This window comes from Pseudomonas sp. AL 58, assembly GCF_036348395.1.
Taxonomy (GTDB): domain Bacteria; phylum Pseudomonadota; class Gammaproteobacteria; order Pseudomonadales; family Pseudomonadaceae; genus Aquipseudomonas; species Aquipseudomonas defluvii.
Map to the genome: position 1 here is coordinate 282,295 of NZ_JAZBQR010000002.1, position 55,509 is coordinate 337,803.

Annotated in this window: 52 protein-coding genes and 3 pseudogenes (1 of these 55 only partly in view); 37 read left to right on the top strand and 18 right to left on the bottom strand. The window is 59.8% G+C overall.

Features of this window, described 5'->3' with window-relative positions; translation table 11 throughout:
- The 5 genes and pseudogenes from arcD to gap form a co-directional block, all read right to left on the bottom strand.
- A protein-coding gene (gene arcD, locus UIA24_RS01700; RefSeq protein ID WP_330522040.1) for an arginine-ornithine antiporter crosses the window boundary here: on the bottom strand, positions 1-707 show its beginning. 721 nt of this gene lie to the left of the window's left edge; 707 of the gene's 1,428 nt are visible here — the first part of the coding sequence; it begins with the start codon at positions 705-707; the stop codon falls past the left edge of the window.
- Positions 708-1,280: 573 nt separating this feature from the next.
- Complete coding sequence (locus UIA24_RS23165) at positions 1,281-2,036, bottom strand: methyl-accepting chemotaxis protein (protein ID WP_371917225.1); 756 nt, start codon at positions 2,034-2,036, stop codon at positions 1,281-1,283.
- A 102-nt stretch (positions 2,037-2,138) separates the two neighbouring features.
- A pseudogene (locus UIA24_RS23170) lies at positions 2,139-3,419 on the bottom strand (PDC sensor domain-containing protein); the annotation flags it as partial.
- 125 nt (positions 3,420-3,544) lie between these two features.
- Complete coding sequence (locus UIA24_RS01710) at positions 3,545-3,943, bottom strand: YbaN family protein (protein WP_065760158.1); 399 nt, start codon at positions 3,941-3,943, stop codon at positions 3,545-3,547.
- 216 nt (positions 3,944-4,159) lie between these two features.
- Positions 4,160-5,161 (bottom strand): type I glyceraldehyde-3-phosphate dehydrogenase, encoded by a 1,002-nt coding sequence (gap, locus tag UIA24_RS01715; protein WP_099773652.1) that lies wholly within the window; start codon positions 5,159-5,161, stop codon positions 4,160-4,162.
- 267 nt (positions 5,162-5,428) lie between these two features.
- Between gap and edd the strand changes: the two genes are divergently transcribed.
- The 10 genes from edd (at position 5,429) to UIA24_RS01765 (ending at position 17,244) form a co-directional block, all read left to right on the top strand.
- On the top strand, positions 5,429-7,255 hold the full coding sequence (gene edd, locus UIA24_RS01720) for a phosphogluconate dehydratase (RefSeq protein WP_330522042.1): 1,827 nt from the start codon (positions 5,429-5,431) through the stop codon (positions 7,253-7,255).
- On the top strand, positions 7,252-8,208 hold the full coding sequence (locus tag UIA24_RS01725) for a glucokinase (protein WP_102052840.1): 957 nt from the start codon (positions 7,252-7,254) through the stop codon (positions 8,206-8,208). The genes edd and UIA24_RS01725 overlap by 4 nt, the downstream gene beginning before the upstream one ends.
- Positions 8,209-8,255: 47 nt before the next feature.
- Positions 8,256-8,981, top strand: a complete 726-nt coding sequence (locus UIA24_RS01730) for a response regulator transcription factor (RefSeq protein WP_330522043.1) — start codon at positions 8,256-8,258, stop codon at positions 8,979-8,981.
- Entirely contained in the window at positions 8,962-10,422 is a 1,461-nt protein-coding gene (locus UIA24_RS01735) for an ATP-binding protein (RefSeq protein WP_330522044.1), read from the top strand. The genes UIA24_RS01730 and UIA24_RS01735 overlap by 20 nt, the downstream gene beginning before the upstream one ends.
- Before the next feature lie 172 nt (positions 10,423-10,594).
- Positions 10,595-11,857, top strand: a complete 1,263-nt coding sequence (locus UIA24_RS01740; protein WP_102052859.1) for an ABC transporter substrate-binding protein — start codon at positions 10,595-10,597, stop codon at positions 11,855-11,857.
- A gap of 86 nt (positions 11,858-11,943) precedes the next feature.
- A complete protein-coding gene (locus tag UIA24_RS01745; protein WP_065760150.1) occupies positions 11,944-12,852 on the top strand; it encodes a carbohydrate ABC transporter permease in 909 nt (302 codons plus the stop codon).
- The gene (locus UIA24_RS01750) at positions 12,845-13,690 is read left to right on the top strand and encodes a carbohydrate ABC transporter permease (protein WP_102052839.1); all 846 of its coding nucleotides are present in this window, start codon (positions 12,845-12,847) and stop codon (positions 13,688-13,690) included. The genes UIA24_RS01745 and UIA24_RS01750 overlap by 8 nt, the downstream gene beginning before the upstream one ends.
- Positions 13,691-13,693: 3 nt before the next feature.
- Complete coding sequence (locus UIA24_RS01755; RefSeq protein ID WP_099773657.1) at positions 13,694-14,869, top strand: ABC transporter ATP-binding protein; 1,176 nt, start codon at positions 13,694-13,696, stop codon at positions 14,867-14,869.
- Positions 14,870-14,923: 54 nt separating this feature from the next.
- Positions 14,924-16,270 (top strand): carbohydrate porin, encoded by a 1,347-nt coding sequence (locus tag UIA24_RS01760; RefSeq protein WP_102052838.1) that lies wholly within the window; start codon positions 14,924-14,926, stop codon positions 16,268-16,270.
- Positions 16,271-16,389: 119 nt separating this feature from the next.
- Positions 16,390-17,244, top strand: coding sequence for a D-hexose-6-phosphate mutarotase (locus UIA24_RS01765; RefSeq protein ID WP_102052837.1), 855 nt, complete (start codon positions 16,390-16,392; stop codon positions 17,242-17,244).
- Here the strand turns inward: UIA24_RS01765 and hexR are convergent.
- The gene (gene hexR, locus UIA24_RS01770) at positions 17,237-18,097 is read right to left on the bottom strand and encodes a MurR/RpiR family transcriptional regulator (RefSeq protein ID WP_218060847.1); all 861 of its coding nucleotides are present in this window, start codon (positions 18,095-18,097) and stop codon (positions 17,237-17,239) included. The genes UIA24_RS01765 and hexR overlap by 8 nt on opposite strands.
- A gap of 213 nt (positions 18,098-18,310) precedes the next feature.
- Between hexR and zwf the strand changes: the two genes are divergently transcribed.
- From zwf to UIA24_RS01785, 3 genes are read left to right on the top strand one after another with little or no spacing between them, the layout of a single operon-like run.
- Entirely contained in the window at positions 18,311-19,780 is a 1,470-nt protein-coding gene (zwf, locus tag UIA24_RS01775) for a glucose-6-phosphate dehydrogenase (RefSeq protein ID WP_102052836.1), read from the top strand.
- Entirely contained in the window at positions 19,767-20,480 is a 714-nt protein-coding gene (pgl, locus tag UIA24_RS01780; protein WP_102052835.1) for a 6-phosphogluconolactonase, read from the top strand. The genes zwf and pgl overlap by 14 nt, the downstream gene beginning before the upstream one ends.
- Positions 20,481-20,497: 17 nt before the next feature.
- The gene (locus UIA24_RS01785; protein WP_065760142.1) at positions 20,498-21,172 is read left to right on the top strand and encodes a bifunctional 4-hydroxy-2-oxoglutarate aldolase/2-dehydro-3-deoxy-phosphogluconate aldolase; all 675 of its coding nucleotides are present in this window, start codon (positions 20,498-20,500) and stop codon (positions 21,170-21,172) included.
- A 300-nt stretch (positions 21,173-21,472) separates the two neighbouring features.
- On the opposite strand, the gene leuA is transcribed toward UIA24_RS01785, so the two are convergent.
- From leuA to xseA, 3 genes are all read right to left on the bottom strand, one after another.
- Complete coding sequence (leuA, locus tag UIA24_RS01790; RefSeq protein WP_065761910.1) at positions 21,473-23,146, bottom strand: 2-isopropylmalate synthase; 1,674 nt, start codon at positions 23,144-23,146, stop codon at positions 21,473-21,475.
- A 311-nt stretch (positions 23,147-23,457) separates the two neighbouring features.
- Positions 23,458-24,276 (bottom strand): peptidoglycan DD-metalloendopeptidase family protein, encoded by an 819-nt coding sequence (locus UIA24_RS01795; protein WP_330522045.1) that lies wholly within the window; start codon positions 24,274-24,276, stop codon positions 23,458-23,460.
- A gap of 3 nt (positions 24,277-24,279) precedes the next feature.
- A complete protein-coding gene (gene xseA / locus UIA24_RS01800) occupies positions 24,280-25,659 on the bottom strand; it encodes an exodeoxyribonuclease VII large subunit (protein ID WP_330522046.1) in 1,380 nt (459 codons plus the stop codon).
- 444 nt (positions 25,660-26,103) lie between these two features.
- Here xseA and UIA24_RS01805 point away from each other — a divergent pair, with 444 nt between their 5' ends.
- From UIA24_RS01805 to UIA24_RS01815, 3 genes are all read left to right on the top strand, one after another.
- Complete coding sequence (locus tag UIA24_RS01805) at positions 26,104-26,454, top strand: immunity protein (RefSeq protein WP_330522048.1); 351 nt, start codon at positions 26,104-26,106, stop codon at positions 26,452-26,454.
- A gap of 913 nt (positions 26,455-27,367) precedes the next feature.
- Entirely contained in the window at positions 27,368-27,658 is a 291-nt protein-coding gene (locus UIA24_RS01810; RefSeq protein ID WP_099773665.1) for an immunity protein, read from the top strand.
- Between the two features lie 343 nt (positions 27,659-28,001).
- A complete protein-coding gene (locus tag UIA24_RS01815) occupies positions 28,002-28,247 on the top strand; it encodes an immunity protein (RefSeq protein WP_330522049.1) in 246 nt (81 codons plus the stop codon).
- 44 nt (positions 28,248-28,291) lie between these two features.
- On the opposite strand, the gene UIA24_RS01820 is transcribed toward UIA24_RS01815, so the two are convergent.
- Positions 28,292-29,179 (bottom strand): LysR family transcriptional regulator, encoded by an 888-nt coding sequence (locus tag UIA24_RS01820; protein ID WP_099773667.1) that lies wholly within the window; start codon positions 29,177-29,179, stop codon positions 28,292-28,294.
- Between the two features lie 102 nt (positions 29,180-29,281).
- On the opposite strand from UIA24_RS01820, the gene UIA24_RS01825 reads away from it, so the two are divergent.
- The 4 genes from UIA24_RS01825 (at position 29,282) to guaA (ending at position 33,865) form a co-directional block, all read left to right on the top strand.
- The gene (locus UIA24_RS01825) at positions 29,282-30,052 is read left to right on the top strand and encodes a sulfite exporter TauE/SafE family protein (RefSeq protein WP_065761734.1); all 771 of its coding nucleotides are present in this window, start codon (positions 29,282-29,284) and stop codon (positions 30,050-30,052) included.
- 43 nt (positions 30,053-30,095) lie between these two features.
- Positions 30,096-30,653 (top strand): sugar ABC transporter ATPase, encoded by a 558-nt coding sequence (locus UIA24_RS01830; RefSeq protein ID WP_065761733.1) that lies wholly within the window; start codon positions 30,096-30,098, stop codon positions 30,651-30,653.
- Between the two features lie 85 nt (positions 30,654-30,738).
- Positions 30,739-32,208 (top strand): IMP dehydrogenase, encoded by a 1,470-nt coding sequence (gene guaB / locus UIA24_RS01835; protein ID WP_330522050.1) that lies wholly within the window; start codon positions 30,739-30,741, stop codon positions 32,206-32,208.
- Between the two features lie 79 nt (positions 32,209-32,287).
- Positions 32,288-33,865, top strand: coding sequence for a glutamine-hydrolyzing GMP synthase (gene guaA, locus UIA24_RS01840; RefSeq protein WP_065761731.1), 1,578 nt, complete (start codon positions 32,288-32,290; stop codon positions 33,863-33,865).
- Between the two features lie 155 nt (positions 33,866-34,020).
- Here the strand turns inward: guaA and UIA24_RS01845 are convergent.
- A pseudogene (locus tag UIA24_RS01845) lies at positions 34,021-34,215 on the bottom strand (PH domain-containing protein); the annotation flags it as partial.
- 148 nt (positions 34,216-34,363) lie between these two features.
- Between UIA24_RS01845 and UIA24_RS01850 the strand changes: the two are divergent.
- On the top strand, positions 34,364-34,765 hold the full coding sequence (locus UIA24_RS01850) for a Rid family hydrolase (protein ID WP_330522051.1): 402 nt from the start codon (positions 34,364-34,366) through the stop codon (positions 34,763-34,765).
- A 218-nt stretch (positions 34,766-34,983) separates the two neighbouring features.
- On the opposite strand, the gene UIA24_RS01855 is transcribed toward UIA24_RS01850, so the two are convergent.
- A complete protein-coding gene (locus UIA24_RS01855) occupies positions 34,984-35,355 on the bottom strand; it encodes a PH domain-containing protein (RefSeq protein ID WP_099773671.1) in 372 nt (123 codons plus the stop codon).
- 213 nt (positions 35,356-35,568) lie between these two features.
- Between UIA24_RS01855 and UIA24_RS01860 the strand changes: the two genes are divergently transcribed.
- Positions 35,569-36,942: a multicopper oxidase family protein gene (locus UIA24_RS01860; RefSeq protein ID WP_099776548.1), complete on the top strand. Its 1,374-nt coding sequence runs from the start codon at positions 35,569-35,571 to the stop codon at positions 36,940-36,942.
- Positions 36,942-37,424, top strand: coding sequence for a tRNA adenosine(34) deaminase TadA (tadA, locus tag UIA24_RS01865; protein WP_065761799.1), 483 nt, complete (start codon positions 36,942-36,944; stop codon positions 37,422-37,424). The genes UIA24_RS01860 and tadA overlap by 1 nt, the downstream gene beginning before the upstream one ends.
- Positions 37,425-37,467: 43 nt before the next feature.
- Here tadA and mltF read toward each other — a convergent pair whose 3' ends face one another.
- Entirely contained in the window at positions 37,468-38,928 is a 1,461-nt protein-coding gene (mltF, locus tag UIA24_RS01870; RefSeq protein ID WP_065761800.1) for a membrane-bound lytic murein transglycosylase MltF, read from the bottom strand.
- A gap of 260 nt (positions 38,929-39,188) precedes the next feature.
- Here mltF and purL point away from each other — a divergent pair, with 260 nt between their 5' ends.
- Together purL and UIA24_RS01880 are read left to right on the top strand one after the other, a co-directional pair.
- Entirely contained in the window at positions 39,189-43,088 is a 3,900-nt protein-coding gene (gene purL, locus UIA24_RS01875) for a phosphoribosylformylglycinamidine synthase (protein WP_330522052.1), read from the top strand.
- A gap of 5 nt (positions 43,089-43,093) precedes the next feature.
- Positions 43,094-43,405, top strand: a complete 312-nt coding sequence (locus UIA24_RS01880) for a Nif3-like dinuclear metal center hexameric protein (RefSeq protein ID WP_099773673.1) — start codon at positions 43,094-43,096, stop codon at positions 43,403-43,405.
- A 76-nt stretch (positions 43,406-43,481) separates the two neighbouring features.
- Here the strand turns inward: UIA24_RS01880 and UIA24_RS01885 are convergent, their stop codons facing one another.
- Positions 43,482-44,003 carry a L,D-transpeptidase family protein gene (locus UIA24_RS01885; protein ID WP_330522054.1) on the bottom strand — a complete coding sequence of 174 codons (522 nt, stop codon included), beginning with the start codon at positions 44,001-44,003 and terminating at the stop codon, positions 43,482-43,484.
- A gap of 29 nt (positions 44,004-44,032) precedes the next feature.
- Positions 44,033-44,587 carry an NUDIX hydrolase gene (locus tag UIA24_RS01890; protein WP_330522055.1) on the bottom strand — a complete coding sequence of 185 codons (555 nt, stop codon included), beginning with the start codon at positions 44,585-44,587 and terminating at the stop codon, positions 44,033-44,035.
- Positions 44,588-44,721: 134 nt separating this feature from the next.
- Between UIA24_RS01890 and UIA24_RS01895 the strand changes: the two genes are divergently transcribed.
- The 5 genes from UIA24_RS01895 (at position 44,722) to purT (ending at position 47,895) form a co-directional block, all read left to right on the top strand.
- Positions 44,722-45,321: a CoA pyrophosphatase gene (locus UIA24_RS01895; protein WP_102052823.1), complete on the top strand. Its 600-nt coding sequence runs from the start codon at positions 44,722-44,724 to the stop codon at positions 45,319-45,321.
- A gap of 40 nt (positions 45,322-45,361) precedes the next feature.
- Positions 45,362-45,886: a gamma carbonic anhydrase family protein gene (locus tag UIA24_RS01900; RefSeq protein ID WP_065759971.1), complete on the top strand. Its 525-nt coding sequence runs from the start codon at positions 45,362-45,364 to the stop codon at positions 45,884-45,886.
- The gene (locus UIA24_RS01905) at positions 45,886-46,098 is read left to right on the top strand and encodes a DUF1289 domain-containing protein (protein WP_102052822.1); all 213 of its coding nucleotides are present in this window, start codon (positions 45,886-45,888) and stop codon (positions 46,096-46,098) included. The genes UIA24_RS01900 and UIA24_RS01905 overlap by 1 nt, the downstream gene beginning before the upstream one ends.
- A 52-nt stretch (positions 46,099-46,150) precedes the next feature.
- Positions 46,151-46,618, top strand: a complete 468-nt coding sequence (locus UIA24_RS01910) for a VUT family protein (protein ID WP_065759969.1) — start codon at positions 46,151-46,153, stop codon at positions 46,616-46,618.
- A 95-nt stretch (positions 46,619-46,713) separates the two neighbouring features.
- On the top strand, positions 46,714-47,895 hold the full coding sequence (purT, locus tag UIA24_RS01915) for a formate-dependent phosphoribosylglycinamide formyltransferase (protein ID WP_065759968.1): 1,182 nt from the start codon (positions 46,714-46,716) through the stop codon (positions 47,893-47,895).
- Between the two features lie 48 nt (positions 47,896-47,943).
- Here purT and UIA24_RS01920 read toward each other — a convergent pair.
- The 3 genes and pseudogenes from UIA24_RS01920 to UIA24_RS01930 form a co-directional block, all read right to left on the bottom strand.
- Positions 47,944-48,024, bottom strand: a pseudogene (locus UIA24_RS01920) (hypothetical protein); the annotation flags it as partial.
- A gap of 33 nt (positions 48,025-48,057) precedes the next feature.
- Complete coding sequence (locus tag UIA24_RS01925; protein WP_330522056.1) at positions 48,058-49,278, bottom strand: transporter associated domain-containing protein; 1,221 nt, start codon at positions 49,276-49,278, stop codon at positions 48,058-48,060.
- Positions 49,279-49,291: 13 nt separating this feature from the next.
- Positions 49,292-50,104: a cytochrome C assembly family protein gene (locus UIA24_RS01930; protein ID WP_065759966.1), complete on the bottom strand. Its 813-nt coding sequence runs from the start codon at positions 50,102-50,104 to the stop codon at positions 49,292-49,294.
- A gap of 196 nt (positions 50,105-50,300) precedes the next feature.
- Here UIA24_RS01930 and ffh point away from each other — a divergent pair, with 196 nt between their 5' ends.
- The 7 genes from ffh (at position 50,301) to xerD (ending at position 55,383) form a co-directional block, all read left to right on the top strand.
- Entirely contained in the window at positions 50,301-51,677 is a 1,377-nt protein-coding gene (gene ffh, locus UIA24_RS01935; protein ID WP_065759965.1) for a signal recognition particle protein, read from the top strand.
- Positions 51,678-51,922: 245 nt separating this feature from the next.
- Positions 51,923-52,174 carry a 30S ribosomal protein S16 gene (gene rpsP / locus UIA24_RS01940; protein ID WP_065759964.1) on the top strand — a complete coding sequence of 84 codons (252 nt, stop codon included), beginning with the start codon at positions 51,923-51,925 and terminating at the stop codon, positions 52,172-52,174.
- 5 nt (positions 52,175-52,179) lie between these two features.
- Positions 52,180-52,716, top strand: coding sequence for a ribosome maturation factor RimM (rimM, locus tag UIA24_RS01945; RefSeq protein WP_099773676.1), 537 nt, complete (start codon positions 52,180-52,182; stop codon positions 52,714-52,716).
- A gap of 3 nt (positions 52,717-52,719) precedes the next feature.
- On the top strand, positions 52,720-53,472 hold the full coding sequence (trmD, locus tag UIA24_RS01950; RefSeq protein WP_065759962.1) for a tRNA (guanosine(37)-N1)-methyltransferase TrmD: 753 nt from the start codon (positions 52,720-52,722) through the stop codon (positions 53,470-53,472).
- A gap of 42 nt (positions 53,473-53,514) precedes the next feature.
- Entirely contained in the window at positions 53,515-53,865 is a 351-nt protein-coding gene (gene rplS, locus UIA24_RS01955; RefSeq protein WP_065759961.1) for a 50S ribosomal protein L19, read from the top strand.
- A 94-nt stretch (positions 53,866-53,959) separates the two neighbouring features.
- The gene (locus UIA24_RS01960; protein ID WP_065759975.1) at positions 53,960-54,367 is read left to right on the top strand and encodes an acyl-CoA thioesterase; all 408 of its coding nucleotides are present in this window, start codon (positions 53,960-53,962) and stop codon (positions 54,365-54,367) included.
- A gap of 119 nt (positions 54,368-54,486) precedes the next feature.
- Positions 54,487-55,383 (top strand): site-specific tyrosine recombinase XerD, encoded by an 897-nt coding sequence (xerD, locus tag UIA24_RS01965; RefSeq protein ID WP_065759960.1) that lies wholly within the window; start codon positions 54,487-54,489, stop codon positions 55,381-55,383.
- The last annotated feature ends 126 nt before the right edge of the window (positions 55,384-55,509 follow it).

The following is a 55,509-nucleotide window of genomic DNA, read 5'->3' on the forward strand; positions in this document are numbered from 1 at the left end:
ATGACCGTGGCCTTACCCACGTCCGAGCGTTTTTCTGCCCGCGCCGAGAAGATGCTCGCGCCTTCGATACCGATGAACACCCAGACGGTGACCAGCATCATGTTGCGCACCTGGTTCATCACGCTGCCCAAGTCCGGGTTCATGCGGCCCCAGATGTCAGCGGTGAAAATGTCCAGTTTGAAGGCAAAGAGGGTGATCAGAACAAACAGCACCAGTGGCACCACCTTGGCGACGGTGGTGATCAGGTTGATGAAGGCCGCTTCCTTGATCCCGCGCAACACCAGGAAGTGTACGGCCCAGAGCAGGATTGACGAGCCGACGATCGCGGCAGGCGTGTTGCCCTCGCCGAAGATCGGGAAGAAATAGCCCAGGGTGCTGAACAGCAGCACGAAGTAGCCGACGTTACCTATCCAGGCGCTGATCCAGTAACCCCAGGCCGATGAGAAGCCCATGTAGTCGCCGAAGCCGGCCTTGGCATAGGCATACACCCCGCCGTCCAGATCCGGTTTGCGGTTGGCCAGGGTCTGGAAGACGAAGGCCAGGGTCAGCATGCCGACTGCGGTAATGGCCCAGCCGATAAGGATGGCTCCGACATCAGCGCTGGCGGCCATGTTTTGCGGCAGTGAAAAGATACCACCGCCAATCATTGAGCCCACCACAAGTGCGACTAGCGCACCGAGCTTTAGTTTTCCAGGAGCGTCTGACATTGGATAACTCCATTCCAGGAGAAGAGAGAGGCCAGCATAAAATCGGCGACTTTTGGATGAACTGATTCAGGTCAGTTCATGGCTACATTCCATTGTTGTTCAACTAGTTAGGCGGTGTATTCCTGTCTGTTTTTGAAGTGCTGCAGCCCCCGTCTGGCTGGGCTTTCATGGGTTTTTAGAGCATTTTATCTAGGGTGATTCGAGATTTGACGCTAGCCCCTTTTTCGGGATTCGCAAATTTTTGTCGGGAGAAATTCCTATTAAGTTGATGGAGATCAAGTGCTGTTCAAAACTATTGTTTTAATGCCGTTGGTATAGATGCGCCAGTTATTAGCGCTCTGGTTTGAATGCGTCATTACCTATAAACACGCACGGAACAAATGCCGTTAATTCAGGTGCATCGCCAACGTTACAAATGCGGGACAGGGCGGGATGTCCGAAGGCTCGGCGCTGGGGAAGGCAACCGCTATCGGTTGTATGTCGGGGAGGAGGTATTGCCGGTGCCGGGGCTTTGCTGGCGTGCGCAGATGCGACCTGGGGTCGATGCTGCGGACGCCAGCATGGGCTAGAGGGTCAAACCTTGAACTGCTCGATCAAGGCCATCTGTTGCGAGGAGAGGGTGTTGAGTCGATTGCTGATTTGCGCCGACTCGGCCGCCTGGCCGGTCAGGGTTTCGGTGACACCACGAATTGCCGAGACGTTGCGGTTGACCTCTTCTGCCACTGAGCTTTGCTGTTCGGCGGCGCTGGCGATCTGAAGGTTCATGTCGCTGATGACTGTCACCGCTTCGCTGATGCGGTTAAGGGCTGCGACGGCCTGATGAATCTGCCCGGCGTTCTCCTGAGCCTTGCCTTGGCTTGCATGCATGGTTGCGACCACGCTGCGGGTATTGCTCTGGAGGCGTTCGATCACCTGGCGAATTTCTTCCACGGACTCCTGGGTGCGCTTGGCCAGGTTGCGCACTTCATCGGCGACCACGGCGAAGCCACGGCCACTCTCACCGGCACGTGCGGCCTCAATGGCGGCATTGAGGGCCAGCAGGTTGGTTTGTTCGGCAATGCTGCGAATGACTTCCAGTACAGAGCCGATCTGTTCGCTGTTGGCCGCCAGGGTTTCGACTTCGCCAACCGCCTTGCTGACATCCTCGGCCAGCAGGGCGATGTCACGGGTGCTGCGCTCGATGATTGCACTGCCGTCCTTGGCGGACTGATCGGCACCACGGGCGGCATTGGCAGCGCTTGCGGCACTGTTGGCGACGTCATGGGCGGTGGCGCTCATTTCATTGGAGGCGGTGGCCACCTGGTCGATTTCGCGGAACTGCACCTGCATGCCGTCGCTGGTACGTTGGGCGATGGCTGAGGACTGGTCGGCGGTGGCGCGTGCTTGAGTGATGCTCTGTTTGATCTGGGCGATGATCGGCTGCAGCTTGTCGAGGAAGCGGTTGAAGCCGCCGGTCAGTCGTCCCAGTTCGTCCTGCCGGGCATAGTGCAGGCGTTGGGTCAGGTCGCCGTCGCCGCTGGCGATGTCTTCAAGCATCGCGGCCACGCTGTTCAGTGGTCGGGTTACGCCGGTGGCGGTCATCCAGATCACCAGCAGGCCGCCAAGACCGGCCAGGGCTGCGAGCAACAGAACCTTCAGGGTGCCGCTGGTACGGGCCTCTTGCAGCACCTTTTGCAGGGCACTGGCATCGGCCAACAGTACGTCTTTTGGCAGGTCGATCAACACCCCCCAAGGTTTGCTGCCCGGGATCGGTTCGACCGGGTACAGGGCGCGAACCATTGTCCCCTGCTCGATGACGTGAGGGCGTTTGTCGGTAAGCCTTTCCAGTGCCTGCCGACCTTCCTGGCCAAGGGCCTGCTCAATACCTCGGCCGACTTTGCTGGCGTCATTGCTGTTGGCGGCGAGCAGGCCACCTGAAGAAACGACCAGCAGGTGGCCGGCACCGTCGAACAGTTCACGCTGGGCGGCGCTGGCAGCGGTTTGCAGATCGTCCAGCGCCATGTCGACGCCGGCCACACCAATCACCTTGCCGTCGCTGAGCAGCGGCACGGTGATACTGGTCATCAGCACTTTTTTGCCGCCGACGGTATCTTCATAAGGTTCCAGCAGGCAGGGCTGGGCGCTGTTGAAGGTGCAGGTGTACCAGCTGTTGTAAGGGGTACCGCTGAGGTTGAGCTCGGTTTTGGCCAGGTCGCCTTCGACAATCAGTGTGTTCAGCGCGGTGCCCTGGGCGCGGCTCCAATAGGTGGCGAAGCGCCCGCTGTCGTTGCCGCCATTTGCCAGTGTATTGACGAACGCGCTGTCGCGGCCGTCCAGCGCATTGGGCTGGAACACCAGCCAGAGGCCGAGGATGTCGGTGTTGCGATTGAACGCGGTCGCCAGGCTTTGGCTCAGGGCGGCGCGTACACTGGCCGCGTCCATCGTCTGGGCCTGGCCCAGCTTGCGAAGGTCCAGCGCCTGGTCGCCGACGCCAGTGGCCAGGGTCAGCTTGTTGCTGAAGGTGCGTTTGAGCAGCTCGGCCTTTTCACCCGCCCGCGCTTGCAGCAACGCCTGTACGTTGCGGGTGAGCATGGTGCTGCTGGCTTTATCGACCAGTTGATCGCTGTCGTGGGACTGGTACAGGTTGATGCTGACGACCAGAGCAACGACCCCCAGCAGGCAGAGGCCGGAAAGCAGAACGATTTTCAGACGAATCGAAAGCGTGTCGAACATGAACGTACTCGCAAATGAACGGGTCGTTGAAAAGCCGAGTTGCTCGGCGCTGTTCGCCAGATGAGTTCAGCGATATCGGTGTATCGGCAGGGCCTTGTTAGACTTTAGTCGTATGCGGTGGGCGGTCATCTGTTTGTCACAGAAACCTGTTCCGGGCGTGACCAGATCCACAGGTTGACCAGGGCCATGCCCGCGAGGGCGCAAAACAGCGGCCAGCGATGTTCGAGCATTACCAGCATCAGTGCGCTGCACAGCAGCATGCTCACGGAGGCGCTGAACTTGGTCTTGCGGGTTATCACCTTGCCGTTGTGCCAGTTGTGCAGCATGGGGCCGAACAGGCGGTGATTTTCCAGCCAGTGGCTCAGGCGCGGGGAACTGCGGGTGGCGGCCCAGGCAGCGAGCAGAATGAACTCGGTGGTCGGCAGGCCGGGAACGAAAATGGCAATCAGGCCAATAGTCAGGCTTGTATAAGCCAGTAGGCCGAACATCAGGCGGGACAACTTGGAGGCGGGTGGGCGAGGCATGGGCGCTTTGACTGTGCGGGTAGGGCCCGGTTGCCGTCAGTGGCGATAGCGGGCTTGAAGGGAGCTTCGTCGCGCAGTTTGCGGCCTTTGGCGATGAAGATCCAGCACGTCTTGGCTTGGCTGCTTGTGCTTACAGGGGGGCAGGTGCGGCAGGGTTATGGCTGCGGGCCGCGAAAGGGAGGCGCTCCCCTTCGCGTTGTTATCGCCTGCATCGACTCATTGCGCGTTGCACAGCGCCAGGCAGTTATCCAGCATGCGGTTGGAGAAGCCCCACTCATTGTCGTACCAGGCCAGCACCTTCAACAGCTTGCCGTTGGCCTTGGTGTGGTTGGCGTCGAAAATCGATGATAGCGGGTTGTGATTGAAGTCGCAGGAAACCAGCGGCAGGTTGTTGTAACCGAGAACCTTCGAGTGTTGGCTGGCTTCCTTGAGCAGGGCGTTGACCTCCTCGGCACTCGCCTCGCGCTTGAGGTTCACCGTCAGGTCGACCAGCGACACGTTGATCACGGGTACCCGCACCGCCATCCCGGTCAGCTTGCCGGCCAGCTCCGGCAACACCAGACCCACCGCCTCGGCGGCGCCGGTCTTGCTCGGGATCATCGATTGGGTGGCCGCGCGGGCGCGGAACGGGTCGCTGTGGTACACGTCGGTAAGGCTCTGGTCGTTGGTGTAGGCGTGGATCGTGGTCATCAGGCCTTGCTCGATGCCCAGTTCGCGGTGCAGCACCTGGGCCACCGGTGCCAGGCAGTTGGTGGTGCAGGAGGCGCTGGAGATGATCTGGTGCGATTGGCGCAGAATGTCGTGGTTGACGCCATAGACGATGGTGGCGTCAGCGCCCTTGGCCGGTGCCGAGATAATGACTTTGCGTGCCCCGGCAGTAAGATGGGCGGCCGCCTTGGCGCGGTCGGTGAACAGCCCGGTGCATTCAAAGACTACGTCGATGGCCTCGGCCTTCCAGGGCAGCTCGGCAGGGTTGCGAATGGCGCTGACGGCAATGCGGTCACCGTTGACGGTCAGGCTTTCCTGATCGGACGCCACGCTGGCCTCGAATATCCCATGGACGCTGTCGTATTTGAGCAGGTGAGCGTTGATCGCGCTGTCCCCCAAATCGTTGATGGCGACGACCTGCAGGTCCTGGCGGTAGCCTTGGGTATAGAGTGCACGAAGAATGTTGCGGCCGATGCGGCCAAAGCCATTGATTGCAATTCGTAGGGTCATGGAGCTGCCTCTTGCAGACCAGGTGAAGCCCGAGATGCGAGTGAACACTTCACTGAATCTGATTTTGTTGTTGGAATAACAAGATTATTCCTAAAAAAATAGAAAACAAGCCTTTTTGATGGCAGTATTTTGTTCGATATACAACGAGTGACCTGGCAGGTCGTCCTCCCGATACGACCGATCCCCTGTACAAGAGCCTAGGCGGGGATTGGCGATAAGGGAAACTGCTGCACCGGTCGCAATCACCGCTAGCCTGGAGTCCAGTACATGCATCCGCGCATCCTTGAGGTCACCGAACGGTTGATCGCTCGCAGTCGTCCTACCCGCGAGCGCTACCTGCAACTGATTCGCGGGGCCGCCAGTGACGGACCGATGCGAGCCAAGCTGCAGTGCGCCAACTTTGCTCACGGTGTGGCCGGCTGCGCCCCTCAGGACAAGCAGAACCTGCGCCTGATGGACTCGGCCAACGTCGCCATCGTTTCGGCCTATAACGACATGCTCTCGGCGCATCAGCCCTACGAGCACTTCCCCGAGCAGATCAAGCAGGCATTGCGCGAGGTCGGATCTGTCGGCCAGTTCGCAGGCGGTGTGCCGGCAATGTGCGATGGTGTCACCCAAGGTGAGCCCGGCATGGAACTGGCCTTGGCCAGCCGCGAGGTGATCGCCATGGCGACTGCGGTGGCGCTCTCGCACAACATGTTTGACGCAACGCTGTGCCTGGGGATCTGTGACAAGATCGTTCCCGGATTGATGATGGGTGCGCTGCGTTTCGGTCACCTGCCGACGATGTTCGTCCCGGGTGGGCCGATGCCGTCGGGGATCTCCAACAAGGAAAAAGCCGACGTACGCCAGCGTTATGCTGAGGGCAAGGCCAGCCGCGAAGAGCTGCTTGAGTCGGAGATGAAGTCCTACCACAGCCCCGGTACCTGCACCTTCTATGGCACTGCCAACACCAACCAGTTGCTGATGGAAGTGATGGGGCTGCACTTGCCGGGCGCTTCGTTCGTCAACCCGTACACGCCACTGCGTGATGCCCTGACCGCCTATGCGGCGCAACAGGTTACGCGGATGACCAAGGCCAGCGGCAACTTCATGCCCTTGGGTGAAATCGTCGACGAGAAGGCGCTGGTCAACTCCATCGTGGCGCTGCACGCCACTGGCGGTTCGACCAACCATACCCTGCACATGCCCGCCATTGCGCAGGCGGCCGGTATCCAGCTGACCTGGCAGGACATGGCCGACCTCTCCGAAGTCGTGCCGACGCTGTCGCATGTTTACCCCAATGGCAGGGCCGACATTAACCATTTCCAGGCCGCTGGCGGCATGGCGTTCCTGATTCGCGAGCTGCTCGATGGCGGCCTGTTGCACGAGGACGTCAACACTGTTGCGGGGCACGGGCTGCGTCGCTATACCCAGGAGCCGTTCCTTGAGGAAGGCAAACTGGTCTGGCGTGACGGCCCCACGGCCAGCCTGGACGAGAGCATCCTGCGACCACTGGCCCGTCCGTTCTCGCCTGAGGGCGGTTTGCGGGTCATGCAGGGCAACCTGGGGCTGGGCGTAATGAAAGTCTCGGCGGTGGCCCCGGAGCATCAGGTGGTCGAAGCCCCGGCGCGGGTGTTCCATGATCAGCAGGCATTGGCCGATGCCTTCAAGGCCGGCGAGCTGGAGCGCGACTTTGTCGCGGTGATGCGTTTTCAAGGGCCGCGCAGCAATGGCATGCCGGAGCTGCACAAGATGACGCCGTTTCTGGGTGTGCTGCAAGACCGTGGCTTCAAGGTCGCGCTGGTCACCGACGGGCGCATGTCTGGCGCCTCGGGCAAGATCCCCGCGGCTATCCACGTTTGCCCGGAAGCCTTCGATGGCGGTCCGCTGGCGCGGGTACGCGATGGCGACATCATTCGTGTCGATGGTCATACGGGTACGCTGCTTGTGCGTGTCGATGAGACCGAGCTGGCGGCAAGGCCTCTGGCGCAAGCCCCAACCGGCAATGACCTGGGCTGTGGGCGCGAGCTGTTTGGCTTCATGCGCCATGCGATGAGTTCGGCGCAGCACGGCGCCAGCGCCTTCACCGCTTCACTGGAGGCGCTGAAATGAAGCGTGCGCTGGTGGGTGACATCGGTGGCACCAATGCCCGTTTTGCCTTGTGGGAAAACGATCGGATGCACTCGGTCAAGGTCTATCAGACCGCCGACTACACCAGCCCGGAACAGGCCATCGACGCTTACCTGAGCGACCATGGCCTGGCGCGTGGCGCCTTGGGCGCTGTGTGCCTGGCGGTCGCAGGGCCTGTAGACGGCGATGCGTTTCGTTTCACCAACAACCACTGGCGGCTCAGCCGGCAGGCATTCTGCAAGACCCTGCAGGTGGATGAGCTGCTGCTGATCAACGACTTCTCGGCCATGGCCCTGGGCATGACCCGTTTGCAGCCCGGCGAGTTTCGCGAGGTGTGTGCCGGGCAGGCCGAGGCGTTGCGCCCGGCGGTGGTCATCGGCCCGGGCACAGGCCTGGGCGTTGGTACCCTGCTGTCATTGGGCGAAGGGCGCTGGATGGCCTTGCCGGGCGAGGGCGGCCATGTCGATCTGCCGGTCGGCAATGCCCGTGAAGCGGCGATTCGCCAACAGATCGAGCGTGAAATCGGCCATGTCAGCGCTGAAACCGTGCTCAGTGGCGGCGGTTTGCTGCGCTTGTACCAGGCGATCTGCGTATTGGATGGCCATCGTGCAGTGCTGCAGACCCCGGCTGCGATCACCGAGGCGGCTCTGGCTGGCGAGCCGTTGGCGTGTTCGGTAATTGAGCAGTTCTGTCGCTTCCTGGGGCGGGTGGCGGGCAACAATGTACTCACCTTGGGCGCACGCGGTGGTGTGTACATCGTTGGCGGCGTGATTCCGCGCTTCGCCGAACTGTTCCTGAACAGCGGTTTTGCCGAGTGTTTTGCTGACAAGGGCTGCATGAGCGGTTATTTCAAGGATGTACCGGTATGGCTGGTGACGGCCGAATTTTCCGGCCTGCTCGGTGCCGGTGTCGCCTTGCAGCAGAAACAGGCCTGAGGGCCTAAGCGTGCAGCGGGCAACAAGACCCGCCAAGGATCAATGCATTGAGTACTGCCGGTAAGTCGATCCTGTTGGTCGATGATGACCAGGACATTCGTGAACTGCTGCAAGCCTACCTGAGCCGTTCAGGCTTTGCCGTGTGCGCGGTGGCCAACGGTCAGGGGTTTCGTCAGGCATTGGACGAGGGTGGTCATGATCTGGTGATCCTCGACGTGATGCTCCCGGATGAAGATGGTTTCAGTTTGTGTCGCTGGACTCGCCAACATCCGCGCCAGTCCCAGGTGCCGATCATCATGTTGACGGCCAGCTCCGATGAGGCCGATCGGGTGATCGGCCTGGAGCTGGGGGCTGACGATTATCTGGGCAAGCCGTTCAGCCCGCGCGAGTTGCAGGCGCGTATCAAAGCCCTGTTGCGCCGGGCCGGTTTTGCTCAAGAGCGTAACGGCGGCGAGGTCCTGGCGTTCGATGAGTGGCGGTTGGACACGGTCAGCCACCGGCTGTTTCACCGCGACGGTGAAGAGGTGATTCTGTCGGGGGCGGATTTTGCCCTGCTCAAGCTGTTTCTCGATCATCCACAACAAATCCTCGACCGCGACACCATCGGCAATGCCACCCGTGGTCGGGAACCGATGCCGCTGGACCGGATTGTCGACATGGCGGTCAGCCGCCTGCGTCAGCGTCTGCGTGACACTGACAAACCAGCCCGTTTGATTCGTACTGTTCGCGGCAGCGGTTATCTGCTGGCAGCCCATGTCGCGCCTGCGCACTGAGCGGCGCTGGCGCCTGCCGTGGCCGCGTTCGCTGCTCGGGCGCATGCTGCTGTTGACGTTGTTGGCGGTGTTGCTGGCCCAGGGGCTGGCCAGCCTGATCTGGCTATCGCAGCTGCGGGCCAGCCAATTGGAGGGCTTGGTGGCCAGTGCGCGCAGCCTGGCTCACTCGATGACCGCCAGCGTCAGCTACTTTCGCTCGCTGCCTGTGGCCTATCGGCCGATGGTGCTGGACCAGTTGCGTAGCATGGGCGGTACCCGTTTCGTGGTGTCGCTCAATGATCATCCATTGGACATGCAGATGTTGCCGGCCACACCGCGCAAAAAAGCAGTGATCGAAGCCGTGGAACAGGTGTTGCGCCAACGTCTGGGTGAGCAGATGAATATCTCTGTGGAGTTCGTCAGCCCAAAGGAACTGCGGGTGTTCAACAGCGGCCTGAAGCTGGACGAACTGCCGCGATCCTGGGCGCATTACGCGCTGACCCTGGCGCCGCTTGATCCGCCGGTGCTGGTGACACAAATCGGTTTGGCGCCGGGTGAGTGGTTGTACATCGCCTCGCTGTTGCCTGAGCCGTACACCAGCCTGGAAGAGGAGGGCGTGCCGGGTCAGCAGATCGGTTTCATGGTGCTGACCAGTACCTTCCTGTTGCTGTTCATCGGTGTACTGGTGCATTGGCAGAGCCGTCCGTTGAAACGCCTGGCGCGGGCGGCGCGGGACCTTTCGCTAGGGGCGGCCGAGGTAGAGCCGGTGGTCGAAGGCGGTGGCAGCGAAGTGGTCGAGGTAGGCCGTGCCTTCAATGCCATGCGCGAGCGCATCAGCCGTTATTTGACGGAGCGCAGCCAGTTGTTCAGCGCGATTTCCCATGATTTACGCACCCCGATCACCCGTTTGCGGCTGCGGGTCGAGTTGTTGGATGACGAGCACGTGCAGCACAAGTTCAGCCGTGATCTGGATGAGCTGGAGATGCTGGTCAAGGGCGCGCTGCAGTGTGTGAAAGATACCGACATCCACGAGAACATCGAACCGATCGATCTTGCGCAGGCGCTGCATGACCTGATCGAGCCGTACCTGGGGACCGGTCAGGTCACCCTTGAGGGGCAGGTGCTGGCGCCATACCCCGGCAAGCCGCTGGCGCTGCGCCGGTGCATGGGCAACCTGATCGACAATGCGCTCAAGTACGGCCAGCGTGCGCACCTGCGGATCGAGGACAGCGATCAGGCGTTCGTGCTGCATGTCGATGACGAGGGTCCTGGCGTGCCCGAGCAGCGCCTGGAACAGGTGTTCGAGCCACACTTCAGGCTGGCCGGGCAGCAGCAGGGTTATGGCCTTGGCCTGGGGATCGCCCGCAATATCGCTCACAGTCATGGTGGCGAGCTGACCCTGCAAAACCTGCGTGAAGGGGGGCTGCGGGTCACCCTGCGCCTGCCGCGAACCGGTGATTGAGTTCACTGAATTGGCGGTCGGCCGGGACAGGGCGGCGCTTGCACAATGTCACTGTTTGGTGACATTCGCGCATCCCTTCGTTACGTCCAGCGGGCGGGCCTCTGGTTAGACTGCCATGCAGCGCAAGCACCACGACTTGCACCTGCATAACAACAAGAAAAGGTTCCCTTCGATGAATGCGATTACTCGCCTCGCCGCTGTCATTTCTCTTGCTTCCTTGTTCCCCCTGAGCGCCGTCGCTGCCGATCCCGGTACAGTGGAAGTGCTGCACTGGTGGACGTCCGGTGGTGAAGCAAAGGCCGTGGAAACCCTGAAGGAACAGGTCAAGAAAGACGGTTTCGTCTGGAAGGACAACGCCGTTGCCGGCGGCGGTGGCGCAGCCGCCATGACCGTACTGAAAACCCGGGCCATTTCCGGTAACCCCCCTGCCGCCGCCCAGATCAAGGGCCCGGACATCCAGGAGTGGGGCGCCCTCGGCCTGCTGACCGAACTGGATGACGTGTCCAAGGCCAACCACTGGGATGCGTTGCTGCCCAAACAAGTCGCCGACATCATGAAGTACGACGGCCACTACGTTGCGGTGCCGGTGAATATCCACCGAGTCAACTGGCTGTGGATCAACCCGCAGGTGTTCGAGAAAGCCGGTGCCAAGGTGCCGACCACCCTTGATGAGCTCTTTGCTGCTGCCGACAAACTCAAGGCCGCAGGCTTCACTGCGCTCGCCCATGGCGGTCAGCCATGGCAGGACAGCACGGTTTTCGAAGACCTGGCACTGAGCATTCTGGGGACCAAGGGCTATCACGCGGCGTTCGTTGAGCTGGATGAACAGGCCCTGACCGGCGAGAAAATGGTCGAGGTGTTCAAGACCTTGCAGCGCCTGGGCACCTACATGGACCCGAACCGCGCGGGGCGTGACTGGAACATTGCGGCGGCCGAGGTCATCAGCGGCAAGGCGGGCATGCAGATCATGGGCGACTGGGCCAAGAGCGAGTGGACCGCTGCAGGCAAGGTCGCCGGCAAGGACTACTTGTGCGTGGCCTTCCCCGGAACCCAGGGCAGTTTTACCTACAACATCGACTCGCTGGCGATGTTCAAGCTCAAGAACGCGAACGACATCAAGGCCCAGAACGATCTGGCCAAGGTCGCGCTGGAGCCTGAGTTCCAGACCGTGTTCAACCGGAACAAAGGCTCGCTGCCGGTGCGTCAGGACATGGACATGAGCCTGTTCGACGCCTGCACGCAGAAGTCGTCGGTGGACTTCAAGGACGCCGAAAAAGGTGACGGCCTGCAACCGAGCATGGCGCACAACATGGCCACGTCGCTGGCCGTGCAGGGGGCCATCTTCGATGTGGTCACCAACTTCCTCAATGACCCGAGCGCCGATCCGGCCAAGGCGGTCAAGCAACTGAGTTCGGCGATCAAGTCGGCCAAGTGAGGCTGTGAGCCTGCTCTACCCGCTGTAGGAGCCGGCCTTGCCGGCGGTGCGGTGCTTCGCGCCGCCCTCCATTCGAGATTTCCACGATGAGCACTGTTGTTGCACTCAACAAGGCCTCGCCCCTCGACGCATTGCAACGCTGGCTGCCAAAACTGGTGCTGGCGCCAAGCATGCTGATCGTCCTGGTGGGGTTCTATGGCTACATCTTCTGGACCTTCCTGCTGTCGTTCACCAACTCCAGTTTCATGCCCAGCTACAAATGGGTAGGGCTGGCGCAGTACGCCAAGCTGCTGGAGAACGACCGTTGGTGGGTGGCGAGCAAGAACCTGCTGGTGTTCGGTGGGCTGTTCATCAGCATCAGCCTGGTGGTCGGCGTGCTGCTGGCGGTGTTGCTCGATCAGCGCATCCGCCGTGAAGGCTTTATCCGCACCATCTACCTGTACCCGATGGCGCTGTCGATGATTGTCACCGGTACTGCTTGGAAGTGGTTGCTCAACCCCGGCCTGGGCCTGGACAAGCTGCTGCGTGATTGGGGCTGGGAGGGCTTCCGCCTGGACTGGCTGGTCGATCCGGACCGAGTTGTCTACTGCCTGGTGATTGCCGCGGTGTGGCAGGCCTCGGGCTTTGTCATGGCCTTGTTCCTGGCGGGCCTGCGGGGTGTCGATCAGTCGATCATCCGTGCCGCCCAGGTCGATGGGGCAAGCCTGCCGAGTATTTACCTGCGCATCGTCCTGCCCAGCCTGCGCCCGGTGTTTTTCAGTGCACTGATGATCCTGGCGCACATTGCGATCAAGAGTTTCGACCTGGTAGCCGCGATGACTGCAGGTGGCCCGGGCTACGCCTCCGACTTGCCGGCGATGTTCATGTACGCCTTCACCTTCAGCCGCGGGCAGATGGGCATGGGCTCGGCCAGCGCGATTCTGATGCTGGGGGCGATCCTGTCGATCCTGGTGCCTTACCTGTACTCGGAATTGAGGAATAAGCGCCATGACTAAGCCTCTTGCTTCGCGTGGCTTCAGCCTCAGCCGCCTGGCCATCTACGGCACCTTGCTGCTGGCCTGCGCGGTCTACCTGATCCCGCTGATCGTGATGCTGCTGACCAGCTTCAAATCACCGGAGGACATCCGCACCGGCAACTTGCTGAGCTGGCCCGAGGTGATCACGGGCATCGGCTGGATCAAGGCCTGGGACACCGTGGGTGGCTACTTCTGGAACTCGGTGAAAATCACCGTACCGGCGGTGGTGGTTTCGACGCTGTTGGGGGCGCTTAACGGGTATGTGCTGTCGATGTGGCGCTTCCGTGGCTCGCAGTTGTTTTTCGGCTTGCTGTTGTTCGGTTGCTTTCTGCCGTTTCAGACCGTGCTGCTGCCGGCCTCGTTCACCCTCGGCAAGCTGGGCCTGGCCAGCACCACCACGGGCCTTGTGCTGGTGCATATCGTCTATGGCCTGGCCTTTACCACGCTGTTCTTTCGCAACTACTACACCAGTGTCCCGGATGCCCTGGTGCGGGCGGCACGGCTCGATGGTGCGGGCTTCTTCACCATCTTCGGGAAGATCCTGCTGCCGATGTCGGTGCCGATCATCATGGTCTGCCTGATCTGGCAGTTCACGCAGATCTGGAACGACTTTCTTTTCGGCGTGGTGTTTGCCAGCGGCGATGCCCAGCCCATCACGGTGGCGCTGAACAACCTGGTCAACACCAGCACCGGGGTCAAGGAATACAACGTCGACATGGCGGCGGCGATGATCGCCGGGTTACCGACCCTGTTGGTCTATGTGATGGCTGGCAAGTATTTCCTGCGCGGGCTCACTGCCGGCGCGGTCAAGGGGTGAATTATGGCAACGCTTGAATTGCGCAACGTCAACAAGACCTACGGCAGTGGCCTGCCGGACACCTTGAAGAACATCGAGCTGAAGATCGACTCGGGCGAGTTCCTGATTCTGGTTGGCCCCTCGGGCTGCGGCAAGTCGACCTTGATGAACTGCATCGCCGGGCTGGAGCAGATCAGCGGCGGGGCGATCCTGGTGGATGAGGCTGATATCAGCGGCATGAGCCCGAAGGACCGGGACATTGCCATGGTCTTTCAGTCCTATGCGCTGTACCCGACCATGAACGTGCGGGAGAACATCGCCTTCGGCCTGAAGATCCGCAAGATGCCCGCCGCCGCCATCGAAGAAGAGGTGGCGCGGGTGTCCAGGCTGCTGCAGATCGAGCACCTGCTCAATCGCAAGCCCGGTCAGCTCTCGGGTGGTCAACAACAGCGCGTGGCGATGGGCCGGGCGTTGGCGCGGCGGCCGAAGATCTACCTGTTCGATGAGCCACTGTCCAACCTCGATGCCAAGTTGCGGGTGGAGATGCGCACCGAGATCAAGCTGATGCACCAACGCTTGAAGACCACCACGGTCTACGTGACCCACGACCAGATCGAAGCGATGACCCTGGGTGACAAGGTTGCTGTGATGAAGGACGGGCTGATCCAGCAGTTCGGAACCCCGCAGCAGATCTATAACGACCCGGCCAACCTGTTCGTCGCCAGTTTCATTGGCTCACCGCCGATGAACTTCATCCCTTTGCGTCTGCAGCGCAAGGACAGCCGGCTGCTGGCGCTGCTCGACAGTGGTCAGGCGCGCTGCGAGTTGCCGATGGGCATCGACGATGCGGGCCTGGAAGAGCGTGAAGTGATTCTGGGCATTCGCCCCGAACAAGTCTGCCTGGCACCGGAACAGCCCAATGGCCTGCCCAGTATTCGTGCCGAGGTGCAGGTGATCGAACCTACCGGCCCGGACACTCTGGTGTTCGTCAGCCTCAACGGCACCAAAGTCTGCTGTCGCCTGGCGCCTGACTGCCCGGTGCAGGTGGGGGACAACCTGAACCTGCAGTTCGACCCGGCGCGGGTGTTGCTGTTCGACGCCGTAACGGGTGAGCGATTGGGTGTGGTCGGCAACCCGCAAGTGCATGCGCCCAAGGACAATGTAGCCAAGGACAATGTGGCGCAGTTCAAGGGGCGCTGAGCCGTTTGCAGGACGTGTAAATCCATCGATAACAATAAGACGAGGAAACAAGGGATGGCTCATTACAAACGCATCAGGTCGCTGGCTCCGCTGACCTTGCTGGCTGCGTTCGGGGTAAACGGTGGTGCTCATGCTGCCGGTGCTTTCGACCCGGAATCGAAATGGATGACCGGAGATTGGGGCGGCACGCGTACCGAGTTGCTGGAGAAGGGTTACGACTTCTCGCTGGAGTACGTGGGCGAGGTGGCTGGCAACCTCAGCGGTGGCTACAACGATGACAAGACGGCGCGCTACAGCGACCAGTTTGCCTTGGGCGTGAAGCTGGACCTGGAAAAGATCCTCGGTTGGCAGGATACCGAGTTCAAGCTGGCCGTTACGGAACGCAGTGGCCGTAACCTGTCCAACGACCGCATCAGTGATCCGCGTGCCGGGCAGTTCAGTTCGGTGCAGGAAGTCTGGGGGCGCGGCCAGACCTGGCGGCTGACCCAGATGTGGATCAAGCAGCAGTATTTCGATCAGGCGCTGGATGTCAAAGTCGGCCGCTTCGGCCCGGGTGAGGACTTCAACAGCTTCCCCTGCGACTTCCAGAACCTGGCGTTCTGTGGATCCCAAGTTGGCAACTGGGTTGGCAGCATCTGGTACAACTGGCCCGTCAGCCAGTGGGCGTTGCGGGTCAAGTACAACATCACCCCGGAGTTCTTCGCTCAGGTCGGCGTGTTTGAGCAGAACCCGTCCAACCTGGAAACCGGCAACGGTTTCAAGCTCAGTGGCAGTGGTACCAAGGGCATGATCCTGCCGGTGGAAATGGTCTGGTCGCCCAAGGTCAACGACCTGCCGGGTGAGTACCGTCTGGGTTACTACTACAGCACCGCCAAGGCTGACGATGTCTTTGAAGACGTCAATGGCCAACCGCAGGCGCTAACCGGTAATGACTTCAAATCGCACAGCAGCAAGCATGGCTGGTGGGTTGTCGCCCAGCAGCAGGTTACTGCGCACAACGGCGATGCCGCACGTGGTTTGAGCCTTTTCGCCAACTTCACTGTTCACGACAAGGCCACCAACGTGGTCGATAACTACCAGCAGGTCGGCCTGGTCTACAAAGGTGCCTTTGACGGGCGACCCAAGGACGACATCGGCTTTGGCGTGGCGCGTATTCACGTGAACGACGATGTGAAAAAACGTGCAGAGTTGCTCAATGACGTCAGTGGTATCAACGACTACGACAACCCGGCGTTCGTCCCTGTCCAGAAGACCGAATACAACGCCGAGCTGTACTACGGTTTTCACGTCACCAACTGGCTGACCGTACGGCCGAACCTGCAGTACATCCGCAGCCCAGGGGGTGTGGATGAGGTGGACAACGCGGTCGTCGCCGGCTTGAAGATTCAGTCGGTGTTCTGACCTAATATGTTGTAAATTTACGCCATTTGTTGCAGCTGATTGCCGGCTTGCTCAGCACCTGCCTGTAGGTGCTGAGCTGGCTGGCGATAAAGCCCGTCAGTCAATCAGAGTTCCTAGCCATGCAAGAGCATCCGCTCCAGCGCTTTTTCACCTCGCGCCGGCCGCGTCCGACCTTTGAGTGGGAACGCCATCAGCAGCGCGACGTGCTGATCATTGATCACCCACGTTGCCAGGCGGTGTTCAGTCGTCAGGGCGCCCAGTTGCTGCATTTTCAGCCGCAGGGCCAGCGCCCGTGGTTGTGGTGTGCCGCACAGTGGCCACAGGTTGGGGCGATCCGTGGCGGTGTGCCCGTGTGCTGGCCCTGGTACGGTCGTCACCCCAGTGAAGACCTCTGGCCTTCTCATGGTTGGGCACGGCTGCTGGACTGGAAGCTGATCGACAGCTCAGAGGATGCCGAAGGGGTTAGCCTGACCTGGCGTTTGCAGCTGTGTGACTGGCAGGTTGACTTGCAGGCGCGGCTGGGTGATGGCATGGAGTTGCAGTTGCGTACTGAGCATCAGGACAGCTTGCCCTGCCAGTTGAGTCATGCGCTGCTGGCTTACTGGCGTATCAGTGACGTCTCAAAGATAGCGCTGTCTGGGCTCGAAGGTGCGGAAGGTTACGACCAGTTGAGTCGTCAAACCTGCCGGCAGAAAGGTGAGCTGAAAGTGCAGGGCGGCTGTCAGCGGGTGTTCCAGAATGCGGCAACGCTACAACTGCACGACCCGGCCTGGAAGCGCCAGCTGTGCATTGATATGGGCGACAGCGAGGACACGGTGGTCTGGCACCCCGGTAGTCGGCCGCTGATGGGTGTCAGTGGCAGCGAAACCCTCGGCTTTGTCTGCGTCGAGGCGACCAGTGGCCACAACGACAGCCTGAGCCTGGCACCGGGCGAGCAGGCTCATCTGCGGCTGCAGGCGCACCTGTTCAATTGAGTTCATCGTCGATCGGGTAGCGGCTGGCGTTGAGGCTTTCCTTGATTTTGCGCAGGTGTGGCTGGAAGTCCACGCCACGGCGCAGGGTCATGCCGGTGGCCAGTACATCGAGTACCGTCAGCTGGATGATCCGCGAGGTCATCGGCATGTAGATGTCGGTGTCTTCCGGCAGCGGGATGTTCAGGCTCAGGCTGCTGGCCTTGGCCAGTGGTGAGCCGGCAGCGGTCAGGCCGAGCACCGAGGCACCGTTTTCACGGGCCAGGCGTGCGACTTCGACCAGTTCGCGGGTGCGCCCTGTGTAGGAAATGATCACGAACAGCTCGCCAGTGTGCGCCACCGACGCCAGCATGCGCTGCATCAGGACATCGGCATGGGCCGACACGGCAAGGTTGAAACGGAAGAACTTGTGTTGGGCATCCAGTGCCACCGGGGCCGAGGCGCCGAGGCCGAAGAAGTGGATCTGTCGGGCCTGGATCAGCATGTCGACGGCGCGGCTGATCAACTGCGGGTCGAGTTGCTGGCAGGCGCTGTCCAGCGAGGCGATGGCACTGCCGAAGATTTTCTGGGTGTAGGCGGCCGGATCATCGTCGGCCTCGACCGCGCGGCTGACGTAGGCGGCGCCACTGGCCAGGCTCTGCGCCAGTTGCAGTTTGAGTTCCGGGTAGCCGCTGACATCGAACGAGCGGCAGAAGCGGTTCACGGTCGGTTCGCTGACCTTGGCCGCCTGGGCCAGGGCGGCAATGCTGAAGCGCGTCGCTTGCTGGGGGTTGAGCAGGATGACTTCGGCGACTTTGCGCTCGGCCTTGTTCAGCTCTTCAAGGCGGCCCTGGATCTGTTCCAGGAGGTTTCGCACGCGGTCCATGGTTTATGTCCTTGGGTCGAGGATGCAGCCAATAGCGGGCAGCAGCGGGCTTTTTGGGGGTGGCCTATCGTACTGATGGCCTGATTGCTTCACCACTTGAATCTGTCCAAGGGGTCAAATGTTGTGTTTATTACTACATAATCCCCTTGATTACTGCCCTTGAACAGGGTATTTGTACGTCAACTTGATAAAAGAACCAACATCATGTCTTCGATCTCCGTTGAGCCTTGTACGTTTGCCCTGTTTGGCGCCCTTGGCGACCTGGCATTGCGCAAGCTGTTTCCGGCGCTGTATCAGCTGGATCGCGCCGGGCTGTTGCATGCTGACACCCAGGTGCTGGCATTGGCCCGCGAGCCGGGCAGCGTCGAGGAGCACCTGCAGCGAATCGAAGCGCACCTGCATGAATTCGTCGAGGCCGGGCAGATAGAGGCCATCCCTCTGCAACGCTTCCTGGCCCGCCTGAGCTACCTGCATGTGGACTTTCTCAAGGCGGATGACTATCAGGCGCTCGCCGAAAAGGTCGCTCCCCAGGCACCACTGATCGCCTACTTCGCAACGCCTGCAGCGGTTTATGGCGGCATCTGCGAAAACCTCGACAAGGCAGGCCTCGGCCCGCGTACCCGGGTTGTGCTGGAAAAACCGATTGGCCACGACCTGGAGTCGTCACGGCGGGTCAACGATGCCGTGGCGCAGTTTTTCCCGGAAAACCGGGTCTACCGCATCGACCATTACCTGGGCAAGGAAACCGTCCAGAACCTGATTGCGCTGCGTTTCGCCAACAGCCTGTTCGAAACCCAGTGGAACCAGAATTCGATCTCCCATGTGGAGATCACCGTGGCGGAGAAGGTGGGTATCGAAGGGCGCTGGGGCTACTTCGACAAGGCCGGCCAACTGCGGGACATGATTCAGAACCACTTGCTGCAATTGCTTTGCCTGATCGCCATGGACCCGCCCAGCGACCTGTCGGCCGACAGTATCCGTGATGAGAAGGTCAAGGTGCTCAAGGCGCTGGCGCCGATCACCGGTGAAGGCCTCGGCAGCCGCGTGGTACGTGGCCAGTACATCGCCGGTTACAGTGAGGGGCGCCCGGTACCGGGATACCTGGAAGAAGACAACGCCAACCCGCAAAGCAATACCGAAACCTTTGTTGCCTTGCGTGCCGACATTCGCAACTGGCGCTGGGCCGGTGTGCCGTTCTACCTGCGTACCGGCAAGCGGATGCCGCAGAAATTGTCGCAGATCGTCATCCACTTCAAGGAACCGCCGCACTACATCTTCGCGCCGGAGCAGCGTTTACAGATCGGTAACAAGCTGATCATTCGTTTGCAGCCGGACGAAGGTATTTCTTTGCGGGTGATGACCAAGGAGCAGGGCCTGGACAAGGGCATGCAGTTACGCAGCGGCCCGTTGCAATTGAATTTCTCCGACACCTACCGCAGTACACGCATCCCCGATGCCTACGAGCGGTTGTTGTTGGAAGTGATGCGCGGCAATCAGAACCTGTTTGTGCGCAAGGATGAAATCGAATACGCGTGGAAGTGGTGCGACCAGTTGATTGCCGGTTGGAAGAGTTCGGGCGAAGCGCCCAAGCCCTACGCCGCCGGGTCCTGGGGGCCGATGAGCTCGATCGCGCTGATAACCCGTGATGGGAGGTCGTGGTATGGCGATATCTGAACTGCAATGGCCGGCTAACGTGGCGACGCATACCTATGCAAGCCCGGCGCTGCTGGCTGAAGACCTGGCCAAGAATGTCGCCGAGCGCCTGAGTGCGGCCATTGCCGCCAACGGGCAGGCCACCCTGGTGGTCTCTGGTGGTCGTAGCCCGGTGATGTTTTTCCAATGCCTGGCACGCCGGTCGCTGGACTGGTCAAAGGTAGTGGTCAGCCTTGCGGATGAGCGCTGGGTGCCGGTGGAGCATGTCGACAGTAATGCCGGGCTGCTCAAGCGCTACCTGTTGGTCGGGGCGGCGGCCAAGGCTCGTTTTATTGGCCTGTATCGTGCCAGTGCCAGCCTTGAAGCGGCTGCCCTGGACGCCGATCAGGCCTTGGCCGAGTTGCCGCCGATTGATGTGCTGGTGCTGGGTATGGGCGATGACGGGCATACAGCGTCGCTGTTTCCGGCCAGCCCGAACCTTGCCCAAGGCCTGGCAGCCGACAGCCCTCGACGTTGCCTGCCCATGCTGGCGCCGAGCGTTCCGCATCAGCGCCTGAGCATGACCCGTGCCTTGCTGGGGACTGCCGCATTCACTGCCTTGTCCGTGCAAGGGCAAGGCAAACTCGCTACCCTGCGCGCCGCGCTGGCAGGGGATGACCCTGCCGAAATGCCAATTCGCGCCTTTCTACATGCTTCCCTGGATATTTTCTGGTGCCCATGAGCCAAGGACCCGCCGTTATGACCACGCATGAACATTCGCAACCGGGCATCTCCATGGCCGACAAAATCGCGCAGATCGACCGTATCTGCGGTGAGGCGCGCATCCTTCCGGTGATTACCATTGCCCGCGAGGAAGACATTCTGCCGCTGGCCGATGCGCTGGCCGCGGGTGGCCTGAAGACGCTGGAGATCACCCTGCGCTCCGAACATGGCCTGAAAGCCATTCGTATGCTGCGTGAGCAACGCCCCGAGTTGTGCATTGGTGCTGGTACCGTGCTCGACCGCTCGATGCTGAAGGCGGTTGAGGCGGCGGGTGCACAGTTCATCGTCACCCCCGGCTGTACCCAGGACATCCTTGAGGCGGGCGTCGAAAGCGCCTTGCCATTGCTGCCGGGCATCAGCAGCGCTTCGGAAATCATGATGGGCTATGCCCTGGGCTACCGTCGCTTCAAGCTGTTTCCAGCGGAAATCAGTGGTGGCGTCGCAGCGATCAAAGCCTTTGGTGGCCCGTTTGGTGAGGTGCGTTTCTGCCCGACTGGCGGGGTGAATGAAAGTAACCTGAAGAGCTACATGTCCCAGCCCAATGTGATGTGCGTGGGCGGGACCTGGATGTTCAACAGCGCCTGGGTCAAGGACCGTGACTGGGCGCGTATCCAGGCCTGCAGCGCCGAGGCCTTGGCCCTGCTGGACTGATCCCTATTCGTTATGTGCTACACGGCTTTAGGTGCGCTTGGTCGGCGCACCTTTTTTTTGCCTGTCAGAAACACAGGAACCAGTCTGCACCTGCTTCGTTGTAGCAGGCTTGCCTGCGCTGGCTTCGGCGGGGTACCAGTGAGTTCGCGGTGCCTGCATCGCGGGCAAGCCCGGCTCCTTCAGGCTGCGCGGTCTTTGGCTTAAAAAAAAGAACCCCCGCAATAAAAGCGAGGGTTCTTCGGTAGCCTGTGCCCGGCTCTTTCAAGACGGGCATTTTCAACGGCTGGGTGCCAGGCCGGTTTACGCGGCTTTGGCGGCCTGTTGGCTCAGCGAGCGGTTCAGGGCGCTGAACAAGGCCTTGAAGCTGGCGGTGGTGATGTTTTCATCGATACCGACGCCATGCACTGGGCGGCCACCGGCCACGCGCAGCTCGATGTAGGCCGCCGCCTTGGCGTTGGTCCCGGCACCGATCGCATGCTCGTTGTAGTCCATGATTTCGACGGCAACCGGCAAGCCGGCAACCAGTGCTTCCAGGGCGCCGTTGCCCTTGCCGCGCCAGTGCAGGGTGGTCTCGCCTTCGCCAGCGACTTCCACTTCCACGGCGCTGTGACCGTTCTCTTCCTGCAGGCGGTGGCTGACCAGCGCATACGGCGAGTTGGCCTGCAGGTATTCACGGTGCAGCAAGTTGTAGATCTGCTGAGCGCTCATTTCCAGGCCCAGGCGGTCGGTTTCGCCCTGTACGACCTGGCTGAACTCGATCTGCATACGACGCGGCAGGCTGATGCCGTATTCCTGTTCGAGCAGGTAGGTGATACCGCCCTTGCCGGACTGGCTGTTGACGCGAATCACGGCCTCGTAGCTGCGGCCGATGTCGGCCGGGTCGATCGGCAGGTACGGTACTTCCCAGAGGGCGTCATCTTTCTGCTGGGCAAAGCCCTTGCGGATGGCATCCTGGTGGGAGCCGGAGAACGCTGTGTGAACCAGGTCGCCAACATACGGGTGACGTGGGTGCACGGGCAGTTGGTTGCACTCCTCGACCACCTTGCGCACGCCGTCGATGTCGGAGAAGTCCAGTTCAGGGTCGATACCCTGGGTGTAGAGGTTCAGCGCCAAGGTCACCAGGTCGACGTTGCCGGTACGCTCGCCGTTGCCGAACAGGCAGCCTTCGGCACGGTCGGCGCCCGCCATCAAGCCCAACTCGGTGGCAGCAACGCCGGTACCGCGGTCGTTGTGGGTGTGCAGGCTGATGATCACGCTGTCACGACGCGAGATGTTGCGGCAGAACCACTCGATCTGGTCGGCGTAGACGTTCGGCGTCGATACTTCAACGGTGGCCGGCAGGTTGAGGATGACCTTGTGTTCCGGGGTCGGATTCCAGACTTCGATCACCGCATCGCAGACTTCCTTGGCGAACTCCATTTCGGTGGCGCTGAAGGTTTCTGGCGAGTACTCGAACGTCCAGTGGGTGTCCGGCTGTTGGGCGGCATATTTGACGAACAGCTTGGCTGCGTTCACCGCAATGTCTTTCACGCCTTGCTTGTCCTGGTTGAAGACAATGCGACGGAACGATGGGCTGGTGGCGTTGTACAGGTGGACGATGGCCTTTTTCGCGCCGCGCAGCGACTCGAAGGTACGGGCGATCAAGTCTTCACGAGCCTGGGTCAACACCTGAATGGTGGTGTCGTCAGGAATGTGGCCGTCTTCGATCAGGGTGCGAACGAAATCGAAGTCGGTTTGCGAGGCGGAAGGGAACGATGCCTCGATTTCTTTCACACCAACGCTGACCAGGGTCTTCCAGAAACGCAGCTTCTTCGCCGAGTCCATTGGTTCGATCAGCGACTGGTTACCGTCACGCAAGTCCGAGCTGCACCAGATCGGCGCCTGGGTGATGGTCTTCGATGGCCAGGTACGATCCGGCAAGTCGATGGTCGGAAACGCGCGGTATTTTTTCGAAGGGTCTTTGAGCATGGACATGGAAGCAATCCTTTAATGTGCGGCCTTGAAAGGGGCCCGCCGAGCAAACAAAAAGATGGAAAGGCGAGGCGACGCGATTCAGCTTGGTAGTCGGGCACTGACCAGGCAAAGGCTGCGGTGTTGGCGAAGCTGGAAGAGGTTCTGGAAGGTTTTCATGAGCTCAACCCTACCCAGTGGGGTGAAAGATGGCAAGCACTCGAAAAAAATTGATAGAAATGCTTAAAAAGTACTTTTTTGCGAGATTTTATAGCGCTTCATAGCGCAAAAGACCGCGTCTATTGCGCGGTCTTTTTAAATGGCGCAAACCTGCCTCAGGGCTGGAAGGCGCCGATGAAAATGGCCGGATCGACCCGTGCATCGTTCAGGCTGACGTTCCAGTGCATGTGCGGGCCAGTGGCGCGCCCGGTGGAACCCACCCGCCCGATGACGGCGCCGCGACTCAGTGTCTGCCCGGGTTTCACGTCGATTTTCGACATGTGGCAGAACATGCTGATAAAGCCTTGGCCGTGGTCGACGAAAACGGTATTGCCATTGAAGAAGTAGTTACCGACCAGGATGACCTTGCCATTGGCCGGCGTCTTGATTGGCGTGCCGGCCGGTACGGCAAAGTCCAGGCCCGCATGGGGATTGCGCTCTTCGCCGTTGAAGAACCGACGTACGCCAAAACGGCTGGACAGGGGGCCGTTGACCGGCTTGTCGAGTAGCAGGTTGCTTGGCAAGCCTGGGCTGAAGCTGCGGTAGGCGCGAACCTGTTCGGCCAGTTCGGCGTCGATGCGCTTCAGGTCAGCCGGGTTGGGATTGACCTGGCGCTTGTTCTTCAGGGTGATGTGCTGCTCTGGGTATTGCTTGCTGCCGACGGTAAAAGCCAGCGTCCGCGTGCCGAGGCTGAGTGTCGCCGGGCCGGGTTTCTGAGTCAGGGGCACGCCGACAATAGCCAGCCATTTGTCCTGTTCCTTTACCACCAGCACCGGTTTGCCCTCGAAGCGAGCATTGGGCGCCTGAGCGCCTGGGCCCAAGTCAATGACTGCGACGCCGCCGGGCACCGGCTTGTTCAGTTTCTGGGTGATGTAACTGGCGTGGGCGGTGCCGGCCAGTGTCAGGCAAAGCAGAAAAGCGAGCAGACGGGGCATGGATCAATCCAGTAGAGAAAGCGTGACCGGGGTCTGGTGGTTGTCTTCGACGCGCACCAGTAGCTGACCTTCGCCGAGGCGCGCAGTCAGGCGTTGGCCGTTTTGGGTCTGGCTGGCGCTGCGAATGGCCTGGCCACGCTCATCCAGCAGGATGCTGTAGCCGCGGCCCAGGGTGGCCAGCGGGCTGACCACCTGCAGGGTCTGGACGGTGGCCTGCAACTGCTGGCGACGATCCTTCAGGGCTTCACGCATGGCGCGTGGCAGGCGCTCGGAGAGGCTGTCCAGGCGTTGCTTGAGCAGTGCCAGTGTGCGCCCGGGGTGCTGCGCGGCCAGCCGTGTGTCAAGCCGGGCCAGGCGCTCGCGGCGTTGGTTCAGGCGTTGCTCGAATGCGCGGCGCAGGCGCATATCCAGGTCATCCAGGCGTTGTGCTTGTTGGCGCAGCCGTTCGCCGGGGTGGCGCAGGCGTCGGCTCAGGCCTTCGACACGCAGGCGCGCATGGGCCAGACGGTTTTGCATCTGCAGCAGCAGGCGCCGTTGCAGGCTGTCGATGCGCCGTTGCAGGTCACTGCTGTCTGGCGCCAACAGTTCGGCTGCAGCCGACGGGGTAGGCGCGCGGACGTCGGCGACGAAGTCGCTGATCGAAACGTCGGTTTCATGGCCGACTGCGCTGACGATCGGTGTTACGCAGGCGGCGATGGCTCGGGCCACATCCTCTTCGTTGAAGCACCAGAGGTCTTCAAGCGAGCCGCCGCCACGGGCCAGGATCAGCGCGTCGAAACCCAGGCTGTCGGCCCGTTGCAGTGCGCGAACAATTTGCCCGATGGCTTCACGGCCCTGCACGGCAGTCGGGATCAGGGTCAGCTCAACCTGCGGCGCACGGCGCCGAAAGACACTGATGATGTCGCGGATCACCGCGCCGGTGGGTGAGCTGATAATGCCAATGCGCTGCGGATGCGCGGGCAGGGCAACCTTGCGTTCACTACTGAACAGGCCTTCGGCGCCAAGCTTTTCCTTCAGCGCCTCGAAGGCCAGACGCAAGGCGCCATCACCGGCCGGTTCCACGGTGTCGAGAATCAGCTGGTAGTCGCCACGCCCCTCAAACAGAGAGACCTTGCCGCGCACCTTGACCGCCAGGCCATCGCGCAACGCTTGACGCACCCGTGCGGCGTTGTTGCGAAACAGCGCGCAGCGCACCTGGGCACCACTGTCCTTGAGGGTGAAATAGATATGGCCGGAGGCCGGGCGGGCGAGGTTGGATATCTCGCCCTCGACCCAGATACTGCTGAAAACATCTTCAAGCAGCACCCGGGCGCGGCCGTTGAGTTGGCTGACGGTCAGGACTTCGCGGTCCAGACCGAGTCGTTCGAAAGGGTCTCTGATCATGGGTCGCATCATAAAGGATTGTGAGCGCATTGCGCGCTATCGACGGTTCGAATGCAGCCGGTCGCGTCGAGCCGTTGCATCGCTGCTGGCTTGAGAGTGGGTTAAATCGAATGCTCCATGCGTGTGGTCAATGACCTGCGCTGCAGCCGAACAGTGAGGGTTGTTTAGGGAAACGTTGAGCCATTCACCCGTTCGCTTAGGAGAGGTCCTGCATTAATTCTGGAATCGGCTGATATACGCCCTCTAGCTAAAGTTGATTAGCTGTCATGCAGGCACAAGGCAAAGCGGTATGTGCAGCAAGTGTAGGCTGACATTAATGCTGCAATGGCCAATCTCGGGGTATTGGGCAATGCCTCTGCGCTGGAAACAACTCAAAGATGGCTGTAGGCCCTTGAATACCTGATGGTCACGAAAAATAGCGCGTAATGCACGCAGCATAAGCCAATGAAATTTACGCTGGCAGCCCTTTCACCACGATACTCAATGCATTTTGGGGAGTTTGAAATGAGTTATCTAGAGGATGTCATAATCAATGAGCCCATCGCTGACGTGCTGACTGCATTCATTCCCAGAGTCCCATACCAGACGATTGATCGTCTGTACGTCCAATTCAAGTTCGAGGTCATCGCCAATGGTGAGCTTATTAAGGTGTATAAACAGCTTTTCAAAGACGGGGTTTTTGTCAAAAACGAAAAAGGCCTGCCGATGAAAGGCCCGAACTGGTCAGTTCCAGATTTTGTAACCTTGAACAAGTACAGGACCGACTCGTTGGATACACCCTCCAACCCGGTTTGATTGAGTGAGGGTTAAATCATAACCATTTAGAACATTCCGATCACTCACGCACAGGTCAGACGGCCTGTGCTGACGTGATCGGAGTTTTCATGGCCTTTACTGGCGAGGGCAGAAATGAGGGGCTGGAGCGCTATCGAGTGCTCAGCATGAAGATAGGCGTGCATGGAACGATGCTTATACGGTAACCCTTGAGGGCTATGAGGGCTATGAGGGCTATGAGGGCTATGAGGGCTATGAGGGCTATGAGGGCTATGAAGAAGCGGACCCGCTTTACACAGCAGAAGCGGAAGAAGCGTATATCGGCGACAGATGGAAAATGAAATGGGGTGTGAGCAATGAGTTATCTGGAGAAGATCATAGTCAACGAGTCCATCGCTGACGTGCTGACGGCATTAATTCCCATCTCTTCATATCCAATGATTGACTGTATGTACGTTCGATTCAAATTCGAAGTCGTCGCCAGTGGTGAACTTATGAGAGTGTATGAGCAGCTTTTCACAGATGGTGTGTTTGTCACGAACGAAAAAGGCAGGCCTATAAAAGGCCCAAACTGGTCAGTCCCAGATTTTGTAACCTTGAACAAATACAGGGCCGACTCGTTGGATACACCCTCCAACCCGGTTTGATCGAGTGAAGGTTCAATCGCAACCATTGAGAGTATTCCGATCACGTCATCACAGGTCAGACGGCCTGTGATGACGTGAGCGGAGTTTTCCTAGCGTTTACTGACGAGGGCAGAAATAAGGGGCTGGAGCGCTATCGAGTGCTCGGCATGAGGATAGGCGTGTATCGAACGATGCTTATACGGCAACCCTTGATGACTATGGGGCGATGAAGAAGCGGACCCACTTTACAAAGCATAAGCGGAAGAGGCGTATCGGCGACAGATGGAAAATGAAATGAGGTGTTAGCAATGAGTTATTTAGAGGATGTCATAATCAATGAGTCCATCGCTGACGTGCTGACTGCATTTATTCCTGGAGTCTCATACCAGACGATTGATCGTCTGTATGTCCATTTCAAGTTTGAGGTCATCGCCAATGGTGAGCTTATAAAAGTGTATGAGCAGCTTTTCAATGATGGGGTGTTTGTCACGAACGAAAAGGGCCTGCCGATGAAAGGCCCGAACTGGTCAGTCCCAGATTTTGTAACCTTGAACAAGTACAGGACCGACACACTGGATACACCCTCCAACCCGGTTTGATCCAGTGAAGGTTCAATTACAACCATTGAGAACATTCCGATCACGTCAGCACAGTTCAGGCGGCCAGTGATGACGAGATCGGAGTTTTCCTAGCGTTTACTGACGAGGGCAGAAAATAGGGGCTGGAGCGCTATCGAGTGTTCGGCATGAAGATAGGCGTGTATGGAACGATGCTCATACTGCAACCCTTGAGGGCTATGGGGGCGATGAAGAAGCGGACCCGCTTTATGCAGTAGAAGCGGAAGAAACGCACCGAAGGCAAACAGATAAAGAGAAGTGGGGAGTTTGCAATGAGTTATCTAGAGAGTGTCATAATCAATGAGCCCATCGCTGACGTGCTGACGTGCTGACTGCATTCATTCCCAGAGTTCCATACCAGACGATTGATTATCTGTACGTCCAATTCAAGTTCGAGGTCATCGCCAATGGTGAACTAATTGAGGTGTATAAGCAGCTTTTCAAAGACGGGGTTTTTGTCAAAAACGAAAAAGGCCAGCCGATGAAAGGCCCGAACTGGTCAGTCCCAGATTTTGTAACCTTGAACAAGTACAGGGCCGACACGTTGGATACACCCTCCAACCCGGTTTGATCCAGTGAAGGTTCAGTCGCAACCATTAACGGTTGGCAGATGAGTCAGCCCTGTTCACGCAGGTGCTTAACAAACTGCTGCACCAACGGCCCGGCATCACGCCGATAGGCGACGGCCACGGTGCTGGTACAGCCCTCATCGGCCAAGGGCACGAATGTTAGTCCGCTGGGCGCGATATCTTTCATGCAGCGCGGTAGCAGGGCCACGCCAAACCCGGCCTGAATCAACTGCAGTTGCGTGGTCTTGCGTGACACCACTCGCGCAGCCTTGGGAAAGAATCCCGCTTGCATGCATAACTGCGCAGACAGGTAGCTCAAGCCGCCTCGTTGGCGATGGGGGATGGAGATAAAGGCTTCTTCTCGCAATTGCGCCAGGCTGGCTGTGGCCGTGCTGGCCAAGGGGTGGTCGCTGGCCACCGCTAGCAGCAGCGGTTCCTCGAACAGTGGCTCAATGCACAAGGCTTCATGCTGGCGCAGTACGGGGAGGCGCAGCAGGCCCAGTTCCAGCCGGCCTTCGACAAGTTCTTCGAGCTGCGCTTCGGAGGACTGCTGGGCAATCTCCATGGAGACCTTTGGGTTGTCCTGCAGGTAGCGGCTGAGCCGGGCGAGCAAGTGCCCTGTCAGCGGTACGGTGCTGGAGTGACTGAGGCGAAGGCTACCGCGCAGGCCATTACCGATTTCGTGGGCCATGCGACTGGCTTTTTCCAGTTCGCTGAGCAGGCTGCGTGCGCGTGGCAGGAACGCCTCGCCCGCCGTTGTCAGGCGCGGCTGGCGGGCGGTGCGCTCGAACAGTGGCGTGTCGAGCAGGTCTTCCAGCACCTTGATCTGCCGGCTCAAGGCCGATTGGGCGATGTACAGGCGCTCGGCGGCGGCACTGAAGCTGCCGCTGTCGGCGATTTCAACGAAGTAGCGCAGCTGTCGCGTGGAGATCATTGAGCTATGCCTTTTAAAGATACCTTCTGCATGAATTGCATATTAGTCGGCATGGCTGGTGAGTGGATAAAGTTTCCGCGTCTTCCTTAGAGGTCGCTCGCTATGACGGTGGCAATGGTGTTTTCCCTACTTCCCTTTTCGGCGATTGACTGGCTGCTGATCATGCTGGGTGTCGGTGCGGCCTATGTTGTCTTTGGTGTCGCCGGGTTTGGTACAGCGCTGGTCGCGGGGCCGGTGATGATTCAGTTCATGCCGTTGTCGCGGATTATCCCGTTGTTGGTGCTGCTGGATTTCGTGGCGGCGTTTGGTAACTGGCTACCGGCACGCAAGGCTGTGGTTCGCAGCGAGCTGATGCGTCTGCTGCCGTGCATGGCGCTGGGCTGCACCCTGGGTGTGGTGTTCCTGCTCAACCTCAAGTCCGACCTGCTGTTGCTGCTGATGGGGCTGTTTATTACGGCGTATGCCGTCTACAGCCTGGCAGTGACCGTCAAGCCTGCACGCCTGGCGCCTGGCTGGGTGGTGCCAATGGGTACGGTTGGTGGCCTGTTTGGGGCGCTGTTCGGGAGTGGCGGCTTTCTTTATGCGATCTACCTTAATGCCCGGTTGCTCTCCAAGGATCAGGTGCGTGCCACCCAGAGTGCCTTGATCAGTTGCAGTACGCTGGTGCGCCTGAGCCTGTTCCTGCTGGCGGGTGTGTATGCCGACCTGCCGTTGTTGCTGCTGGCGCTGTGCCTGGCGCCGATGATGCTGCTGGGCGTGTGGGTGGGCCGACGGCTGACCCTGAACATGTCGCGCGAAGCGTTTGTGCGCATGGTCACCTGGCTGGTGCTGGCCAGTGGTATTGCACTGATCGGTCGCTATCTGAGTGCCTGAGCACGGGTTAAACTGGCGACTTTGAATTGGTTTGGCCGTCGTTATGAATACCCAGTGCATCATCGTCCCGAAAATTTCCACGGTCCCGGTACACGAGCCGAGAGCCCGGGCGATCCTGCGTTGGCTAGTGCGCGAAAACATTGTCGAAGAACAGCTGAGCACCTGCGGGCGTACCGGCAATCGCATGGCGTATGCCATCGCGCCGGGCGCACGCAAGGTGGTGCTGCATCCGGAACTGCTGCCGTTCGATCAGCCGGTCAATGGCCTTGAGGTGGTCACCAAGCGTTGCATCTATACGCCGGTGCAGGGGTTTCTGGAGGAGGCCGGGTGTGCCGAATGCCGTCGCGAGGTTGGCGAGGCGCTGTTCGAGAGCCTGGAAGAGTGGATGCCTGGGCAGACCGATAACTTCACCTGCCCCGAGTGCGGCCATGAGGACGATATCAACGGCTTCCTGTTCCTGCAGCCGTGTGGTTTTTCCAACCTGGGGTTTATCTTCAACAACTGGGCCGAAGCTGGTTTCAAACCCTCTTTTATCGAAGCATTTGCCGATTGGCTGGACCAGCCCGTGGCCGTGGTGCAGGTGACATTGAACGACAACTGACCGAAGGGCCATCTATACATTGAGTGAAGGCCCGGGTATGAGTATAATGGCGCGCTTCCATTTTTCCCGCCCGGGAGCCCCCGCGATGCTGCGTATCAGCCAAGAAGCCCTGACCTTCGACGACATTCTCCTAGTGCCTGGTTATTCCGAGGTACTGCCCAATGAAGTCAGTCTCAAGACCCGTTTGACCCGTGGCATCGAGCTGAATATTCCGTTGGTTTCCGCCGCCATGGATACCGTGACCGAAGCCCGCCTGGCCATTGCAATGGCACAGGAAGGTGGCATCGGCATCATCCACAAGAACATGACCATCGAGCAGCAGGCTGCCGAAGTGCGCAAGGTCAAGAAGTTCGAGGCTGGCGTGGTCAAAGACCCGATCACCATCGACGCTGACGCTACCGTGCGCGACTTGTTCGAATTGACCCGCCTGAACAATATCTCCGGTGTACCGGTACTGCACAAGGGTGACCTGGTCGGTATCGTGACCTCCCGTGACGTGCGCTTCGAGAACCGTCTGGACGCCACCGTGCGTGAAGTGATGACGCCGAAAGAGCGTCTGGTCACTGTCCGCGAAGGCGCCGACAAGAACGAAGTCCGCGAGCTGCTGCACAAGCACCGCCTGGAAAAAGTCCTGATCGTCGACGAGCAATTCGCCCTCAAGGGCATGATGACCGTCAAGGACATCGAAAAGGCCAAGGCCTACCCGCTGGCCAGCAAGGACGACCAGGGTCGTCTGCGCGTCGGCGCCGCTGTCGGCACCGGCAAGGACACTGGCGAGCGCGTTGCCGCACTGGTTGCTGCTGGCGTTGACGTGGTTGTGGTCGACACCGCGCACGGTCATTCCAAAGGCGTTATCGACCGCGTTCGCTGGGTCAAGGAAAACTTCCCTGAAGTGCAGGTCATCGGCGGCAACATCGCCACTGGCGCTGCGGCCAAGGCACTGGTTGAAGCTGGCGCTGATGCGGTCAAGGTCGGTATCGGCCCAGGCTCGATCTGCACCACCCGTATCGTTGCAGGTGTTGGCGTGCCGCAAATCAGCGCCATCGCCAATGTCTCTGCTGCACTGGATGGCACCGGTGTGCCATTGATCGCTGACGGCGGTATCCGTTTCTCCGGTGACCTGTCCAAGGCCATCGTTGCAGGCGCTTCCTGCGTAATGATGGGTTCGATGTTCGCCGGTACCGAAGAAGCGCCAGGTGAGATCGAGCTGTTCCAGGGCCGCTCCTACAAGGCGTACCGCGGCATGGGTTCGCTGGGTGCTATGTCCCAGGCCCAGGGCTCTTCCGATCGCTACTTCCAGGACTCCTCGGCCGGTGCCGAGAAGCTGGTACCGGAAGGTATCGAAGGTCGCGTTCCGTACAAAGGCTCCCTGACCGCAATCATTCACCAGTTGATGGGCGGTCTGCGCTCCTCGATGGGTTACACCGGCAGTGCCACCATCGAAGAGATGCGCACCAAGCCTGAGTTTGTCCGCATCACCGGTGCCGGCATGGCCGAGTCCCACGTGCATGACGTGCAGATCACCAAAGAAGCGCCAAACTACCGCGTAGGTTGATGCTTCTGGCAGTACTAGCAAGCGGGGCTGTTATCGACAGCCCCGTGTCGTTTCCGATTACCACTGACGAGATTGAGTCATGGCCCTCGACATTCACGCTCACCGCATCCTGATCCTCGATTTCGGTTCCCAGTACACCCAGCTGATCGCTCGTCGCGTTCGCGAAATCGGTGTGTACTGCGAACTGCATCCGTTCGACATGGACGATGAAGCGATTCGCGAATTCGCCCCGCGCGGCATCATCCTCGCAGGCGGCCCCGAGTCGGTCCACGAAGCCAACAGCCCACGTGCCCCGCAAGCCGTTTGGGACCTGGGTGTACCTGTGTTCGGCATCTGCTACGGCATGCAGACCATGGCCGAGCAATTGGGCGGCAAGGTTGAAGGTTCCGATCTGCGCGAATTTGGTTACGCCCGTGTCGATGTCGTCGGCAAGAGCCGCGTGCTGGACGGCATCGAAGACCATGTAGACGACGATGGCGTATTCGGCCTCGATGTCTGGATGAGCCACGGTGACAAGGTTACCGAGATTCCAGCCGGCTTCCATATTCTGGCCAGCACCCCGAGCTGCCCGATCGCCGGTATGGCCGACGACACCCGTGGCTACTACGGCGTGCAGTTCCACCCGGAAGTGACCCACACCAAGCAGGGCGGTCGCATCCTGTCGCGCTTCATCCTCGACATCTGCGGCTGCGAAGCACTGTGGACTGCGTCGAACATCGTTGAAGACGCCATTGCCCAGGTGCGTGAGCAGGTGGGTTCGGCAAACGTACTGCTGGGTCTGTCTGGCGGTGTCGACTCTTCGGTGGTGGCTGCGCTGTTGCACCGTGCCATTGGCGATCAACTGACCTGCGTCTTCGTCGACAACGGCCTGCTGCGTCTGCACGAAGGTGAGCAAGTGATGGCCATGTTCGCCGAGAACATGGGCGTCAAGGTGATTCGTGCCAACGCCGAGGAACAGTTCCTGTCCAATCTGGCCGGCGAAGCCGACCCAGAGAAGAAGCGCAAGATCATCGGTCGCACCTTCATCGACGTGTTCGATGCTGAGGCGAGCAAGCTGGAGAACATCCAGTTCCTGGCCCAGGGTACCATCTACCCTGACGTGATCGAGTCGGCCGGTGCCAAGAGCGGCAAGGCTCACGTGATCAAGTCGCACCACAACGTTGGTGGCCTGCCAGAGGAAATGAACCTCAAGCTGGTCGAGCCGCTGCGCGAGCTGTTCAAGGACGAAGTCCGCCGTATCGGTCTGGAACTGGGCCTGCCTTACGACATGGTCTACCGTCACCCGTTCCCGGGCCCAGGCCTGGGTGTGCGGATCCTCGGTGAGGTGAAGAAAGAGTACGCCGACCTGCTGCGTCGTGCCGACCACATCTTCATCGAAGAGCTGCGCAAGGCCGACTGGTACCACAAGGTCAGCCAGGCGTTCGTGGTGTTCCAGCCCGTCAAATCCGTTGGCGTGGTAGGTGATGGCCGTCGTTACGCCTGGGTCGTGGCCCTGCGTGCCGTGGAAACCATCGACTTCATGACCGCCCGTTGGGCGCACCTGCCGTACGAGCTGCTGGAAACTGTCAGTGGTCGCATCATCAACGAGATCGATGGCATCTCGCGGGTGACCTACGACGTGTCGAGCAAGCCGCCGGCAACCATCGAGTGGGAATGATCCCGCGTCCGGCATAGGCTACTGACAAACCCCCGCTTTTTAGCGGGGGTTTGTTTTTTAAGCCGAGTGGATTCTGGCACTGATCCCTATAGGCGTTGGCGTGCCAATGATGCCGGCGCCGCATGCCCGCTGACACTCCGCTTCGCGCAGTGCTGTCAGGCAACAATATGTGCAAAGATAAGCTTGGAAATCTCGACGATCGCGGTCTTGCCGGTGAACTTGAACTTCACTTTGCCCAGCGACGAAAAGTAAATTTCCAACTCCGAGTCCAGGTCGAACGTGCCGGAAGTTTCAACCGAGTAGGTCACGATATTTTTGTAGGGCAGGGAGGTGAAATCCTTTTTGCTGCCGTGCATCTTGGTTTCCGCCAAACGTCGGCGGTAAGCCGGGCAGCACAGAAGCATCGCTCACGTTGACGTACCTCGGGGCTAAAACGGGTGGCTTCAGTGTTCATGACTCGATATTCTTGAATCAATATTTTTACAGGTTGGTGTTTTCATGCATAAGAGGATAAACCCAGGTTTTTTATTTGATAGCACACAATACGGATTCAGCCAGGCTGTTGTTTCAAAAGGAAGTAATCACATTTTCTTATCAGGGCAAGTTGCAGCCAATGCAGATCAGTCTCTGCACAGCGTTGGCATGTACGAGCAAGCAATACGGTGCTTAAAATGCATTGAAAGGTTGTTGGCAGAAGTCCCTGCGCGCTTGAGTGATGTAACTATTCTCAGAATCTATATACGAGCTGATGCGAGTAATCCAGATTCTCAGAACGATATCTCAAGAGCACTGCATGACTCATTTGGAGACAAGTTGCCAGCCTCCTCGTGGATCTTGGTTTCGGGGTTGGCGAGCCCAGACTGGCTCCTGGAGATCGAAGCTCAAGCCGTTACTGAATAATGTGATCGCGCTCGGGCGTGTAAACGCCTGAGGCAGGCGTTTACACGATTTGTTCTAATGGTTGCCCGGCGAAACGCTGGAAGAAGCCATTGACCGTTACCAGGGCAAGCCTGGATCCCACAGGGAGCGCCCATGTTCTGCGCGGTCCCCTGTGGGAGTTGGCTTGCCAACGATGCAGGCGCCGCATGCTCGCTGGCACCCCGCTTCGCGCAGTGCTGTCAGGCAAAAATATGTGCAGAGATAAGCTTGGAAATTTCGACGATCGCGGTCTTGCCGGTGAACTCGAACTTCACTTTGCCCAGCGACGAAAAGTAAATTTCCAGCTCCGAGTCCAGGTCGAACGTGCCGGAGGTTTCAACCGAGTAGGCCACGATATTTTTGTAGGGCAGGGAGGTGAAATCCTTTTTGCTGCCGGTGAGGCCTTGCACGTTCACTGCGATGATGCGCTTGTTGGTGAACACCACGCCGTCGCGCATGGATTTGTAAGCGTCGATGACGTGTTCGCCGTCTAGCAGCAGGGCGGTTACGCGTTCGGCGTATTCGTCGTTTTGCTTGAGTTTGAAGAAGCCTTTGTTGTTGAAGTCGATCATGCGTGGATATCCCTATGAGGTGAGCAACAGTCCAGGTTTTTCAATGGCAGGGGCTGGTCGGGGGGATTCTGGTGCAGATGGGGTGGGTGCCACAAGGCGGGTGCGACAAAGTCTTCACTTAATCTTTCTCAAATGCAGGTGTATCGTATTCGCCCTTCATCGCTGGCACAGTGCGCCAGCCTGTTGAGTCTGCAGTACGAGGTGCTTGCTCCGATGTCCTTTACCCGGCGACAAATTCTCGGTGGCCTTACTGGCTTGGTGGCGGTTGGCCTGGGGGCGGGTGGCGCTGCGCGCTATTGGCTGGGCAGGACCGACCCGAATGCTGGCCATGACTACGAGCTGATTGCCGCACCCTTGGATGTGGAGCTGGTATCGGGCTACAAGACACCGGCGTGGGCGTTTGGGCCTTCGGCGCCGGGCACCGAGTTGCGTGTACGTCAGGGCGAATGGCTGCGTGTACGCTTCATCAATCACCTGCCGGTTCCTACAACTATTCATTGGCACGGCATTCGCCTGCCGCTGGAAATGGATGGCGTACCCTACGTTTCGCAACTGCCGGTATTGCCGGGCGAATACTTCGACTACAAATTCCGTGTGCCGGATGCCGGTAGCTACTGGTATCACCCGCATGTGAGCAGTAGTGAGGAGCTGGGACGCGGGCTGGTGGGGCCGTTGATTGTCGAGGAGCGCGAGCCCACCGGGTTCAAGCACGAACGCACCCTGAGCCTGAAGAGCTGGCATGTGGACGAGCAAGGGGCCTTTGTGGCCTTCAGCGTGCCTCGTGAAGCTGCCCGGGGTGGTACGGCAGGGCGCTTGCTCACCATCAATGGTGAACCCAATGCTGTTGTCGATCTGCCGGCTGGGCAGATTGTCCGCGTGCGCTTGCTCAACCTGGACAACACCCTGACCTACCGGATCAACCTGCGCGGGAATGCCGAGGCGCGTATTTATGCGCTGGATGGCAACCCGATCACGCCGCGTCCGCTGGGCAAGGACTACTGGTTGGGCCCGGGAATGCGTATTTGTCTGGCGATCAAGGTGCCGCCGGCGGGTGAGGAAATCTCCCTGCGTGATGGCCCGGTACGCTTGGGTACCTTGCGCTCGGTCGCCAGCAATGACACGCCGAGTGACTGGCCGCCAGCGCTGCCGGCCAACCCGGTGGCCGAGCCGGATCTGGCCAATGCCGAGAAGCTCCACTTCAATTTTGAGTGGGCAGGTTCGGTGTCGGTGAATACCGAGAATCGACCGCCAAGCCTGTGGCAGATCAATGGTGTTGCCTGGGACATCACGGACAAGACCTGCTCTGATCGCCCGATTGCTACGCTGAAGAAGGGCAAGAGTTACATCTTCGAGCTGAAGAACATGACCCAGTATCAGCACCCTGTTCACCTGCATGGCATGTCCTTCAAGGTGATTGGGTCGAACCGACGCAAAATCGAGCCGTACTTCACCGACACCTACCTGTTGGGCAAGAACGAACGTGCCCAGGTCGCCTTGGTAGCCGATAACCCGGGAACCTGGATGTTCCACTGCCATGTCATCGATCACATGGAAACCGGCCTGATGGCTGCAATCGAGGTAGCCTGATGCGCCAGCCCCAGATCATTGATCGCAGTCGCGATCAGGTTTTCATGCAGATGGCCCTGGACCTTGCGGCCCAAGGCGCGGCCTTGGGTGAAGTGCCGGTGGGTGCGGTGTTGGTGCAGCATGGTGAGGTCATTGGTCGGGGGTTCAATTGCCCGATCAGTGGCAGTGATCCCAGCGCGCATGCCGAGATGGTCGCCATTCGTGCGGCTGCGCAGGCTGCCAGTAACTACCGCTTGCCGGGCAGTACCCTCTACGTGACGCTGGAGCCGTGCAGCATGTGCGCAGGGCTGATCGTCCATTCGCGTATTGCCCGTGTGGTGTTCGGGGCGCTGGAGCCTAAAGCCGGGGTGGTGCAGAGCCAGGGGCAGTTTTTTACCCAGGGTTTTCTCAATCACCGCGTGCTGTTTGAGGGCGGGGTATTGGCCGAGGAGTGCGGCAGTATTCTCACTGAGTTCTTCAAGGCGCGGCGTGCGCGATCCTGAGCGGGCATGCCGCTGGGAAGTGCGCGATGACTGAACGCAGGGCTCAGAGGGACGATGGCTGCTCAGGTGGTTTGGTCTTGTTGACCCCCGGCACATGCAGGTTGCCTTCGGCCACCTGATTGCCCTCAAGCTGTGGCTGCGTAACCCAGGTCAGGATGTCGTAGTAGCGACGGATGTTGGCCACGAAGTGCACGGGTTCACCGCCGCGGGCGTAGCCATATCGGGTTTTGCTGTACCACTGCTTTTGCGACAGGCGTGGCAGCATTTTCTTTACATCCAGCCACTTGTTCGGGTTCAGGCCTTCCCGGGCCGCCAGTTTGCGTGCGTCGTCCAGGTGGCCGCTGCCCACGTTGTAGGCCGCCAATGCGAACCAGGTACGGTCCGGCTCTTCGATCTTGTCGTCCAGCTCGTTCTTGACGTGCATGAAGTACTTGGCGCCACCGCTGATGCTCTGCTTGGGGTCCAGTCGATTGGAGACGCCCATGGCCTGGGCCGTGCGTTGGGTGAGCATCATCAGCCCGCGAACGCCGGTCTTGGAGGTGACCTCTGCCTGCCACATCGACTCTTGGTAGCCGATGGCCGCCAGCAGGCGCCAATCAACCTTTTCTTTCTTGGCCGTGGCCTGGAAATGCTTCTCGAAGCGTGGCAAGCGTTGCTGCAGGTGTTGGGCGAAGGTATACGCGCCGACGTAGCCAAGTACATCGACATGGCCGTAATAGCGGTCTTTCAGGCGTTGCAGGGTGCCGTTCTTTTGGGCCTTGTCGAGGAAGGTGTTGATTTCGTTGAGCAGGCTGTTGTCGTCGCCAGCGGCGACGGCCCAGCGCTGGTCGCGGGCATCCCCCAGATCAAACGCTACCCGTACGTTGGGGAAGTAAACCTGGTTCATTGCCAATTCGTTGGAGTCGACCAGGGTCAGGTCGATCTGGCCTTCGTCGACCATGCGCAGCAGGTCGACCACTTCGACCGCCTCGGACTCTTCGTAACTGAGCTTGGGGTACTGTTTCTTCAGTTCCGCCAACTGCTCGGCATGGGAGCTGCCCTTGAGCACCATGATGCGCTTGCCGACCAGGTCGGTGACGTCGGTAGGGCGTGAGCGGCCGTTGCGATAAATGATCTGGGGCGTGACTTCCAGATAAGGGTGGGAAAAGCGCACCTGTTGTTTGCGCTGTTCGCTGCTGACCAGGCCGGCGGCCGCCAGTACCGGGCCTTGTGGCTTGCCCAGTTGTCCGAACAGGTCGTCAAGGTTGTCAGCGGTTTCGATCTTCAGCTCTACCCCCAGATCGTCGGCAAAGCGCTTGACCAGTTCGTATTCGAAGCCGGTTTCGCCGTTGCGGTCCTGGAAGTAGGTGGCCGGGCTGTTGCGGGTAACCACGCGCAGCACGCCATCCTCTTTGACTCGCTCGAGTGTGCTGGGTTTTTCAACGCAGGCACCGAGCAGCAGTAAGAGTCCGGTTGCGATGAGCCATTTGGCGCAACGCTGGCGCAAAGCAGTCTGGGCAAACATAACGTGCAGTATACGCAAAGGTCAGGCCCAGCCATATCTCGACAATGGGTGGCTTGTCTGTTAGCGATGGGCAAAAATGTACGCGCAAAACGTAGGGTTTTTACCGTCTTTTTCAATTTAAGAGGTGGCGCTGTTGTAGGCCGTCAGCAGATACCGATATTCGGGCAGGGGTGGATGCAGCGTTTCGAGTGCCTGACGCGCCGGTTTAGGCTACAATGCACGGCCTCTAAGCACACCCCCTTCCTGAGGCTGTCCCGACGATGTTGATCCTGCGCGGCGCTCCTGCCCTTTCTGCCTTTCGCCACGGTAAGTTAATCGAGCAACTGAGCCAGAAAGTCCCCGCTGTTAGTGGTTTGTATGCTGAATTCGCTCATTTCGCCGAGGTTGACGGTGATCTGACCGCCGATCAACAGCAGGTGCTTGCACGTCTGCTCAAGTACGGCCCTAGCGTACCGGTTCAGGAGCCCACTGGCCGCCTGTTTCTGGTAGTGCCACGTTTCGGCACCATTTCGCCCTGGTCGAGCAAGGCCAGCGACATCGCCCACAACTGTGGCCTGACTAATATCCAGCGCCTGGAGCGGGGTATCGCCTTCTATGTCAGCGGTGAGCTGAGCGAGGCTGATGTCGTTGCTGTTGCCGACGTGCTGCACGACCGCATGACTCAGCTGGTGCTGAGCAAGCTGGAAGATGCCGCGGGTCTGTTCAGTCACGCACAACCCAAGCCGTTGACGGCGGTCGATGTACTGGCCGGTGGCCGCGCCGCACTGGAAAAGGCCAACGTCGAGTTGGGCCTGGCCCTGGCTGACGATGAGATCGATTACCTGGTCAATGCCTTCCTGGGCTTGAAGCGCAATCCGCACGACATCGAACTGATGATGTTCGCCCAGGCCAACTCCGAGCATTGCCGGCACAAGATCTTCAATGCCAGCTGGGATATCGATGGCGAAAGCCAGGAAAAAAGCCTGTTCGGCATGATCAAGAACACCTACCAACTGCACAGCGAAGGCGTGTTGTCTGCTTACAAGGACAACGCCTCGGTGATCGTAGGTTCCGTGGCCGGTCGTTTCTTCCCGAACCCTGAAACCCGCCAGTACGGCGCGGTGCAGGAGCCGGTCCACATCCTGATGAAGGTCGAGACCCACAACCACCCGACCGCTATTGCGCCGTTCCCGGGTGCTTCTACCGGCTCCGGTGGCGAGATTCGCGACGAAGGCGCTACCGGCCGTGGTGCCAAGCCGAAAGCGGGCCTGACCGGTTTCACCGTTTCCAACCTGCGCATCCCCGGTTTCGAACAGCCTTGGGAAAAGCCTTACGGCAAGCCTGAGCGCATCGTCAACGCGCTGGACATCATGATTGAAGGCCCACTGGGTGGTGCGGCGTTCAACAACGAATTCGGTCGTCCAGCCCTGACCGGCTACTTCCGTACCTTCGAGCAGTCGATCACGACCCCGCACGGTGATGAAGTCCGTGGCTACCACAAGCCGATCATGCTGGCCGGTGGTATGGGCAACATCCGTGAAGATCACGTGCAGAAGGGCGAAATCAGCGTCGGCGGCAAGCTGATCGTGCTGGGTGGCCCGGCCATGCTGATCGGCCTGGGCGGCGGTGCCGCCTCGTCGATGGCGACCGGTTCCAGCTCGGCTGACCTGGACTTCGCTTCCGTTCAGCGGGAAAACCCTGAAATGGAGCGTCGTTGCCAGGAAGTGATCGACCGCTGCTGGCAGCTGGGCGACAACAACCCGATCAAGTTCATTCACGACGTCGGTGCGGGCGGCCTGTCCAACGCTTTCCCTGAGTTGGTTAACGACGCCGGTCGCGGCGGTCGTTTCGAACTGCGCAACGTGCCGAACGACGAGCCAGGCATGGCGCCGCTGGAAATCTGGAGCAACGAATCCCAAGAGCGTTATGTGCTCTCGGTCGATGCGGCCGATTTCGAGCGTTTCAAGGCGATCTGTGAGCGTGAGCGCTGCCCGTTCGCGGTGGTTGGCGAGGCCACTGCCGAACCGCATCTGACCGTTACCGACAGCCATTTCGGCAACAATCCGGTGGATATGCCACTGGACGTACTGCTGGGCAAGCCGCCAAAGATGCACCGTTCGGTGACCCGTGAAGCGGAACTGGGCGATGATTTCGATCCAAGCGCACTGGCGCTGGATGACTCCATTGATCGCGTATTGCGTCACCCTGCGGTGGCCAGCAAGAGCTTCCTGATCACCATCGGCGACCGCACCATCACGGGTCTGGTTGCTCGCGACCAGATGGTCGGCCCGTGGCAAGTGCCCGTGGCCGATGTCGCTGTCACCGCCACCAGTTTCGATGTCTACACCGGTGAAGCGATGGCCATGGGTGAGCGTACCCCGCTGGCCCTGCTCGATGCCCCGGCGTCCGGTCGCATGGCGATTGGCGAGACCCTGACCAACATGGCTGCCTCGCGGATCGGCAAGCTGTCCGACATCAAGCTGTCGGCCAACTGGATGTCTGCCGCAGGTCACCCGGGTGAAGATGCGCGTCTGTATGACACCGTCAAGGCCGTTGGTATGGAGCTGTGCCCAGAGCTGGGCCTGACCATTCCGGTGGGCAAGGACTCCATGTCCATGAAGACCCGCTGGAGCGAAGAGGGCGAGGAGAAGAGCGTTACCTCGCCGCTGTCGCTGGTTGTCACCGGTTTTGCGCCTGTGACTGACATTCGCAAGACCCTCACCCCAGAGCTGCGCATGGACAAGGGCGAGACCGATCTGATCCTGATCGACCTCGGCCGTGGCCAGAACCGCATGGGCGCCTCGATCCTTGCACAGACCCACGGCAAACTGGGCAGCCAGGCGCCGGACGTCGACGATGCCGAAGACCTGAAAGCCTTCTTCGCCGTGATCCAGGGCCTGAACGCTGACGGTCATCTGTTGGCCTACCACGACCGTTCCGATGGTGGTCTGCTGGTCAGCGCACTGGAAATGGCCTTTGCCGGTCACTGTGGCCTGAGCCTGGAGCTCGACACCCTGACCAGCAAGCGTGAGAAGGTCGCGGCGATTCTTTTCAACGAAGAGTTGGGTGCGGTCATCCAGGTGCGTCAGGACGCTACGGCAGAGGTGCTGGCACAGTTCAGCGCCGCAGGCCTTGGTGAGGACTGTGTTGCCGTGATCGGTCAACCGATCAACAGCGCCGAAGTGCAGATCAGCCTGAACGGCGAAGTGCTGTTCGACGGTGAGCGCAGTGTGTTGCAGCGCACCTGGGCAGAAACCAGCTACCGGATCCAGCGTCTGCGTGATAACGCTGACTGTGCCGATCAGGAGTTCAATGCCCTGCTGGAAGAAGATAACCCAGGCTTGAACGCCAAGCTGGGCTTTGACGTCAACCAGGATGTCGCGGCGCCTTACATCAAGACCGGTATTCGCCCGCAAGTGGCTGTACTGCGTGAGCAGGGTGTCAACGGCCAGGTAGAAATGGCTGCTGCGTTCGACCGCGCCGGCTTCAATGCCATCGACGTGCACATGAGCGATATCCTCGCCGGTCGCGTTGACCTGAACGACTTCAAGGGGCTGGTCGCCTGTGGTGGCTTCTCTTATGGTGACGTGCTGGGTGCCGGTGAAGGCTGGGCCAAGTCGGCCCTGTTCAACAGCCGTGCCCGTGATGCCTTCCAGGGCTTCTTCGAGCGTAACGACAGCTTCACCCTGGGTGTCTGCAACGGTTGCCAGATGCTCTCCAACCTGCACGAGCTGATTCCGGGCAGCGAGCTCTGGCCGCACTTCGTGCGTAACCGTTCCGAGCAGTTCGAAGCCCGTGTGGCCATGGTTCAGGTTCAGGAGTCGAACTCGATCTTCCTGCAGGGCATGGCCGGTTCGCGCATGCCGATCGCCATCGCTCACGGTGAAGGTCATGCCGAGTTCCAGAGCCCTGAGGCGCTGCTTGAGGCAGACCTGTCCGGCTGCGTGGCGCTGCGTTTTGTCGACAACCATGGCAAGGTCACCGAAGCTTACCCGGCCAACCCTAACGGTTCGCCGCGCGGTATCACTGGCCTGACCAGCCGCGACGGTCGCGTCACCATCATGATGCCGCACCCTGAGCGGGTCTTCCGTGCCGTACAGAACTCCTGGAAGCCGGACGAGTGGAATGAAGACGGTGCGTGGATGCGGATGTTCCGTAACGCGCGCGTGTGGGTGAACTAAGCCGGATGTACAAGCTCGCCTTCTTCGTACCGCCTAGCCATCTAGAGGTGGTCAAGGCTGCCGTATTCGCCGCCGGTGGCGGCCGAATCGGTGACTATGATTGCTGCGCCTGGCAGGTACTTGGCCAAGGCCAGTTTCGCCCACTGGACGGCAGCCAGCCGTTCATTGGGCAGGCGGGTGTGGTTGAGCAGGTGGAAGAGTGGCGCGTAGAGTTGGTGGTGGCCGACGCGTTGATTGAGTCGGTCGTCACCGCTCTGAAGCAGAGCCATCCGTATGAAACCCCGGCCTATGAAGTCTGGCAGCTCGCCAACTTTTGAGGGGTTCAATAAAAACGCCGCGATCGGTACCGATCGCGGCGTTTTTTTATGGGTTCAGTTTACTGTTCTTGCTGCCTCAGGGGCGGATCTCGATCAGGGTGCCGTCTTTGACCAGGCTCCAGACTTCGCGCATGTCGGCGTTCTTCATGGCGATACAGCCTTCGGTCCAGTCCAGGGTATGGAAGTACCACTCCGGGTACTCGTCATTGAGCGGGGTACCGTGGATCATGATCATGCCGCCAGGCTCGACACCTTCGCGGCGCGCTCGGGCGGCATCGCTGACGTTCGGGTAGGAGACATGCATGGCCAGGTTGTAGCGATCGCTAACCTTGCGCCAGTCAAGCCAGTACAGGCCTTCCGGGGTGCGTTTGTCACCTTCGCGCTGTTTCGGGCCGTTGGGCTGCTTGCCCAGGGAGATGCGGTAGCTCTTGAATGGTTCGCCGGCGCTGATCAGTTGCAGTTGACGGGCTGATTTGATGACCAGCACTTTCTCGACGGTGCGTTGCTGTGGGACCGGCTTGGTCACGATGGTTTCGGTGAAGGCCGCCTGAGATACCGAGGCCACTGTGAGGCAGAAGAGGGCAAGCAACCATCGCATGAAACAATATCCCTGATAAGTAGCCAGATCTAAGTCGTGAATGTCGGGCCGAACAGGGGGGGTAGGCATTCGTTACCGACCGGGAAGCGCTGCTCGACGAGGTCACGATAATAGCATTCTAGGGTACGACTGATGGTGCGGAAAGCCAGCTCATCCCAAGGTATTTCGCTTTTTTCAAACAGCCGTACTTCCAGGCTTTCCTCGCCAATGGCGAAATCCAGATCGCTCAGTTCGGCGCGGAAGAACACGTGTACCTGGTTGATGTGCGGCAGGTCGAACAGTTGGTACAGACTCATTGGGCCAAGTCGCGCGCAGGCCTCTTCGATGGTCTCGCGGCGAGCGGCCTGTTCGATGGTCTCACCGTTCTCCATGAAACCAGCCGGCAGGGTCCAGTAGCCGCGTCGGGGTTCGATGGCGCGGCGGCACAGCAGTATCTGGCTGCCCCAGATTGGCAGAACGCCGGCGACGATGTTCGGGTTCTGGTAATGAACGGTCTGGCAATGCTCGCACACATAGCGCAGGCGGCTGTCGCCTTCGGGGATGCACTGAATGACCGGTTTGCCGCAGGCGCTGCAGAAATTCATGATCGGATTATCCTGATGGTTAGGCCTATCTTCGCGCCAGCGTCGGCAGGCCTGCAAGCGGGTTTGCCGCAGGGGGTTGGGCAGGGCGGTGCATTTGGTGCATGATGAGGAGAGTCCTTGAGTTGAGAGAGACCATGCTGGACGAGTTACTTCGCCGAGTGAGTAGTCATACACCGAGTACCCTGGAGACGGATCGACGTTTTCCCGAGGCCGCCGTGTTATTGCCCATCACGCGCAGCGACGAGCCTGAGCTGGTGCTCACCTTGCGCGCCAAGGGGCTTTCCACCCATGGTGGTGAAGTAGCCTTCCCGGGTGGTCGACGCGACCCGGAAGACCCCGACCTGATCTTCACCGCCTTGCGCGAGGCCGAGGAGGAGATTGGCCTGCCGCCGGGCCTGGTGGAGGTCATCGGCCCGTTAAGCCCATTGATTTCCCTGCACGGCTTGCGCGTCACGCCCTTTGTCGGGGTGATTCCTGACTATGTCGAGTACCGCGCCAACGATGCCGAGATTGCCGCGGTGTTTACTGTGCCGCTGGCGTTCTTTCGTCAAGACCCGCGCGACCATACGCACCGCATCGACTATCAGGGGCGCAGTTGGTATGTGCCCAGCTACCGATTCGGCGAATACAAGATCTGGGGGTTGTCGGCGATCATGATCGTCGAGCTGGTCAATCTGGTTTACGATGCCGGCATCAGTTTGCACAAGCCGCCAGAGCGTTTCATTCCAATCTGAGCGGGCTCACCCGCCATGATCCAATCGTGAGGAACCACGCATGAAATACCGTCTGGGCGACCTGCGGGTCGAAGCTCATCCGCAGAGCTGGGCTGCGCCCACCGCCACCCTGATTGGCAAGGTGCGCCTGCAGGCGGGCGCCAGTGTCTGGTTCGGTGCGGTACTGCGTGGTGACAACGAGCTGATCGACATTGGCGAGAACAGCAACGTTCAGGACGGTACGGTGATGCACACCGACATGGGTTCGCCGCTGACCATCGGCAAGGGCGTGACGATTGGTCACAATGCCATGCTCCATGGCTGCACGGTGGGTGACTACAGCCTGATCGGCATCAACGCCGTAATCCTCAACGGCGTGCGTATCGGCAAGCACTGTATTATCGGCGCCAATGCACTGATTCCCGAAGGCAAGGAGATCCCCGATGGCTCCTTGGTCATGGGCTCGCCGGGCAAGGTCGTGCGCGAACTGACAGAAGCACAGATGAAAATGCTTGAAGCCAGCGCGGCCCACTACGTTCACAACGCACAGCGTTATGCCCGTGATCTGGCTGAGCAGGAGGCATGATGGTCAGCCCGGAGCGCCCGGTGGCGTCACCTTGTGTCAACGTGTGCGCACTGGACGAGCAGGATATCTGTACCGGTTGTCAGCGTACCGCCAGTGAAATCACGCGCTGGGGGCGCATGGACAACAGTGAGCGGCGTAAGGTGCTGCTGTTGTGCCACGAGCGCGCGCTGGCTGCGGGTTTGATACTGCCGACGGCCCAGCCATCGGCTTGAGCCTTACCGGGGCGGTCAAGTATTCTGTGCGGCTTGCCCTTCGGTTACCCCTATGTTCTTTCTGATCGCTTACATCAGCAGTGTCGTGCTGATCAACTACGCCTTTTCCAGCGCCCCGCACCTGGACATCATCTGGTCTGCCTGGGGTGGGCTGGTGTTTATCCTGCGCGATATGGTGCAAACCCGCTTTGGGCATGGCGCTCTGATCGCCATGCTGGCAGCCCTGGTACTGTCCTACCTGACCTCCGAACCGGCCATCGCCCTAGCCAGCGCCACGGCCTTTGCGGTCTCCGAGTGCATCGACTGGCTGGTCTTCAGTATCACCAAGCGGCCCTTGCATGACCGCCTCTGGCTCAGCTCGGCGCTGAGCATTCCGCTGGACACCTTTATCTTCTTCGGCATGATCGGCGCGCTGACGCCTGCGGTAGTCGGTACTGCACTGGGCTCCAAATTTGCCGGTGTGACGGTGGTCTGGCTGGCGATGGCCTGGCGCGCGCGGAAAAACGCCTACGCCAGCTGAGGCTTAGATGCCCGGTTCATGTAAAATGTGCCCCCTATTACCGGGTTGCACCGAGCGCGGGGCGGCCCTGGACTCCTTCCTTTTGAGGACCTGAGATGACCCGTATCGGAACCCCATTGTCGCCGACCGCGACCCGCGTACTGCTGTGTGGCTGCGGCGAGCTGGGCAAGGAAGTGGTAATCGAGCTGCAACGCCTGGGTGTTGAAGTGATTGCCGTGGACCGTTACGCCGATGCGCCGGCCATGCAGGTGGCGCACCGTAGTCATGTGATCAACATGCTCGATGGTGTTGCCCTGCGAGCTGTGATCGAAGCCGAGAAGCCGCACTACATCGTTCCGGAAATTGAAGCCATTGCCACCGCGACCCTGGTCGAGCTGGAAGCTGAAGGCTTTACCGTTGTGCCGACAGCCCGTGCTGCGCAATTGACCATGAACCGTGAAGGCATCCGTCGTCTGGCCGCTGAAGAGCTCGACCTGCCAACCTCGCCGTATCATTTTGCCGACACCTTCGAAGACTATCGCAAGGCTGTTGAAGACCTAGGCTTCCCGTGTGTGGTCAAGCCGGTGATGAGCTCCTCGGGCAAGGGGCAAAGCCTGCTCAAGAGCGCCGATGACCTGCAGAAGGCCTGGGACTATGCCCAAGAGGGCGGTCGTGCCGGCAAGGGGCGGGTGATCATCGAGGGCTTCATTGACTTCGACTACGAAATCACCTTGCTGACCGTGCGACACATTGGCGGTACGACGTTCTGCGCACCTGTCGGCCATCGTCAGGAAAAGGGCGATTATCAAGAGTCCTGGCAGCCGCAGGCCATGAGCCCGGTGGCACTGGCTGAGTCCGAGCGCGTGGCCAAGGCCGTCACTGAGGCCCTGGGCGGGCGTGGCCTGTTCGGTGTCGAGCTCTTCGTCAAAGGCGATCAAGTGTGGTTCAGCGAAGTATCGCCGCGCCCGCATGACACTGGTCTGGTTACCCTGATTTCCCAGGACCTGTCGCAGTTCGCCCTGCATGCGCGTGCCATTCTTGGCCTGCCAATCCCGTTGATTCGTCAGTTTGGCCCGTCGGCGTCGGCGGTCATTCTGGTTGAGGGGCAGTCGCAGCAGACCGCATTTGCCAATCTGGGGGCCGCGCTGAGCGAGCCGGATACCGCGCTGCGTCTGTTTGGCAAACCGGAAGTGAATGGTCAGCGCCGGATGGGTGTGTGCCTGGCGCGTGACGAGTCGATCGAGGCCGCCCGGGCCAAGGCGACCCGCGCTTCGCAAGCGGTCAAGGTTGAGTTGTAAGGTTTAAGCACCCTCGGAGGCAAGCCTGATTCCTGCTGGAGGCAGGCTTGCTACCGATGCGCCGACGATGCCACCCAGGTTATAGGCTACCGAAGCGCCGGTGTAGCGCACAGGGGGCGGGATCAGCTCAGTGCGCTATGGGTAAGCGTGCATCGAGTACCGCTAGCGGGTTACCGTCCAGACCAGCACGCGACTGGCGCAATTGTCCTCGGTTTCGAGGATTTCCATGCGATATCGGCCTATTTTCAGGCATACAGCGCTTTCGGGGATACTTTCCAGGGCCTCGGTAACCAGCCCGTTGAGCGTTTTGGGCCCATCGCTGGGCAGATGCCAGCCGAGGCAGCGGTTCAGTTCGCGCAACGAAGCAGCGCCTTCGATGACAAAACGGCCGTCGGCCTGCGGATGGATATGCGGGTTGTCCAGGCTGTGCTCATCCTCAAACTCGCCGACGATCTCTTCGAGGATGTCTTCCAGGGTGACGATGCCCAGCACTTCACCATATTCGTCGACCACCACGCCGAGGCGGCGTTGCTGTTTGTGGAAATTCAGCAACTGCAACTGCAGGGGCGTGCTTTCGGGGACGAAGTACGGTTCGTAGCAGGTTGCCAGCAAGATTTCCTTGGTCAGTTCGCCCTTGGGTAGCAGGTGGCTGATCTGCCGGGTGTTGAGTACCGCTTCGACCTGGTTGATGTCGCTGTGGAACACCGGCAGGCGCGTGTGGCGGCTGATGATCAGCTGTTCGATGATGGTTTCGATCGAATCATCCAGGTTAATGCCGTCCACGTCGTTGCGCGGCACCAGGATGTCGTTGACCGTCACCTTGTCCAGGGTCTGCAGGCTATGGAGCAGCGGGGCTTTGTGGTGGCTGTGGTCCAGTGCGGCGTCCTGCTCGCTGTGCGCATCCTGCTCGCTGTTTTCGTGCTGGCTGACCGTACTGGCCTTCAGGGCAAAGGGGCGTATCAGCAGGCGGGCAATACCATCTAACACGCAGGCCAGTGGTTGAATGGCGTGCAGTGGGTACTTGAGCAGGCTGTTGCCGAGGCCAACGATTGCCTCTGGGCAGCGTCGCGCCAGCCGGCGAGGCATGTACTCGGCGAACACCAGCAGGGCTGCGGCTGCGGCGCCTGCGCCTGCCCAGAAGCCGGTATCGCCCATGCAGCGCAGGCCAAGCAGCACGGCCAGGGCAAACACCAGCAGTTTGCCGAGGCTTGCGCAGAGGATCAGGGCGGACAAGGGCAATTCGAGCAGGGGTCGCTCGCCTTGCTGACCGTTGCGCCGCTGCAGCATCTGCTGTCGGGCCGCGTCCACTGTGGCGAAGAGTGCCGACCATATCAGTGCCAGCGCCAGTGCGCCGAGCAGTGGGCCTAGTGGCAGGTTGTCCATGAGTGGCGGCCTGTCAGATATGCAGGATGAATTCGCGTACCAGCTTGCTGCCGAAATAGGCCAGCATCAGCAGGCAGAAACCGGCTAGGGTCCAGCGGATCGCCTTGTGCCCGCGCCAGCCGAGGCGGTTGCGTCCCCAGAGCAGCACGCTGAACACGATCCAGGCAAGGCAGGCCAGTAGCGTTTTATGCACCAGGTGTTGGGCAAAGAGGTTCTCGACGAACAGCCAACCGGAGATCAGCGAGAGCGACAGCAGCCCCCAGCCGGCCCAGAGAAAGCCAAACAGCAGGCTTTCCATGGTTTGGAGGGGTGGGAAGTTCTTGATCAGGCCGGAAGGGTGCTTGTGCTTGAGCTGGTGGTCCTGCAGCAGTAATAGCAGCGCCTGGAATACGGCGATGGTGAACATGCCATAGGCCAGGATCGACAGCAGGATATGCGCGAGGATGCCAGGTTCTTCATTGATTAGCGGCGGCGTGCCGGCAGGCGCGAACTGCGCACTCAAGGCGGTGACCAGCCCGAGTGGGAACAGCAATACCAGCAGGTTTTCCACCGGGATGCGCAGGCAGGCGACCAGCGTCAAGGTGATCACCGCCGTCGCGATCAGGCTGGCGGCGCTGAAAAAATCCAGGCTCAAGCCCAGTGGCGTCAGCAGTTGGCAGTACAGTGCGGTGCCTTGTGCGGCAACGGCAAAGCAGCCTAGCAGGCTGAGCAGGCGTTTGTTGGCCTTGGTGCCCTGTGCGAGGCGTGTACCGTGATAGAGGGTCGCGGCGGCGTAGAGGCAGGCGGCGATCAAATTGGGTAGCAGACTGGGTGACAAGGGGAGCATAAGTCCTGTTAGGCAAGCCCGAAAGAAACTGAGTTTGGCATAGAACGCGTGCACCAAGGAAGACTGCAAGCCGACGGCCTGGTGTGCTTAGTGCTCAGTCTTCGTTATAATCGTCGGCCTGCCTTCGCCCTAGGCTGGCCGAGCGCGCCAGAGGCAGCTGATAAACCTCGGTTCAACAGAGCCTGAAAGGATCCCCATGTTTGAAAACTTGACCGACCGTCTGTCACAGACGCTGCGCCATGTCACCGGCAAAGCCAAACTGACCGAAGACAACATCAAAGACACCCTGCGTGAAGTGCGCATGGCGTTGCTCGAGGCCGACGTCGCCCTGCCGGTGGTCAAGGATTTCGTCAACAAGGTCAAGGAACGTGCGGTCGGCACTGAAGTGTCGCGCAGCCTGACACCAGGCCAGGCGTTCGTGAAGATCGTCCAGGCCGAGCTTGAAGGCCTGATGGGGGCGGCCAACGAAGACCTGGCGCTCAATGCCGCTCCGCCCGCCGTAGTTCTGATGGCCGGCTTGCAGGGTGCGGGTAAAACCACCACCGCCGGCAAGCTGGCGCGCTTCCTTAAAGAGCGCAAGAAAAAGACCGTGATGGTGGTGTCTGCCGACGTCTACCGTCCTGCGGCAATCAAGCAGCTGGAAACCCTGGCCAACGATATCGGCGTGACGTTCTTTCCGTCGGATATCAGCCAGAAGCCGGTAGCTATCGCTGAAGCGGCAATTCGCGAAGCCAAGCTGAAGTTCATCGACGTGGTGATCGTCGATACCGCCGGTCGCCTGCACGTCGACGCCGAGATGATGGCCGAGATCAAGCAGCTGCACGCCGCGGTCAAGCCGATCGAGACCCTGTTCGTGGTTGATGCCATGACCGGTCAGGATGCGGCGAACACGGCCAAGGCCTTCGGTGATGCGCTGCCCCTGACCGGTGTGGTGCTGACCAAGGTTGACGGCGATGCCCGTGGTGGTGCTGCACTGTCGGTGCGTGCGATTACCGGCAAGCCGATCAAATTCATCGGTATGGGCGAGAAGACCGAAGCCCTCGAGCCCTTCCACCCGGACCGTATCGCCTCGCGAATCCTGGGTATGGGTGACGTGCTCAGCCTGATCGAGCAGGCCGAGCAGACCCTCGACAAGGAAAAGGCCGACAAGCTGGCCAAGAAGCTGAAGAAGGGCAAGGGCTTCGACCTCGAAGACTTCCGTGACCAGCTCCAGCAAATGAAGAACATGGGCGGCCTCGGCGGCCTGATGGACAAGCTGCCAAGCATCGGTGGGGTCAACCTGGCGCAGATGGGCAGTGCCCAGGGCGCGGCCGAGAAGCAGTTCAAGCAGATGGAAGCGATCATCAACTCGATGACTCCGGCCGAGCGCCGTGACCCCGAGATGATCAGCGGTTCGCGCAAGCGCCGCATCGCCATCGGTTCCGGTACCCAGGTGCAGGACATCGGTCGCTTGATCAAGCAGCACAAGCAAATGCAGAAAATGATGAAGAAGTTCTCCGCCAAAGGCGGTATGGCGAAAATGATGCGTGGCCTGGGCGGCATGATGCCAGGCGGCGGCATGCCGAAGCTGTAACCTCAAATTCAAGGCGTCGGTCGGGCCTGTTAGGCCTGTACTGATGCACTGGGTTCCGCCATTGGCGGATACAAACGCCGCTGTCAGCAGCGGCACAACTGGCAAATCTGCAAGGCGCCCCTGGGGTCGCCGGAAAAAGGCATTTGCAAAAGTCCGTATATTCCTTGAGAATATGCGGCCTTTCGGGCACCCGTGCCCGCTGTGCATTACAGATTTGCAGCACCGACTACAGGAATGATGTTCACATGGTAACCATCCGTCTTGCCCGTGGCGGCTCCAAAAAGCGCCCGTTCTACCACCTCACAGTGACCAACAGCCGCAATGCGCGCGACGGTCGTTTCGTTGAGCGTATTGGCTTCTTCAACCCGGTTGCTGCCGGTGGTGAAGTTCGTCTGTCCGTGAACCAAGAGCGCGCCACCTACTGGCTGAGCCAAGGTGCACAGCCGTCTGAGCGTGTTGCTCAGCTGCTGAAGGACGCTGCTAAGGCTGCTGCCTGAGCAGTATGAACGCGACGCCAGAAAGTGCTGATGACCTGATCGTTGTTGGCAAGATTTTTTCGGTTCACGGCGTTCGCGGCGAGGTGAAGGTTTATTCCTTTACCGATCCGATTGAAAACCTGTTGTCGTACCGTAACTGGACGCTTCGTCGTGACGGTTCGGTAAAACAGGTAGAGCTGGTCAGTGGCCGTTCCACTCAAAAGGACCTGGTCGCGAAGCTCAAGGGGCTCGATGATCGTGATGAGGCGCGTCTTCTGAGCGGTTATGAGATTTGCATCTCACGTAGCCTTTTGCCCAACCTGACCAACGGCGAGTACTACTGGTACCAGCTGGTGGGTCTGAAAGTTATCGACCAACTCGGGCAACTGTTCGGGAAGATCGATCACCTGTTGGAGACCGGCGCGAACGATGTAATGGTGGTCAAGCCCTGTGCTGGCAGCCTGGATGATCGCGAGCGGTTGTTGCCCTATACAGAGCAATGCGTGCTGGCTATCGACCTGGGTGCAGGTGAAATGAGGGTGGATTGGGACGCGGATTTCTAAGCAATGGCGAGCCTGCGCGTAGAAGTCATCACGTTGTTCCCCGAGATGTTCTCGGCCATCAGTGAGTACGGCATTACCAGCCGCGCGGTGAAACAGGGGTTGTTGCAACTGACTTGCTGGAACCCGCGGGACTACACCACAGATCGTCACCATACGGTGGATGATCGGCCGTTTGGCGGTGGTCCGGGGATGGTAATGAAGATCAAGCCTCTGGAAGATGCCTTGGTGAATGCCAGGCAGGCAACCGGGGGGGCGGCGAAGGTTATTTACCTGTCGCCACAAGGCCGCAGGCTGACTCAGTCGGCGGTTAAAGACCTGGCCAAGTCTGAATCGTTGATTCTGATTGCCGGTCGTTATGAAGGCATTGACGAGCGTTTTATTGAAGCTCATGTCGATGAAGAGTGGTCGATTGGTGACTATGTCCTGTCTGGCGGCGAGCTGCCGGCGATGGTACTGATCGATGCGGTTACGCGGCTGCTGCCCGGAGCTTTAGGGCATGCGGACTCGGCGGAGGAAGACTCCTTCACCGATGGTCTGCTTGATTGCCCGCATTACACCCGTCCGGAGGTGTATGCGGATCAGCGTGTTCCCGACGTGTTGCTAAGTGGCAACCATGCACACATCCGGCGATGGCGTTTACAGCAGTCCCTTGGGCGGACCTATGAACGACGCGCCGATCTTCTGGAAAGTCGCTCACTTTCTGGAGAAGAGAAGAAGCTGCTCGAGGAGTATCTCCGCGGGCGGGACGATAGTTAACGTATCGATGGTAGATCCGACGATTTACCTTAGGAGCACAGCATGACCAACAAAATCATTCAGCAGATCGAAGCTGAGCAGATGACCAAAGAGATCCCGACCTTTGCCCCGGGCGACACCATCGTCGTTCAGGTGAAAGTGAAGGAAGGTGATCGCGCTCGTCTGCAGGCTTTCGAAGGCGTTGTTATCGCCAAGCGTAACCGTGGTCTGAACAGTGCTTTCACTGTTCGCAAGATCTCCAACGGTGTTGGCGTTGAGCGTACTTTCCAGACCTACAGCCCGCAAATCGACAGCCTGGCCGTGAAACGTCGTGGTGACGTGCGTAAAGCCAAGCTGTACTACCTGCGCGACCTGTCCGGTAAAGCCGCTCGCATCAAGGAAAAACTGGCTTAAGTCCAGTTTGACCGGCGGCTGCGGCCGCCATGCGAAAAAAGCAGCCTTCGGGCTGCTTTTTTGTTGCCCGAAATTTTTCCAAGATGTGATGTTGATGAGTAGTAGAGAGCAGGAAATCGAGCGTCGTACCGAATTGTCGGTGACCCGTGTAACCAAGGCGGTATTCCCGTCGACCACCAACCACCACAACACCTTGTTCGGTGGCACCGCGCTGGCCTGGATGGATGAAGTGTCGTTCATCGCGGCCACGCGTTTTTGCCGGTTGCCGCTGGTTACCGTCTCCACTGACCGTATCGATTTCAAGCACCCGATCGCGGCGGGTTCGATTGTTGAGTTGGTGGGGCGTGTGGTCAAGGTGGGTAACACCAGCCTCAAGGTTGAAGTTGAAGTCTTTGTCGAGAGCATGACCTGCGATGGGCGTGAAAAGGCTATCCATGGCCTGTTCAGCTTTGTTGCGATAGACGAGGAGAAACGCCCGGTTCCAGTACTGCCAGGTTTCTAGCTGAAGCCTGGGGGGCAGGCTGACGCGCGCAGCGTTTGTTCATTCGGGTTTCCCAGGCTGGCAGTGTTATGGAAGACTAAAGGCATTACGTTGTTTCGTTTGCCTGCCATCGAGTTCACATGCCCGCTCTAGAACACCCGCTGATTGACCAGTTCCTCGATGCCCTGTGGTTGGAAAAGGGCTTGGCCGACAATACCCGTGAGTCCTATCGAAGCGACCTGGCCTTGTTTAACGGCTGGCTTCAGGAAAAAGGCATTGCGTTGCCTGATGCTGGCCGAGAGTTGATTCTCGATCATTTGGCCTGGCGCCTCGATCAGGCTTACAAGCCGCGTTCGACAGCGCGGTTTCTATCGGGCTTGCGTGGCTTCTACCGTTACCTGTTGCGGGAGAAGCTGATTGCTACCGACCCTACATTGTTGGTGGAGATGCCACAGTTGGGCAGGCCGTTGCCCAAGTCGCTATCGGAAGCTGATGTCGAAGCCCTGCTGAAGGCCCCCGACCTCAGCCAGCCTATTGGCCAGCGTGACCGTGCCATGCTTGAAGTGCTGTATGCCTGTGGTTTGCGGGTGACCGAGCTGGTCAGCCTGACCCTTGACCAGGTCAACCTGCGCCAGGGGGTATTGCGGGTGATGGGCAAGGGCAGCAAGGAGCGCCTGGTGCCGATGGGGGAGGAGGCGGTGGTGTGGGTTGAGCGGTTTTTGCGTAATGGCCGCAATGAGCTGCTGGGTGAGCGTCCTAGCGATGTGCTGTTTCCGAGTCAGCGCGGTGAGCAGATGACCCGCCAGACGTTCTGGCATCGGATCAAGCACCAGGCGCTGGTCGCCGGGATCGACAAGGCATTGTCACCGCATACCTTGCGCCATGCGTTTGCCACCCATTTGCTCAATCACGGCGCAGACCTGCGCGTAGTGCAGATGCTGTTGGGGCACAGCGACCTGTCGACCACGCAAATCTATACCCACGTGGCCAGGGCGCGCTTGCAGGAACTGCATGCACAGCATCACCCGCGGGGGTGAGGGCATATGTCGTACACAGTCGGAGTGGCGCGGCTTCTGTGGTAGGCTTGGACGGTTTAGCTTTTCAGGCGATGGTCCCGCGTGTTTCCAGCACGGTCTGGCTGTCCAGAGCCCTTGTCCGCCTTC

Excerpts from the sequence above, each read along its gene's own strand:
- UIA24_RS23165 (WP_371917225.1), bottom strand. The coding sequence starts at position 2,036 with ATGCAGGTGCAGTTCCGCGAAATCGACCAGGTGGCCACCGCCTCCAAT.
- UIA24_RS01710 (WP_065760158.1), bottom strand. The coding sequence starts at position 3,943 with ATGCCTCGCCCACCCGCCTCCAAGTTGTCCCGCCTGATGTTCGGCCTA.
- gap (WP_099773652.1), bottom strand. The coding sequence starts at position 5,161 with ATGACCCTACGAATTGCAATCAATGGCTTTGGCCGCATCGGCCGCAAC.
- edd (WP_330522042.1), top strand. The coding sequence starts at position 5,429 with ATGCATCCGCGCATCCTTGAGGTCACCGAACGGTTGATCGCTCGCAGT.
- UIA24_RS01725 (WP_102052840.1), top strand. The coding sequence starts at position 7,252 with ATGAAGCGTGCGCTGGTGGGTGACATCGGTGGCACCAATGCCCGTTTT.
- UIA24_RS01735 (WP_330522044.1), top strand. The coding sequence starts at position 8,962 with ATGTCGCGCCTGCGCACTGAGCGGCGCTGGCGCCTGCCGTGGCCGCGT.
- UIA24_RS01740 (WP_102052859.1), top strand. The coding sequence starts at position 10,595 with ATGAATGCGATTACTCGCCTCGCCGCTGTCATTTCTCTTGCTTCCTTG.
- UIA24_RS01745 (WP_065760150.1), top strand. The coding sequence starts at position 11,944 with ATGAGCACTGTTGTTGCACTCAACAAGGCCTCGCCCCTCGACGCATTG.
- UIA24_RS01750 (WP_102052839.1), top strand. The coding sequence starts at position 12,845 with ATGACTAAGCCTCTTGCTTCGCGTGGCTTCAGCCTCAGCCGCCTGGCC.
- UIA24_RS01755 (WP_099773657.1), top strand. The coding sequence starts at position 13,694 with ATGGCAACGCTTGAATTGCGCAACGTCAACAAGACCTACGGCAGTGGC.
- UIA24_RS01760 (WP_102052838.1), top strand. The coding sequence starts at position 14,924 with ATGGCTCATTACAAACGCATCAGGTCGCTGGCTCCGCTGACCTTGCTG.
- UIA24_RS01765 (WP_102052837.1), top strand. The coding sequence starts at position 16,390 with ATGCAAGAGCATCCGCTCCAGCGCTTTTTCACCTCGCGCCGGCCGCGT.
- zwf (WP_102052836.1), top strand. The coding sequence starts at position 18,311 with ATGTCTTCGATCTCCGTTGAGCCTTGTACGTTTGCCCTGTTTGGCGCC.
- pgl (WP_102052835.1), top strand. The coding sequence starts at position 19,767 with ATGGCGATATCTGAACTGCAATGGCCGGCTAACGTGGCGACGCATACC.
- UIA24_RS01785 (WP_065760142.1), top strand. The coding sequence starts at position 20,498 with ATGACCACGCATGAACATTCGCAACCGGGCATCTCCATGGCCGACAAA.
- leuA (WP_065761910.1), bottom strand. The coding sequence starts at position 23,146 with ATGTCCATGCTCAAAGACCCTTCGAAAAAATACCGCGCGTTTCCGACC.
- UIA24_RS01795 (WP_330522045.1), bottom strand. The coding sequence starts at position 24,276 with ATGCCCCGTCTGCTCGCTTTTCTGCTTTGCCTGACACTGGCCGGCACC.
- xseA (WP_330522046.1), bottom strand. The coding sequence starts at position 25,659 with ATGATCAGAGACCCTTTCGAACGACTCGGTCTGGACCGCGAAGTCCTG.
- UIA24_RS01805 (WP_330522048.1), top strand. The coding sequence starts at position 26,104 with ATGAAATTTACGCTGGCAGCCCTTTCACCACGATACTCAATGCATTTT.
- UIA24_RS01810 (WP_099773665.1), top strand. The coding sequence starts at position 27,368 with ATGAGTTATTTAGAGGATGTCATAATCAATGAGTCCATCGCTGACGTG.
- UIA24_RS01820 (WP_099773667.1), bottom strand. The coding sequence starts at position 29,179 with ATGATCTCCACGCGACAGCTGCGCTACTTCGTTGAAATCGCCGACAGC.
- UIA24_RS01825 (WP_065761734.1), top strand. The coding sequence starts at position 29,282 with ATGACGGTGGCAATGGTGTTTTCCCTACTTCCCTTTTCGGCGATTGAC.
- UIA24_RS01830 (WP_065761733.1), top strand. The coding sequence starts at position 30,096 with ATGAATACCCAGTGCATCATCGTCCCGAAAATTTCCACGGTCCCGGTA.
- guaB (WP_330522050.1), top strand. The coding sequence starts at position 30,739 with ATGCTGCGTATCAGCCAAGAAGCCCTGACCTTCGACGACATTCTCCTA.
- guaA (WP_065761731.1), top strand. The coding sequence starts at position 32,288 with ATGGCCCTCGACATTCACGCTCACCGCATCCTGATCCTCGATTTCGGT.
- UIA24_RS01850 (WP_330522051.1), top strand. The coding sequence starts at position 34,364 with ATGCATAAGAGGATAAACCCAGGTTTTTTATTTGATAGCACACAATAC.
- UIA24_RS01855 (WP_099773671.1), bottom strand. The coding sequence starts at position 35,355 with ATGATCGACTTCAACAACAAAGGCTTCTTCAAACTCAAGCAAAACGAC.
- UIA24_RS01860 (WP_099776548.1), top strand. The coding sequence starts at position 35,569 with ATGTCCTTTACCCGGCGACAAATTCTCGGTGGCCTTACTGGCTTGGTG.
- tadA (WP_065761799.1), top strand. The coding sequence starts at position 36,942 with ATGCGCCAGCCCCAGATCATTGATCGCAGTCGCGATCAGGTTTTCATG.
- mltF (WP_065761800.1), bottom strand. The coding sequence starts at position 38,928 with ATGTTTGCCCAGACTGCTTTGCGCCAGCGTTGCGCCAAATGGCTCATC.
- purL (WP_330522052.1), top strand. The coding sequence starts at position 39,189 with ATGTTGATCCTGCGCGGCGCTCCTGCCCTTTCTGCCTTTCGCCACGGT.
- UIA24_RS01880 (WP_099773673.1), top strand. The coding sequence starts at position 43,094 with ATGTACAAGCTCGCCTTCTTCGTACCGCCTAGCCATCTAGAGGTGGTC.
- UIA24_RS01885 (WP_330522054.1), bottom strand. The coding sequence starts at position 44,003 with ATGCGATGGTTGCTTGCCCTCTTCTGCCTCACAGTGGCCTCGGTATCT.
- UIA24_RS01890 (WP_330522055.1), bottom strand. The coding sequence starts at position 44,587 with ATGAATTTCTGCAGCGCCTGCGGCAAACCGGTCATTCAGTGCATCCCC.
- UIA24_RS01895 (WP_102052823.1), top strand. The coding sequence starts at position 44,722 with ATGCTGGACGAGTTACTTCGCCGAGTGAGTAGTCATACACCGAGTACC.
- UIA24_RS01900 (WP_065759971.1), top strand. The coding sequence starts at position 45,362 with ATGAAATACCGTCTGGGCGACCTGCGGGTCGAAGCTCATCCGCAGAGC.
- UIA24_RS01905 (WP_102052822.1), top strand. The coding sequence starts at position 45,886 with ATGGTCAGCCCGGAGCGCCCGGTGGCGTCACCTTGTGTCAACGTGTGC.
- UIA24_RS01910 (WP_065759969.1), top strand. The coding sequence starts at position 46,151 with ATGTTCTTTCTGATCGCTTACATCAGCAGTGTCGTGCTGATCAACTAC.
- purT (WP_065759968.1), top strand. The coding sequence starts at position 46,714 with ATGACCCGTATCGGAACCCCATTGTCGCCGACCGCGACCCGCGTACTG.
- UIA24_RS01925 (WP_330522056.1), bottom strand. The coding sequence starts at position 49,278 with ATGGACAACCTGCCACTAGGCCCACTGCTCGGCGCACTGGCGCTGGCA.
- UIA24_RS01930 (WP_065759966.1), bottom strand. The coding sequence starts at position 50,104 with ATGCTCCCCTTGTCACCCAGTCTGCTACCCAATTTGATCGCCGCCTGC.
- ffh (WP_065759965.1), top strand. The coding sequence starts at position 50,301 with ATGTTTGAAAACTTGACCGACCGTCTGTCACAGACGCTGCGCCATGTC.
- rpsP (WP_065759964.1), top strand. The coding sequence starts at position 51,923 with ATGGTAACCATCCGTCTTGCCCGTGGCGGCTCCAAAAAGCGCCCGTTC.
- rimM (WP_099773676.1), top strand. The coding sequence starts at position 52,180 with ATGAACGCGACGCCAGAAAGTGCTGATGACCTGATCGTTGTTGGCAAG.
- trmD (WP_065759962.1), top strand. The coding sequence starts at position 52,720 with ATGGCGAGCCTGCGCGTAGAAGTCATCACGTTGTTCCCCGAGATGTTC.
- rplS (WP_065759961.1), top strand. The coding sequence starts at position 53,515 with ATGACCAACAAAATCATTCAGCAGATCGAAGCTGAGCAGATGACCAAA.
- UIA24_RS01960 (WP_065759975.1), top strand. The coding sequence starts at position 53,960 with ATGAGTAGTAGAGAGCAGGAAATCGAGCGTCGTACCGAATTGTCGGTG.
- xerD (WP_065759960.1), top strand. The coding sequence starts at position 54,487 with ATGCCCGCTCTAGAACACCCGCTGATTGACCAGTTCCTCGATGCCCTG.